Raw genomic sequence first — 49,935 nt, 5'->3', positions numbered from 1 at the left:
GATTTACGCTCCACGCTTCCTCCCCACACTCGGTCGCCCTCATGCAGTTGCGCTTCACTTCATTCGCTGTGACCAGCTTATGGCGGGACTTGCACCCGCAGGAGTGCGCCCATGCTGGGCGCACAAATACGAAAAGGGCCGCGCGTGCGCAGCCCTTTCTTCCGAGGACATCGACTGTCCACGGCAATCCATCCAGAACGTTCTTACTTCTCGTTCGAGTCGCCCTGATTCGAAGCCAGGATTTCCTTCATCTCTGCCTTCGCCTCGCGTTGCGTCAGACCTTCGATCTTCACGCGCGCCGTACCGACGTGCGCTAGATGCAGAATCTTCGCAGCCGCGTAGGAAAGATCTAGCACCCGGCCGCGAACGTACGGACCACGGTCGTTGATCTTCACGACGACGGTGTCGTTCGTCTCCGGATTGGTCACGCGGACGTACGAGCCGAGCGGCAACGTGCGGTGCGCAGCCGTCAACGCATGCATGTCGAAGCGCTCGCCGTTGGCCGTCTTGCGGCCGTGGAAACCGCGCCCATACCAGGACGCGCGTCCCAGTTGATGGAAGTCCGCGATGTTCGGGCCGTCCGTCAACGGCTCTGCGTCAGCGAGCTTGCCCTTCTGATCTGCCGCATCCGGCAGATTGTTCATACCTGAACCGTACGACGGCGGCGCGACAACAGCGCGCGCGTCCTTCGTCGTTGCGGACACACCGCTGACCTGGGTATTCGCGCCCGGAGGCACTGCACAACCGGCGAGTGCCAAAAAGGCAAAAACGCTCCCAACACGTCGGGGTAGCCGAGTTTTCATAAGACAATTTGATGCAAATGCGAGCCGCATCACACGAAATGCTGTGCGTTTGCTTGCGACTCCGGCGGCAAGGGGCGAGCGCGCACCGCGCAACGCTGGCGCAGGACGATGAAAGCCCGGACGCGGCAACTTCAGCCGCAACCGCACGGTTAGTTTTCACGTCTGACGCAACTGTCCCCGCAGTTTTTTGGCCAGACCCCACAAGCCGCCATCGAACGTTCACACGCTCATGCGCCGGAAAAACACGGCGCTCAGGAAGGCGGCGTAGGCCCCATCCAGCGTTACGGTAGCGAGACCGTGGCAGGCGCGTGGCACCTGGCTAGACAGGACGTGCGCATCGAAAAAAGCGATCGATGCTGGATTTGCCATCGGCATTACCGACAGCACTTGCTTGATGGTGAACCAGCAGCGCCCGTTCCCGTTTCATAGGACGAAACGCCTGCTCACCCAAAAGACGGTGCGATTTCCCACACCTGTTACCGAGATTATACCAAAAACACAATCTTGTGTTCTCTACCTCAACTTGCCGCCGATGAATTCTCACTATTACTGCAAAAATTCGTATTCGCCAGTCGGCTTTTCGGCCAATGGCATGCGCCGCTACGGCCGGTACAATCGAGTTTTTCAAGCACGCGCTCACTCATGAAAGTCACGCTGATCCCCGTCACGCCGTTCCAGCAGAACAGTTCCCTGCTCGTCTGCGAAAAGACCGGGCGGGCGGCCATCGTCGATCCGGGCGGCGATCTCGATATCATCAAGGCCGAGGTGGAGCGCCAAAAGGTGTCGGTCGAAAAGGTGCTGCTGACGCACGGCCATATCGATCACTGCGCGGGCGCGAAGACGCTGGCGGAGCACTACGGTGTGCCGATCGAAGGCCCACATGTCGACGAGCGCTTCTGGATCGACCAGTTGCCCCAGCAAAGCCTGCGTTTCGGCTTTCCCGCCGCCGAGGCATTCGAGCCGACGCGCTGGCTGAACGACCACGACACGGTCACGTTCGGCGATGAAACACTCGAGGTGTATCACTGCCCAGGGCACACGCCGGGACACGTGATCTTCTTCAGCCGCAAGCATCGCCTCGCACTGGTCGGCGACGTGCTGTTCGCCGGTTCGATCGGCCGCACGGACTTCCCGCGCGGCAATCACGGCGACCTGATCCGCTCGATCCGCGAAAAGCTCTGGCCGCTCGGCGACGACGTCACGTTCGTTCCCGGCCACGGTCCCACATCAACGTTCGGCGACGAGCGCCGCACGAATCCGTATGTCGCGGACGGAGTCAGGGCATGAGCGTCGAAATCTATGTGAGCACCGACGTCGAAGCGGACGGCCCGATTCCCGGCCCGCATTCGATGCTGAGTTTCGCATCGGCGGCGTACACGGCCGACAAGCAGTTGATCGGCACCTTCTCGGCAAATCTCGAATTGCTCGAAGGCGCAGCGCCTCATCCCGTGCAGGAGGCATGGTGGAAGACACAACCGGACGCATGGGCCGCGAGCCGCAAGGACTTGCAGCAGCCGGCGGCGGCGCTCGTCGCGTACGTCGAATGGGTCGAGGCGCTGCCGGGCAAACCTGTGTTCGTTGCGATGCCGGCGGGCTTCGATTTCACCTTCATGTTCTGGTACATGATGCGTTTCGCCGGCCGCTGCCCGTTCTCGTGGTCGGCGCTCGACATCAAGACGCTCGCGTTCGCGATGACGGGCCTGCCCTATCGCAAGTGCATCAAGCCGCGCTTTCCGAAGCACTGGTTCGACGACCATCCGCACACGCACGTCGCGCTCGACGACGCCATCGAGCAAGGCGCGCTCTTCTGCAACATGCTCGCTGAACTGCGCCAGAGCCAGAGCGCCGTGGTGTCAGAAGCTGATGGGGACGACTCAGGACAAAAACCCGCCGAGTAGGCGGCAATTTAGGGAATCTCCCTCAGTATCGGCGTTTTGGATTGCGTTTCGTTTCCGCGGCCTCTAACATTGATGAAAAGGCGACGCGACAACGGAGGCGCAGTTGACACTCGATACGTTCTCTCAAAAGATCTTGCGTCTTTTGCAGCTAGACGCGCGCCGTTCGGTGCAGGAAATCTCCGACCAGGTCGGGCTCTCCAGCACGCCGTGCTGGCGGCGCATCAAGGACATGGAGCAATCGGGCATCATCCAGCGATACACGGCGTTGCTCGACCGCGAAAAGCTCGGCTTGCACGTGTGCGCGCTCGCGCATATTCACCTCACACGGCATACGGAAGGCGGCGTCGAGCAGTTCGAACGCGAAATCGCCACCTGCCCGGAAGTGACCGAGTGCTACAGCACCACGGGCGAATCCGATTACATCCTCAAGATCGTCGCGCCCGACATCAAGGCGTACGACACCTTCCTGCACGACCGCATCTTCAAGATCCCCGCCGTCGCGCAGGTGCGCACGAGCGTCGTGCTGCGCGAGATCAAGTTCGATACGCAACTGCCGCTTTAAGCCGCTCGCTCACGCATCGCCACGCGGCTCGCGCGCCAGTTCCGCGCCGGCCGTCGACACATCGACGGCGTGCGTCACGCTCAAACGTCGCGCGCCCAGTCTGAGCTTCAGTGCCTCCAGATCGACTCGTTCGAGTTGATGCACTTCGCTTTCCAGCGCGCCGAGCCTGGACGGCTGCAATGTCACCTCGATGTCGAGCCCGGTGCTCAGATAATGCAGATTCACACTGGCCGCCTTGAGCCCCTGTGCGGCAAGCGCCGTTTCAACTTCTGCGGCGATCTTTGCACGCGGCGGCAGATTGACGGGCGGCCGTGCAATCGCATCATTCTCAGGGTCGACGTGGATCAGCGCGTCGAGCACGCGGTTGTCCGACAGCACGCGAGAGCGCGCCGTCTCCGCGATGTAGTGCCCTTCGGAAACCGAGATCATCGGATCGACGAGAATGTGTGCGTCGACCAGCGCAAAGTCGCCCATTTTCCGCGTGCGCAATTCGTGAACGTCGCGCACGCCTGGCGTCGACATGATGCGTGAACGAAGATCCGCAGTGTCGGCTTCGTCGAGTGCGCGATCGGAGAGATCCTGCAGCGCGTCCCAGCCGAACGTCCAGCCCATGCGCGCGACCATGAAGCCGACGATCGCGGCCGCGATGGGATCGAGCAGACGCACGCCCGCGATGCTCCCGAGAATACCCAGCGCCACCACCAGCGACGAGGCCGCGTCCGAGCGAGCGTGCCACGCGTTCGCAATCAGCATCGCCGACCGCACCCGCTGCGCCTCGCGCAGCATGTAACGGAAGAGCCCTTCCTTCGACAGCAGCACGGCGATCGCCACGACCAACGCGCTCAGATGCACGGCGGGGATGTTCTGCATATCGGAGAGACGCGTGCCGGCGCGCCACAGCATGCCTACGCCGACCGAGATCAGCAGGCCGCCGAGAAATAACGAAGCGACCGTTTCGTAACGGCTATGTCCGTAGTTGTGATCCGCGTCCGGCTCAGCCGCGCTATGCCGATTCGCAATCAGCACGACAAAATCGGAAACGAGATCGGCGAGGGAATGCACGCCGTCCGCGACGAGCGCCTGGGAATGCGCGAACACGCCAATCACAATCTGCATCGACATCAGCACCGCATTGAGTGCGATGCTGACGTAAGTGCTTTTGCGCGCGACGCGCTGTTTTTCCGCAGACTGGGCGGCCAAGGTGGAAGACATTTGAAGGGAAGCGGGTTCGTTACCATTAATTCTACCCGTCGCTTCGTGAATCCGCTGTTAAGCGATGAAAAAAGAGCTTTTAAATCATGTGTTTATCATAATGCGAAGCATTCGCATCATAGCTACCGCTGCCAGGTGCCCGCTTCACGCTAAGAATTGATAAGCAAACAGCCAATAAAAAACCGCGCCCCTCAATGCGGCGCGGTTTTCTTTAATGCATTGCTCGCGGTGCAAGCATTAAGTCATATTATTTCTCGATGAGAAATTTTTCGCGGTCTTGGCCTGCAATCCAGCGCGGCGGTTTACCGCGGCCCGACCAGGTGCTGCCGCTCGCGGGATCGCGATATTTCGGCGCAACGCCGGCACGGGGACGGCCCGCTGGTTTAACGGCTTTCGCACGCGTGCCACCGAGTTCGGCCAGCGTAATGCCGTAATCAGCCATTTTCTGCTTGATCTCGTTTAACACTTCCGCATACTCGCGCGCTTTCGCCTCTTCGATCTGCTTTTCGAGCTTTTCGCGCTGCGCAAGTAGTTCCCTGTAGGAGGACATAGTTTCCTTCTGGTTCGATAAATGGACGGACGGTCTATGCCGATTAGTCCGGAAAGTTGTCATGCCTCGGAATTTGGTGGCGAGATTAACACAAAATAGAAACTCCGGAAAAGACATCCGTGAAATTTAATTAATCTCAATTTCTTAATCTTTCAAGCGAACAGTCAAGCGGCGAGTTCGAGGCCAAATTATTCTTTCACTGAATAACGCTCATCTGAGGAATAAGTTCATATTAATTCCCAAACCATGAAAAGCAATGGTTAATTTATTCCGGAACATTTCATGCGATGCGAGTTTTAACCGGCAAAGTGTAAAATGCCGGCCCTTTTATCCGGTAAAAACCTCCTTCCATTTGCCTCTTAAGCGGCGGTCTCCCGGGCGATGCAATCTTCGAGAACGGCACGCAGCGATTCCGAATCGGGAGCGGGTGTGTCGAATACGATGCGCTTCCGGCTGTCCGACGTCACAAGGTCCGCGCCATACCGGTCGACGCCCAGCAGTCGAACATGCGCCGGCCGTCGCGGATGCCGCTCGATCATCTCGACTAGCGCGCTTTCCTCTTCGAATGAAACGGGCGCGAGCGGATCGAGTTCGTCTGCCATCAGCCAGCCCATCGCGCCAAACCCGCCGATATAACGCATCCGCTCGATCGACATGACCCAGAAAGAGAAATCGCCGAGCACGAGGTAGCGCTCGGCATCCGGGTGATAGCGCAGGTAGCGCTGGGTCACATCCTGCGTCGGCTCGACGTGCTCGAATGTGCCGACGAGCGTGACGCGCTGGCCATTGAGCACGTCGCCGTCCGGCGCATGGACGATCAGGAAGCCCGAGCGCGGATCGGAATGCAGGTTGCGCGTGTGTTCGGCGAGCCGGCTCACGAGTATCGTCGGCCGATGCCGCGCGTCGGGCGCGAACGGCAGCACGGTCGGATACGGAAAACCTTGCGGCTGACGCGCATGCGTGGCGAGCGTGCCGATCGCGGCCCGATGCAGCAGATGTAGCGGAGCGTGAGCGGGAATGTTCAAGTTCGCGTCCTCGTCGGATGGAATCCGCGCTGCGCAATGCCCGATGGATCGACGAGGCCGGCATCGATCCTGGCCAGGACGGGCGACACGCCGCGCGTGGAAAGTAGATATTAGTTCAGGGGCTTGTCCGCACGGCACACGATTGCTTCGCTAGAATCTGGAAACGCTTTCACCGCGCTTTCTCTCCTGCGCTGTCTCTTCCTTTTCGATCTCCGGGTTCTACGTGTCCGACCGCCCCTCCGACTCCGCATCCATCCCCGCCGCACATCGCAATCTGTCCGCGAGCGCGCGCAACCGCGCGCGTTACGCGACGATGGCGCTCTTCCTGATCGCCGGGATGATGTATGCGTCTTGGGGCGTTCACGTGCCGACCGTGCGCGACCGCTTCCATCTGAATCCGGCGATGCTGTCCGTCGCGCTGTTCGCGGTCGCGGGTGGCTCGATCGGCGCGATGGTGACGAACGGGCCGTGGATCGCGCGCGTCGGCACACGCCGCGCATGTCTGGCGGGCGGTCTCATGATGTCGGCGTGCGCGGCGCTGATTCTCGTCGTGCCGTCGTACTGGATGCTGCTCGTGTTGCTCGCGTTCTTCGGCGCCGGCATGGCAACGCTCGACGTCGCGATGAACGCCGAAGCGAGCGCCGTCGAAGAAGCGCTCGGCCGACCGATCATGTCGTCGCTGCACGGCATGTTCAGCCTCGGCGGGATGGCGGGCGCGGCCGTCGGCGGCGCGGCGCTTGCGCACGGCATGGCGCCAGCCGTGCATCTGCTGCTCGCGTCGCTCATCAGCGCGGGCGTGCTGCTGGCCGCGTGCCCCTCTGTATTGCCGCACGTTCCGCATTCCGAGCATCCCGACGCGCACGCGCCGCGCGGCAACCGCTGGCGCTCGCCGGCGCTGTGGGCGCTCGGTGCGATTGCGCTGATTGCGTTGATCGCGGAAGGCGCGATGTACGACTGGGCGACGGTGTATATGCGCGACGTCGTCGCGTCGACGCCTGCGGTTTCGAGCGCCGCCTACGCGGCATTCTCGGGCGGCATGGCCGCCGCGCGTTTTGCCGGCGACGCCGTGCGTGCACGCTTCGGCGCGCCGCAGCTGACGGCAGCGAGTGCATCGCTGGCCTGCGCGGGCATGATCGGCGCGCTGCTTCTGCCGAATCCCGTCGCGGCGCTGATTGGCTTCACGATGATGGGCCTCGGCCTCGCCAACATGATGCCCGTGCTGTTCGCGGCGGCGGCACGCGTGAAAGGGATTCCCGCCGCCGAGGGTCTCGCGCACGTCGCTGGGCTCGCGTACTTCGGCTTGCTGCTCGGACCGGTGATCATCGGCGGGGTCGCGCAGGTGACGAATCTGCCCATCGGCCTGTCCGTCGTCGCGTTGTGCGCGGCGCTCGTCGCATTCGTCGCGCCTAAGGTCCTGCGCCGTCTCGGCATCTGAACGACTGATTCAAAACGCGTCGCGCAGGCATCGCTCAAAGCTCGCGATACGTGCTGTACGTGCGCGCAAAATCGTTGCGTTCCAGAAAATTCGTATAGGTCATTGTCACGGAAGCATCGAGCGCCTCGACGTAATGCCACCAGCCGATCGGCAGAAACAGCAGTTCGCCCGGTTCGAGCGTGCACTCGATCACCTGCGCCTGTCCGAACGACGGAAAGCGTTCGAGATCGAGCGCGCCGCCATCGACCTGCGAATAGCAATGCAGATGGTTGTACATATGCGCGGTATCGGCGAACGGCACGAGCAGCACACGCTTACGCCCGACTACCTGCGCCATCAGGTTGTTGGTGAGATCGTGATGAAACGGCGTCTTCGTGCCGGCGGGACCGAACCAGAAAAAGCCCGCATCGGCAGCTGCGCCATCCAGATACTCGCCGATGGGCGGCACGTCGTCCCACAACGCCGCCAGCGCCACACGGTTCAGCGACGCATTGTTCGCCGTCATGTAGAAGTCGTTCGTGACGCCGGCGCGTTCGACGAGATCGACGTATTCGCCAAAACCCATCGCGCGCCTGAGCGACGGCTGATTGACCTCGTAGTTCGCATCGGCTTCGCGGCCAAACTGCACTTCCACTTCGGCACGCGCGCAGCGCGCGCGAAAGTAGTCGAAATTCCAGCGCTTGCGCGCGGGCCACGAATCGATCATGCCGGTGATGATCACCGGACGGTTCTGAAAATAGAACTGCTCGTAAAACGCATCGCGCGGCAGACGCGCGTGACGTTCGACGCCATCCGCTCCCTGCCGCATGCGATTCAGCTCGCCATACACGGAAAGCATCCATTCGCGCTTGCGCAAACGATTGCGCAAGCGCGAACCCGCTAGAAAATAAGGGCTATTCAACGTGCTATCGATTTCGCATTGCGCGTGTTCGCGCTCGAAGCCGTGTTCGATGAGCACGGCATGCACGTGTTCGGGCGATGCGTCGAGCAACAGGTTCTCGGCGATCCAGCGCCGCCATTCGTCATCGATCATCCGTGTCACGATCGCGTCCCCCGCATGGTGTGCGCAAACCGGGCGCACAAAACAAAAGGCACGCGGGAATGAACCCGCGTGCCTCCTATGATGCCTTGTCAGGCCGGTGCGCGTCCTGCGCGACGCGGCGAACCGCGTACGCGCCGGTTGCGGCAACCGCTCTTACATCTTCACGACGTCGAGCAGCGTCTTCTTGCCGGACTTGTAGTTGTACAGCGAGATCACACCGTGCTTCAGGTCGCCCTTCGAGTCGAAGGTCGTTTCGCCGATCACACCCTTGTAGTCGGTGTTCGGCATCGCTGCCAGGATCTTCGCCGGATCCGTCGAGCCAGCACGCTTCATCGCGTCGACGATGATGTACACAGCGTCATACGTGAACGGAGCGTAGATCTGGATCGGCTGACCGAAACGCTTCTGGTACTTCGCCTGGAACGCCTGGCCGCCTTCCATCTTCTCGAGCGCCATACCGGCTTCCGAGCAGACGATGTTGTCGGTTGCGTCGCCGGCCAGGTCAGACAGCTTGTCGGTACACACGCCGTCGCCAGCCAGCACCTTCGCGCGCAGGCCGAGCTGCTTGGCTTGCTTGGCGAACGGGCCGCCCGTGGCGTCCATGCCGCCGTACATGATCGCGTCCGGGTTTTCGCCCTTGATCTTCGTCAGAATTGCGCGGAAGTCGACAGCCTTGTCGTTCGTCGCGTCATGCGACATCACGTTCAGACCCAGCGACTTCGCCATCTTTTCGAATTCGTTCGCGAGACCCTGGCCGTATGCCGTCGAGTCGTCGACGATCGCGACGCTCTTGACCTTCAGACCCTTGGCTGCGTAGTTGGCCAGTGCCGGACCTTGCTGCGCGTCCGTTGCCACGACGCGGTACGTCGTCTTGAAGCCCTGTTGCGTGTAAGCCGGGTTCGTTGCCGACGGCGAGATCTGAACGATGCCTGCATCGCTGTAGATCTTCGAAGCCGGGATCGACGTGCCCGAGTTCAGGTGACCGACCACGGCGACGACCTTGTCGTCGACCAGCTTCTGCGCGACCTGCGTAGCGGTACGCGGGTCAGCTGCGTCGTCTTGTGCATCCAGTTGCAGCGTGATCTTCTGGCCGCCGATCGTCAGACCCTTGGCGTTGATCTCTTCAACTGCGAGACGTGCGCCATTTTCGTTGTCCTTGCCCAGGTGAGCGATGCCACCCGTCAAAGGTGCAACATGGCCGATCTTGACCACGGTGTCGGCCGAAGCCGTCGTCGCCAACGTTGCAAACAGCATCGCCGCAGCGCTGATCGGCAACAGCTTTTGGATTTTGATGTTCATGTAAGTCTCCGATTTCGGTCCCAAAAACAACGTAATCGCCCTTGTGCCCCGCTTCCTTCACGTGTCGCTCAAATCCCGTGGACGACTCCGCCGGATGCATCGTTCATGCACTTGGCAAGCACGCGTTCCAGCCTGTTTGTGACAGGTGGCGCCCCGCGCTTGCGCGCAAGTGTAGGCCATCAAATTAATTTGTGGGGTTTTTTTGAGTAAGTGGGATCACTACCAATAGCGTTTATCCCACTTAGTCGTGAAACGCGTCGGGAACCTGCCCGGAAAGCGACAGCCGGCGCGGCTTTCCGGCGAATGAGGTACGCGTCGATCGCACATGCATGGCGTGTCGCGCGCATCCTCCGTGCGTGCTTTCGACATGCGCCGAACGCGTCATCACAGGTAAATGCAATCCTGTTAGCGCATCGCGGAGATCGTTCTCAAATGATCCGATGTGCAACTGCCTATATATAGTGCGAGTGCCGCTTTCGATGCACGCGCCGTTTCATTCCCCTTACGAGAAGCCCGCCGCGCGGGGCTCTCGCTGCAGACGCCTTCTTTTGATGGCACACTGGGCGCCCGCTACGGGCAAGACGTGCGCAAACGATTGCCCGACCGATTTGCGGCTTCACCGTTTATGCAAGGAGAAACAACGTGAGCGTGACTTCCCGATGGATCGACATTCAGACCGGCAATGACGCGTTCGGCGCGTATATGTCCACGCCGAAGAGCGGCAAAGGTCCCGCCGTGATCATCATTCAGGAGATCTTCGGCGTGAACGGCCATATTCGCGACGTCGTCGATCAATACGCGCAGGACGGCTACATCGCGATCGCACCGGATATCTTCTGGCGCACGCAGCCGCGCGTCGAACTGACCTACGCCGGCGCGGATCGCGACAAGGGCATCGAGATCCTGCAGAAGACGAACGTCGAACTGGCCGTCGCCGACATCGGCGCGACGGCTGCCGCGTTGCGCGCGATGCCGGAAGTGACGGGCAAGATCGCGGGCATCGGCTATTGCTTCGGCGGCCGTCTCGCGTATCTGGCTGCGGCCGAAGGGCTGATCGACATCGCCGTGTCGTACTACGGCGGCGGCATCCAGAACCAGCTCGACAAGGCGCCGCAGATCAAGGCGCCGATGCAGTTCCACTACGGCGAACTGGATCACGGCATTCCGCTGTCGGCAGTCGGCGAAGTGAAGGAGCGCTTCGCGGGCCGCGACGACGTCGAACTGTATATCTACCCGAACGCCGATCACGGCTTCAACTGCACCGAGCGCGCGAGCTATCACCAGCACTCGGCAGCGCTCGCGCACGGCCGCACGCTGACTTTCCTCGGCACCCACGCGTAAGTTACGCTAGAGGCGCGACGTGTCTGCGTCGCGCCTTGTGCATCGAGCGCGCGCACGCAGCCCGCGCGTGCCGTCATCATCATTCCAGTCCGCGGGGGCCGTCGTCGTGCAATCCGACTATCTCGATCATGACGCGATCGGCCTCGCCGATCTGGTACGCAAGCGCAAGGTGAGCGCGCGCGAATTGCTGGAAACCGCAATCGCGCGCGCCGAAGCCGTTAATCCCGCCATCAACGCGATCGTCCTGAAGGACTACGACGCCGCCCGTCAACGCGCATCGCGCGAGCAGGCGAACGGCAGCGGCGAAGCACTGGCTGACGGACCGCTCGCAGGCGTGCCCTATCTGGTCAAGGATCTCGGTCTGGCCGTCAAAGGGCTGCGCATGTCGATGGGCAGCCGCCACTATCGCCATTACGTTCCCGCGGAAGACGCGCCCATCGTCACGCTGACGCGCGCCGCCGGACTCAATATCTTCGGCAAGACCAGCACCTCCGAAATGGGCCAGATGCCTTATACGGAGCCCGAACTGTTTGGCCCATGCCGCAACCCGTGGAGTCTCGATCACACGCCGGGCGGTTCGAGCGGCGGTTCGGCTGCTGCCGTCGCCGCAGGCATCGTGCCGCTCGCGCATGCATCGGACGGCGGCGGCTCGATCCGCATTCCTGCTTCGTGCTGCGGCCTGTTCGGGCTCAAGCCGACGCGCGGTCGTCAGCCGTCGAATGCGGTGCCCGCGCCCGGCGATATGGGCGTCGATCACGCCGTGTCGCGCAGCGTGCGCGACAGCGCGCTGCTGCTCGATCTCACCTCGGGGAATGCCGGCCGGCCGACGGGTGCGCCCGGCACCTTCCTCGCCGCGACGGGCGAACCGTGCAAGCCGCTGCACATCGCGTTCGTGACGGACCCGATGCTCGCCTTCACACTGTCCGCCGACGCCCGCGCCGCGCTCGACGATGCCGCACAACTCGCGGCATCGCTCGGTCACCACATTGAACCCGTCACGCTCGGCATCGACTTCGCGAGCCTGCGCGAAGCGTTTCTGATGATCTGGTCGGTGAGCGCGGAGAACCTCGTGCTGCACGCGGACCAGATCACGGGGCGCAAGCCGAATCGTGAGGAATTCGAAATCCCGACGTGGGCGATGGGGCATATCGGCCGCAAGTTCGGTGAGCGCGAATTGCCTGCGGCGCTCGAAGCGCAACGCCAGATCAGCGCAAAACTCGCGGATCTGATGACGCGCTACGACGTGATCCTGTGCGCGACGCTCGCCGCCGCGCCGATCAAGATCGGCGAAATGCAGCCGAGCGCCGTCGAGAAAATGCAGATGCGCGCCGTCACCACGGTTCCCGTCGAGCCGCTGATGCGCAAGCTGCTGACGGAAGTCTCGAACAAGGCGTTCGCGTGGGCGGGCTGCACGGAGCTATTCAATATGACGGGACAGCCGGCGATGTCGGTGCCGCTCTACTGGAATGCGCGCGGCTTGCCGATCGGCGTGCAGTTCGCCACGCGCGAAGGCGGCGAAGCGACGTTGCTGCGGCTCGCCGCGCAACTGGAAACGGCACGTCCGTGGTTCGACCGGCGGCCGCCACTGATCCCCGCGAGCAGCTAGCGCCGCTCCAGCGGCTGTTCGAGCGCATCGACGGGTTTGCGCATCGCGTCGAGATCGGCGTGACGTTTCGCCGGCACGCATGCAACGGCGACGATCGAGATCGCGAGTCCGCACATCACGTAATACGTCGGCGCGAGCGGCGAGCCCGTCGCCTTGATGAGCCAGGTGACGATGAACTGGCCGAAGCCGCCGAACAGCATCACCGCGAAGTTATACGCGAGCGACAGCCCGATCGAGCGCACGTTCGCGGGAAACAGTTCGGCCATCAGCGCGCCGAACGGTCCGTAGTAACCGGAAAGCGTGATGGAGAGAATTGCCTGCACGAGGATCAGCTTCGACACGCTCGGCGCTTCTTCGAGCCACACGAAAAGCGGATAGATCACCGCCAGCGTGATGACGAGCGACCACAGCGACAGACCTTTACGCCCGATGCGATCGGACCATGCGCCCGTCAGCGGCGACAGCACGGTGAGCAGCAGATTGCCGACCATCACGGCCGTGAACGAATCCGCGTAAGGCAGTTTCAGCTGCTTGACGGCAAAGGTCGGCAGATAGCTGATCAATACGTAGATGGTGACCGTCAACGCGACCACCGAGCCCAGACCGCAGAGCACGTCACGGCTATGGTGCACAAAAAGCTCACCGAGCGTCGCGCGCCGCGCGGTCTGCTTCGCATGCAGAAATGCTTCGGAATCCGCGAGATTGCGGCGAATGTAGAAGCCGATCGGACCGATCACAAGACCGATGATGAACGGCACGCGCCAGCCCCACGACTTGAGCGCTTCGGGCGACAGTCCGCGCGTCACCAGCGCGCCGACGACGGCGCCGAGCAGCAGCGCGGCCGCTTGGCTCGCCATCTGCCAACTACCGTAAAAGCCGCGCTTCGAGAACGGCGCAGCTTCGATCAGCAGCGCAGTCGAACTGCCGAACTCGCCGCCCGCGGAGAAGCCTTGCAGCAGACGTCCGACCACGATGAGAACCGGCGCGCCGACGCCGATCGCCGAGTAAGGCGGCGCGATGGCGAGCAGCAGAATGCCGAGCGTCATCAGCGCGATCACGAGCGACAGCGCGGCCTTGCGTCCCGCGCGATCCGCGTACAAACCGAGCACGATGCCGCCGACGGGCCGCATGAAGAACGCGACGCCGAAGCTTGCCGTGGTGAGCAGAATGGACGAGTAGTCGCTGCTGGAGGGAAAGAAAAGTTCTGCGATGACGACGGTGAGAAAACCAAAGACAGTGAAGTCATACCACTCGAGCGCATTACCGATGACGGCCGCCGTGACCGCCCTGGTATTGAGGCTCCTGGATGCTTGTGACATCGATGTCTCCGGCCTTCATCGAGGCGTCGGGTGCGTTGGATTGAATTTGGTTCGAATGGGCCGCTGTCAGGCCCCGCGCGCACGCCATGCGAGTGTAAAAGAGCAGGACATCCGATTTCAAGCGACTTTCATACGACAAGAGCGCCCGCCGCTGTGCGCGGCGCGCGCTCTTCAAGGCTGCTGCTAAAGGCGCGCCCGGCGATGCTGCAATGCATCGCGCAACGCGCGCCCCATTCAATTCAACGACAGCTGTATCACGCCTTCTTGTTATATGCGCTGCACCAACCCTTGCTCGCGACCTGCTTGCCCGCGAACATCGGGCAGCCGGCATAGGCGTCGGTGGCCTTGCCTTGATAAAAGCTGCAGTTGCCGCAATCCTGGCCTGCAGCGTATTTCGCGTACTTCGCCTTGTCGACTTTGGTCGCGTCTTCCTTGTAGCCGAGCGCCTGCGCGGTCGGATCGGATTCGGCGACCTTCGGCGCATCCGCGAACGCCTGGCGCGACGACAGAGCAATCGTCGATGCCACACCGATACTCGTGATCAGAAACGTACGACGGGAATTGTTCATATGACTCACTCCATTGGTATTGTGGGGATCTACGCTGTTCTGACGACAGCGGTCCCCAAGCATAGCAATGAAGCCGACGCGCGTGACGCATCAAATGTCGGTCATAAGAAAATCGGTAGCGTGTGCGGGCGAGACGCGCGCGGTATCACCTGCGCGACATGACGACGATGTCCAGCGCAGCGTTACCGCCGCGTGTCGCGCATTCAGGCGCGCCCGCTGACTTCGCACACGCGCTGCGCAATCGCCAGCGACGCCGTCAAACCCGGCGACTCGATGCCGAACAGATTCACGAGACCCCGCACGCCATGCGCGGCGGGCCCTTGAATCAGGAAATCGGCGGCCGGCTCGCCCGGACCCGACAGCTTCGGACGAATACCCGCATACGCCGGCTGCAGCGCGTGATCGGGCAACGCGGGCCAGTAGGCGCGGATCGCCGCATAGAACGATTCGGCACGCTGCGGATCGACGTCGTAATTGATCGAATCGACCCATTCGACGTCCGGGCCGAAGCGCGCCTGTCCGCCGAGATCGATTGTCAGATGTACGCCGAGCCCGGCTTCATTCGGCATCGGATAGATCAGCCGGTTGAACGGCGCGCGGCCCGAGATGCTGAAGTAGTTGCCGCGCGCGAGATAGATCGGCGGCACATGGCGCGCGTCGAGTCCGCGAATCTTGCGCGCGATCGCGTTCGCATACAGCCCGGCGCTGTTGATCACGCACGCGGCACCGATCGTCGTCGGCGAACTGCCGCCCACCTTGACGACGAAGCGGCCGTTGACCGCCTCGATTGCTTCGACGGGCGCGTGGAATGCGCAAACGGCGCCATCGCGTTCCGCGTCGCCGAGCAGCGCCAGCATCAGTTGATGGCTGTCGACGATGCCCGTCTGCGGCGAGAACACGGCTTCGACGCATTGCAGCGCGGGTTCGAGCGCCTGGGCTTCTTCGCCGCTGATGCGCATCAGGTCGAGCACACCGTTTTCCTTGCCGCGCGTCATCAGGCTGTCGAGCTGCGGAACCTGGTTGCGCGCGGTCGCGACCAGCAGCTTGCCGCAACGCTGATGCGGCACGCCGCGTTCCGCGCAGTAGTCGTACAGCATTTCTCGGCCGCGCACGCACAACGTCGCCTTGAGCGAGCCGCGCGGGTAATAGATGCCCGCGTGTATGACCTCGCTGTTGCGGGAACTCGTGCCGACGCCGATGGCTTCCGCCGCTTCGAGCACGATCACTTCACGTCCGCGCGCCGCCAGAGCGCGCGCGACGGCCAGACCGACGACACCCGCGCCGATCACCACACATTCGATCTGATCCATGTCCCTTGGACGCGGCCCGATGCGCCGCGTTCTACCTCGTCATCCACCCGGATTTCGATAGCGTGCGGCACCGTCATACCCGTGACCGCGTGCTGTCGAACGCTTCACATGCACAATGCGAAATCGCCCGACACGCCACAGACACAAATGCCCGCAGCCTGTTCCGGCTGCGGGCATCAATATGTGGGAACGCGTCGCGCGTCTGAGTCAGTGTACGCCCACGACGCTCATTCCTGGTGAATTTGGCGGCCCCGCAATTTCATGCGTTCCGCTCGCGCCACAACGGGCTTGATCAATCGGTCGCAGTTGTGCGTTTGAACAGGTGGCGCACGTCGACGTGCGCAATGGGTACCGTATAGCCGCCCGTCGCGAATTGCTGCGGATAAGCGGGCGCGTTCGGGTTCAGGCTCAGTTCACCGTTGGCGCGGGCTTGCGCCAGATCCGCCCTCACCTCGGCACGCGTCTTCGGGCCGTTGACTGTGGACGGCGTTTGCGTCGGCGCTGGACTGTAGCCGCTCGCGAAAGCGGGCACGGCGACCACTGCGGAAATCAACAACGCGGCAAGCGAAAGCTTCTTCATGATCGGTTCCTGAGGTGGGGTCCGGGAGAAACGCGGCGTGCATTTCGATGGACCCAGTCTAGTCTTCACCTATCGGTTTGCCGACCCTCATTAACGAAATTGACTGTTGTCGGATTCCGTTCAAATTGAGTGCAAATCACCCTGCTCTGGCTATTAAATACACGCCTGATTGGAACAATGAACAAGCCGCTTGGGCGCGGCCCGTTCACATAAACGGCGCGCGCTCCGCTAGAAACCGATCGGTTTGCGGCGCGAGTTGTAGTCAAGACGAATGTCGTCGGCACCGATGTGATCGCGGCCCGCGATGCGCGCCGAGCCGAATCCGTTCAGGATCGCGCGCCGCATTTCGCGCGGCGACGCCTGCGCGAGCGCGTCAAGCGCCGCGCCGCCCAGGTCGGCGGGAAAGCGTTGTCCCCAGCCGTGCGCCGAGCGGATCTCGTCGTAGATCGACTGCGCGATGCGCCGCGAGCCCTCGCGATCCGGCGGCGGAATTTCGTAGACGTTCATCCGGTTCATGATCGGCTCGGGAATCGCGCGCTCGTCGTTCGCGGTCGCGATCCAGATCACATGGCCGGCGTTGATGGGGATTTCCGCGAACTCGTCGATAAAAGTCTGCGCGGTGTCGTGTTCGAGCAGCGCGTAGAGCGCACCGAGCGGATCGTATTGCGAGTCGCCCGTCGCCTTGTCGATTTCGTCGACGGCGATCACGGGGTTCGCATAGCTGCCGTGCACGAGCGCGTCGAACACCTTGCCCGGCTTCGCGTTCTTCCATTGCGAAGAAGCGCCCGACAGAATCCAGCCCGCCGTCAGCGAACTCATTGCGACGTAGTGGTACGCGGTGCCGAGCATGCGTGCGAGCTGCTTCGCGAAATGCGTTTTGCCGATGCCGGGATCGCCGAGCAGCAGAATCGGCATCAGTTCGAGGCGGTCGTCCGTTTCGAGGCACAGCGCGACCTGCTTGCGGATATCGTCGAGCGGCTCGGTGAAGTTGGGCAGCGAGCCAATCAGATCGTCGATGGACGGCATCCGGTTCGGCTTCACACAAAAACGCAGATTGCCGACCTTCAGCATCTTTTCGTACGTGGAACGCAGTGCATCGCTGGCACCTTCGCTCAGTTCGTTCAGCGCGGTCTCGACCTGCTCCAGATCGTAGACCTTGCTGAACGATGCAACCGCGATTTCCTGTTTCACCATTGCCGTTGTCATCGCTTCACCCCGTCGAGCTGTTCTTGCAGCCGCAGCGTCCCCGACGCCGCTTCAATTTCAGTGTAACGACGAGAAAAACGCATGCAAGCCAGCAGCCACACGGGTCTGCTGCTAATCGCACATGGCGGGCGAGGTGTTTGCTTGAATCGACATATCCGCGCCCCTATCTGCAATGTAGTGTTACCGCCGGGCGCTGAACCTTGGTTCCAGATCGGGTGTCAGAAAACCGTTGTCACGATAAAGCGTAAGATGGTCGGCGGTCGCAAGAAAGAACGCGCGGACATAGCACGCATTGGCGAAACGCAGCGATTCCGGAGACTCTTTGTACATGTGGAAAACCAGCCTTGTCGCCGCCCTGCTCGGGGCCACGCTCATCGCACAGGCCGGCGCGGCCCAGGCGCAACAGCGCAGCGCGCCGCCCGTCGTCAAATGGGAACTGCAGGTCGTGCGCGACGGACAGCAGATCGATTCGTTCGACGGCACCACGACCGTCGGCCAGGCCCGCACCGACACGCATCATCACGTGGTGCAGAACAACGTCGGCTGCAAGGACGTGCCCGCGGGCAACATCGACCTTTCGCGCACGCTGACCGTCTCGCCGACGCAGGCGGACGCATCAGGCGTCACGTTTGCAATCGATGCTCAGGAAACGCTGCAGGAGCCGGGCACGCGCACGACGGACACCGGCTGCAAACTGCCGCCGCAGCCTCGCCAGGTGAGCGCGAACCATCCGGGCCTGAAAGTGCCGCCTGGCGACTGGACCTCATGGACGATCGTCGACAAAGACCCGAATCTCGTCTATCGCGTGCGTGCAAGCGTCGCAAACAACCCGTGACCTCAACGAACGACGTGGACAACGCGGCATGCGAAACCCCGAAGAACTGATACGCGAAAACCTCGGCCCGAAAGACTTCATCGCTGTGAGCTGGAACCTGCACAAAGGCCGTTCGCCGCTCGGCTTTCAGGCCTGGGAGGCCATGCAGCGCTGGGTGCAGTCCGTCCATGCCGACGCGTATTTCCTGCAGGAAGCGATGGCGCGCCGGATGCCGGGCCCCGTGCTGGCCAGTTCGTTCGGCGCGCGCATGGGCGACTTCGACAACGACGTATGGCATTGCCAGGCGACGGAAATCGCCGATTCGCTGCAACTGCAGATCGCCCTCGGGCCGAATGTGTTCAAGCCGTCGTGGCGGCACGGCAATGCGATCCTGTCGCCGCATCCGCTCGATCTCGGCGGACGCTGGGACATCTCCGCGCATCGCTTCGAGCGGCGCGGACTGCTCGTCGCGCGCGCGACGTTCGGCGGCCATTCCGTCACGCTGCTGTGCGCACATCTCGCGCTCACGCGTCAGGCGCGTCTGCGTCAGATGCACTGGATCGCGCATTGGATCTCCAAGGAAGCGCCCGCCGGTCCGCTCGTGCTCGCGGGCGACTTCAATGACTGGCGCAACGACTCCGTGCCGCTGTTTCGCGAGCATGGCCTCGAAGAGGTTGCGACACTGCTCGGCGAGCCGGGCCGCACATTCCCCGCGTTTTCGCCGGCGCTTGCGCTCGACAAGATGTTCGTGCGCGGCATGAAACCCATCGAATGGATCCAGCCTGCGCAAGAAACGGCATGGCTGTCGGATCACCTTCCCTACATGGCGCGGCTGCGCGTCGAATGAGCGCGCGTTGCGGCGTCAGTCGCGCTGCGGTGTCCAGTTGAGTTCGGCGCTGATCGCCTCGCCGGGTTGAAGCACGCGGTAGCCCGCGCGTTCGCGTGTGCCTTGTTCGGCGTTGAAGCAGTCCGTCGTGTTCGTGACGGGTTCGACGCACAGTTGCACGTCGTTCGCAGGCGCAAACACCACCAGATGATCGAACGGCGCATCGGCCGTCATCGTCAGCCGGCGACGCTCGTCGGGCCACGCGATCGTCGCGCTGCGCTTCCAGTTGCTGAAGTTGTTGTCGAGATCGAACGCGTCGGCGTTCATGCCGAACTTCAGTGCATCGACAGCGGGATGCGCGCCCAGATGCGTCGGCAGCACGTCCGCGTCGGCGTGCCACATTGCGTCGACATCGGCGGTGACGAGCGTATTCGATGTGCGCGGGTAGTACGGATGATGGCCCATGCCGAATGGCATCGCGCTTTCGGACAAATTCTGCGCGGCCAGCGTCACGCGCAATGCATCGCCGATCAGCTCGATACGCTGACTCGCGCGATAGCGGAACGGCCATTCACCAGGCCGTTGGGGATCGGGTACATGCTCGAACTGCAACTCGACACAGGTCGACGTGCGCGCACCGACGCGCCACGGCCTGCGCCACGCGTGACCATGCAGCGCATGCGCGTATCGGTTGCCGTCGCCGCTCAGATCGATCCCACGTCCGTCGAATGAGAAGCGCGCGTCGCGGATGCGATTGCAATACGGAAAGAGCGGGAAGCTCGCCATCCGCAGCGGATCGCGATCGGCGAGCGCCCCGCGCGTCGCGGGCCGCAGCCAGTGCAGCACGCGCTGCGATGCCCCTACGCGCACCACGCCGTAGTAAGCGGCAATCGACCCGCCCACTTCCGGCGCCACGACGAGCGTCGTCTCGCCACTCGACAAGACGACGAGCGACGCATCGTCGATCCGCAGATCAGTAGCGGGATCGGTCGCGGACGGATGAAAAAAAGCTTCGCGCATAGTCGTTTGAGTGATCGTGGACGGGTGCGGCATTCGGCGGGCGCCTGAGCGAAACCGCGCATGAAAGCGCCCCCCTGCGCGAGCGAGAATCGCACGCCAAAACCCTTTTGGTCAATATTATTAGTAATAAACTACGCAAAAGAACGCCTTCGGGAGCCGATGCCACGAGGCAAAATGCGGGGTTTGCGCGTGTTGTCCGGCGCATATTATTAGTGTTACCGTCGGCATCACGATGCCTGCGGCATTCACCGTCAACGAGCCGCCGTTGCGCGGCCAGATCAATGAAAAAATCGACTCAACGCCGCCCGACGATGACCGATATCGCCAAGCTCACCGGCGTATCGCAATCGACCGTTTCGCTCGTTCTCAACAACGCGACCAGCGCCAAGTTTTCCGAAGCGACCCGCAACAAGGTGCTCAAGGCCGCGCAGGATCTCGGCTATCGCCTGTCTGCGCGCGAGCCGCTGCCCCCGTCATCCGACGAACGCAATCTGATCATCTATCTCGCCGACGAAATCTCGACGAGTCCGCATCCCGTCGTGAACATCGACGGTGCGCGCGACGCCGCCTACGCGCACGGCAAGCTGCTCGCCGTCTATTCGACGCACGGCAACGCCGACGTCGAACAGCAGGTGCTCGACGCGGTGCTGGCGAGCCCGACGGTATTCGGCGTGATCTACGCAACGGTCTACACGCGCAAGGTCGCGCTGCCCGCCGCGCTGTCGCGCGTGCCGACCGTGCTGCTGAACTGCTACACGAGCGAGGGCGGCCAGTCGTCGATCGTTCCCGCCGAAGTCGCGGGCGGCCACGTCGCGACGGAATATCTGCTGCGCGCGGGCCACCGGCGGATCGGCTACATCAACGGCGAGCACTGGCAGGACGCGGCGAAGGACCGGCTGAAGGGCTACCGCACCGCGCTCGCCACGGCCGACCTCCCGTTCGCGCCGGAACTGGTTCGCGATGGCGACTGGAGTTCGGGCACGGGCTTCGAGCACACGCTGTCGCTGATGCGCGAACCGCATCCGCCGACCGCGATTTTCTGCGCCAACGACCTGATGGCGCTCGGCGCGATCGAGGCGCTGAAACAGCTCGGCTACCGCGTACCCGACGACGTGTCGGTGCTCGGCTACGACGATCAGGAAATCGCCCGCCACACGCATCCGCCGCTGTCGACCGTCGTGCTGCCGAACTACGAGCTGGGCCGCTGGGCCGTCGACACGCTGCTGCAGGAAGTGCACAACCAGGCAGCCGGCGCGCCGGTACGTCACCGGATGGTGAAACTCGACGGTCCGCTGATCGAACGCGGGTCAGTCAGGGAAATTACCGAGGCAAAACACACAGCAATTAATATTATTAGTGATTGACCAATAATAATTCGCGATGAAATAATCGGCACGACCGGTCACCACCGAAGTGCCGGCGGCAGTTGAAGCACAAAAGCAAAACACACCAACTGAACTGGTACCTGGAGGAAGACATGGCGTCGCACAATCGGGATTCGCGCCGGCAACGGCTCCAGCCGCTCGCGGCAGCATTGCTGGCAATTGCTATGGGATTCGGCATGGCCTCGGCGCAGGCTGACGATCTGCCGAAGATTCCCACCAAGAAACCGTTGAAAGTCGGCTTCGCGCAGACGGAGAGCAACAACCCGTGGCGCCTCGCCGAAACGCAGAGCTTCAAGGACATCGCAGCCAAGTGCGGCTGGCAGATGGTGATGACGGATGCCAACGGCTCCAATTCGAAGCAGGTCTCGGACATCCAGAGCATGATCGCGCAGCACGTCGATCTGCTCGTCTTCCCGCCGCGTGAAGAGAAGCCGCTCGCCCCCGTCGTGCTGCAGGCGAAGAAAGCGGGCATTCCCGTGATCCTCGTCGACCGCAATGTCGATCAGTCCGTCGCGAAAGCGGGCCGCGACTACATCACCTTCATCGGCTCGGACTTCATCGATCAGGGCCACCGCGCCGCCGACTGGCTCGTCAAGGCGACGGGCGGCAAGGCGAAGATCATCGAACTCGAAGGCACGACGGGCGCATCCGCTGCGAACGACCGCAAGAAGGGCTTCGACGAAGTGATCGCGAAGAATCCGGGCATGTCGATCATCGCGTCGCAAAGCGGCGACTTCGCGCGCGACAAGGGCCGCCAGGTGATGGAAACGCTGCTGCAGGCGCATCCCGACGTGACGGCCGTGTACGCGCATAACGACGAAATGGCACTCGGCGCGATCGCCGCGATCAAGGCGGCCGGCAAGCAGCCGGGCAAGGACATCCAGATCGTCACGATCGACGGCACGAAGGGCGGCATGGAAGCAATCGCGGCCGGCGAACTCGGCGCGAGCGTGCAGTCGAGCCCGTTCTTCGGCCCGCTCGCATGCGATGTCGCGCAGAAGTTCGCGAAGGGCGAAAAGGTCCCGACGTGGGTCAAGGTGTCGGACCGCTTCTACGACAAGGGCAACGTGCAGGAAAGCATGCAGTACGGCTATTGACGTAACCCGGCCGGCGCGCGGCGCTCCACGCACGGTGCTGCGCACCGCCGGCCAGCCAGGCAGGGACTCGACGAGGCGCACGCGCCGCGTCGACGGGAAGGGTTCGAGGCGACGTGTCCGCTCGCGCGCGTTTTCGCGCCCGACGGGCCGTCGCTTCGCTTTGTCGGGCGTACCATGAACGTCGCGGCCCGAGCGACGGTATCGACTGTCGCGCCGCCCGTCGCAGTGCTCGTGGCCCCGCGCAGCATGAGGAGACATACGTGACGCAACCCGACGCGCATTCCGACGCTCCGCCGTCTTCATCGCGCACGCCCCTGCTCGACATGCAGGGCATCGACATCTCGTTCGGCGGCGTGCCCGCGTTGCGCGGCGCGAATCTCAGCGTCACCGCGGGCGAAGTCCACGCGCTGATCGGCCAGAACGGCGCGGGCAAATCGACGATGATCAAGATCCTCACGGGCGCTTACCGGCGCTCGGGCGGCAGCGTGCGCTTCGAAGGCCGCGAGATCGATTTCCGTACGCCGAAGGAAGCGCGCGAAGCGGGCATCAGCACGATCTATCAGGAGATCAATCTGGTGCCGTTCCGCTCGGTGGCCGAGAACATTTTTCTAGGCCGCGAACCGCGCCGCTTCGGTTTGATCGACTGGCGCGACGTGCAGCGGCGCGCGTCCGCGCTGCTCGAATCGTTCGGCTTGCAGATCGACGTGAAGAAGCCCGCAGGCAGCTATTCGACGGCGATTCAGCAGATGGTTGCGCTCGCACGCGCCGTGTCGTCGGACGCGAAGATGGTCATCATGGACGAGTCGACTTCGTCGCTCGACGAACGCGAAGTCGAACTGCTGTTTTCCGTCGTGCGCAAACTGCGCGACGACGGGCGCGCGGTGATCTTCGTATCGCACCGGCTCGACGAACTCTATGCGCTGTGCGACCGCGTGACGGTGATGCGCGACGGCCAGACCGTCGCACAAAGCGCGATGAAGGACATCGACAAGCGCCAGCTCGTCACGACGATGCTCGGCCGTACGCTTGCCGCCGTCGTGCAGGACGACAGCGCCACGCGCGAGGCGAATCTCGCGCGGCGCGGCGAGAAGGCGATTTCGGCGCGCAACCTGTCCGCTCATCCGAAGGTGAGCGACGTGTCGCTCGACGTGCACGCGGGCGAGGCAGTGGGCCTCGCCGGCCTGCTCGGCTCGGGCCGCACGGAAACGATGCGCCTGCTGTTCGGTGCGGACCCCGCGGAAAAAGGCACGCTGTCGATCAACGGCGAGAACGTCGCGCTGAAGTCGCCGCAGGATGCGATCGCGCGCGGGCTCGCGTATCTGACGGAGGACCGCAAGGCGGAAGGCATCGTGCCGGAGCTGTCGGTGCGCGACAACCTGACGCTCGTCTGTCTGCGCACGCTGTCGAAGCACGGCGTCGTCGATGTCAAGAAACAGCAGGCGATCGTCGAACGCTTCATCGCTTCGCTTGGCATCAAGCTACGCTCTCCCGATCAGCCGATCCGCGAACTGTCGGGCGGCAATCAGCAGAAGGTCCTGCTCGCGCGCTGGCTCGCCGCGCAGCCGTCGCTGTTGCTGCTCGACGAACCGACGCGCGGCATCGACGTCGGCGCCAAAGCGGATGTCGCGAGGATCGTGCGCGAACTGCGCGACGAAGGCATGGCGGTGCTGCTGTCCGCCTCGGAACTCGAAGAACTGACGGCCGTGGCCGATCGCGCCGTCGTGATCCGCGACGGTCGCACGGTCGCCGAACTCGATGGCGCACAGATGAGCGAATCCGCGATCATGGACGCGATTGCCTGGGGCAGCGCGGGCACTTCGCAACTTGCGGAAGCGGCGCAATCCGCTCATATCGACGATGTACGGGAGGACGAGCGTCATGGCTCATGAGTCGCTGCGCAACGACGGCGCACCGCTTGCAACGGCAACGGCGGCAACGCCCGGTCCGTCGACGGTGAAGAAGAAGCGCCGCATTGCGATTCAACGCGAGATCGTCGTGCTGCTCGCGATGCTCGTGTTCAATCTGCTGTTCACCCAGCACTTCTGGTCGCTGCAGACGTTCAACGTCAATCTGACGCAGGTCGTGACGATCGTGATCGTCGGCATCGGCATGACGCTGGTCGTCGCGACGGGCGGGATCGATCTGTCCGTGGGCGCGTCGATGGCGATCGCGGGCGCAATCGCGCCGATGCTCTTCATGCATATCGCGGGGCCGATGGGCATCGCGCTCGCGTTCGTACTACCCGTTCTGGCCGCCGCCGTGTGCGGCGTGTTCAACGGCTTTCTCGTGACGAGGCTCGCCGTCCAGCCGATTGTCGCGACCCTCGTGCTGTTCATCGCCGGACGCGGTATCGCGCAGGTCGTCACTGACGGCAGCCTGCAGGCGTTCAACAATCCCGCGTTCCAGTGGATCGCGCTCGGCAAGGTGGCGGGCGTGCCGTTCCAGGTGCTGCTGATGTTCGCGCTCGTCGCGTTCTTCGCGTGGGTCGTGCGCAAGACGCTGTTCGGCCAGTATCTGCTCGTCACGGGCGGCAACGAGAAATCCGCCTATCTGAGCGGCGTGCCGACTGCTCGCGTGAAGATGATTGCGTACACGCTGTGCGCTGCACTTTCCGGGCTTGCTGGGCTGATTTCGATTTCGGTGAATTCGTCGTCGGATGCGAACGTGGTCGGGCTCGGCATCGAACTCGATGCAATCGCGGCCGTGGCCGTCGGCGGCACCGCGCTGACGGGCGGCAAGGCATATATCGGCGGCACGCTGATCGGCGCGCTGATCATCCAGTTGCTGCGCTACACGCTGCTCGCGCACGGCATTCCCGATGCGGCCGCGCTCGTCGTCAAGGCGGGCATCATCATCGCCGCCGTGTACGTGCAGCGGCGCTCGCGCTGACGGTTCCGAGGACTCGCATCGATGAAAAAGAACCTGCCTATCCTGATCGCGCTCGGCGCGCTGATCGTGCTCGGCCTCGTGCGCTACGAGCACTTCGCTTCCGAGTACAACATCACGTCCTTCTGGCGCTACAACTCGATGTTCGCGCTGATCTCCGTCGGCATGGCCTTCGTGATCATCACGGGCGGCATCGATCTGTCCGTCGGCACGGTCGCGGCGATGTCGAGCGTCGTCGCGGCGCTCGCCAGTCCGTACGGCGGCTGGGTCGCGGTGCTGGCCGGCGCGGGCGCCGGGCTGCTGGTCGGGGTGATCAACGGCATCATCATCACGCGCATGAAAATCCTGCCGTTCATCACGACGCTCGCGACGAGCCTCGGCGCGCATGGACTCGCGCTGCTGCTCGGCAAAAACGACGCGGTGTCGATTTCGTCCGATACGAACTTCGCGAACTTCGGCCAGGGCGATCTGTTCGGTCTGCCGATTCCCGGCCTCATTGCGCTCGTCGCGGCCGTCGCGGGCTGGCTCGCGCTGCGCAGCACGCGTTTCGGACGCCATTCGCTGGCGATCGGCGGCAGCGAGGAAGCGGCGCGGCTGATGGGGCTGAACGTCAATCGCACGCTGGTCGCCGTGTACGCGGTGAGCGGGCTGCTGGCGGGGCTCGCCGGCGTGATCCTCGCCGCGCAGTTCGGCGCGGGACAACCGAACGAAGGCGTCGGCTGGGAGCTGTTCGCGATTTCGGCCGTCGTGCTCGGCGGCACGCTGCTGACGGGCGGCGAAGGATCGATCGCGATGACGATTGCGGGCGTGCTGCTGCTCGGGCTTGTGTTCAATCTGCTGAACTTCGAGAACGGCCTCGGCTTCATCAGTCTGTCGGCCTACTGGCAATCGGTGATACGCGGCGTGTTCCTGCTGCTCGTGATCGTGCTGCAGGCGCGTGTGCTCAAACAACGCGCGCACAAGAGCGCCGAGCCTGCCGGTGGAGCAGGCGCCGGGCAGACGGCGGGATAACGTCGCGGCATCGACACCACGCGCTCGCGAAGCGCGCGCTCAAACGCGCGCCAGCGGGAGTATGATCGCGGTTCTGCCTTGTTTCCCGCTCAACGCGCCGCCGTTCCGCGCGGCAAATCGTCGCCATGCACCACTACCTGCCGATCCTGCTGCAAATTGCCATCGTCTATCTGGTGGCGCTGATCAGTCCCGGTCCCAACTTTTTCATGATCACGCAGTTGTCGCTCGCGGGCCGCCGTGGGCTCGGCGCCGCGTCGGCGCTCGGCGTCGGCACGGGGTCGACCATCTGGGCTTCGCTCGCGATGCTCGGCTTCGCGACCGTGCTGCAGCGGATCGACTGGCTGTACAACGGCATCCGTATCGCGGGCGCGGTCTATCTGGTGTGGTTCGGCATCAAGCTCGTGCGCGCGAGCACGAAACGCGGCGAAGCCATCGTCGTGAACGTCGAAACACCGCTCGCCAACGACCGTGGCGCATACTTCCGCGCGTGGCGCTCGGGCATGCTCACGTGCCTGACGAATCCGAAATCGTGCGCGTTCTGGACCAGTATCTTCGCGACGCTGTTCCCGGCGCATCCGCCGCTGTGGTTCTACGGCGTGGCGCTCGCGATGATCGGCTGCATGTCGGTCGGCTGGTACGGCAGTGTCGCGCTGATGTTCGCGACGGAGCGCACGCAGCGCGGCTATCGCCGTCTGCGCCGGCCGATCGACGGTGTGTGCGGCGCGGTGCTGGTAGGTCTCGGCGCGAAGCTTGCAGCCGAAAGCTGAGCGCGCGAATGCGTCGCTAAGGACTGTGCTGCTAAGGACTGCGCTGCTAAGCACTGATTTCGCTCAGCTTTCCAGCTTCGGCAGCAGGGTCAATGCTGCAGTGCGCGATACGTTTCCGGTATTATTCCCAGATAGCGCTACCAGCGCCTGTATTCGCTGAACCGTTGCCGTCACCAGATGGCCGACGTGCGGATGCCCGCCAGGCGGCGACAGCCCGCCGCCCTTCACGGATGGGCGAGACCCCAAGGGCAACACCCGCGCGGGTCATCCGGGCACAGACCCGGCGCCGTACCACCCCAGCAGTACACCCTTGCCGCGCGCGAATGACCGTCCGTGCCGAACCGGACGCCAGCCGCGCCGGCGCCTGACAATCTGACTGGCAGACCACATTCACCGCCCAACCCGCCCCGGCAATGGCCGAGTCGGTAACGCGGTAAAATAGCGGATTGCGCATCATTCCCCGTCGATGCCGACAAGGAACGATGCATCGCCTTTGCCGTGCCGGCCCCGCTTTTTGTGTGGCCGACCTTGTTTTCGCACCATCGAAGAAGCCATGAGCAACCTGAATCCACAAACCGTCCTGAGCGTCCATCACTGGACCGATACGCTTTTCAGCTTCACCTGCACGCGCGATGCGTCGTTCCGCTTCGAAAATGGCCAGTTCACGATGGTCGGTCTCGAAGTCGACGGCAAACCGCTGATCCGTGCGTACAGCATGGCTAGCGCCAACTACGAAGAGAACCTCGAATTCCTGAGCATCAAGGTGCAGGACGGCCCGCTGACGTCGCGCCTCCAGCATCTGAAGGTCGGCGACCAGGTTCTGATCGGCAAGAAGCCGACGGGCACGCTGATGGCCGACAACCTGCTGCCCGGCAAGACACTGTGGCTGCTGTCGACGGGCACGGGCCTCGCACCGTTCATGTCGATCATCAAGGATCCGGACGTGTACGACCGGTACGAGCGCGTGGTGTTGACGCACACCTGCCGTTTCGTCGACGAACTCGCGTACAAGGAATACATCACGGATCACCTGCCGGCGCACGAGCACATCGGCGAACTGATCCAGGAAAAGCTGGTGTACTACCCGACCGTCACGCGCGAGCCGTTCGCGAACCGCGGCCGTATCACGGACCTGATCGAAACGAAGAAACTGTTCAACGACCTCGATCTGCCGGACTTCTCGCTCGAAAACGACCGCGTGATGCTCTGCGGCAGCCCGCACATGCTGCGCGACACGCGTGAACTGCTCGACAGCATGGGCTTCCAGGAAGGCAGCAACAACCATCCTGGGCATTACGTCGTCGAAAAGGCGTTCGTCGGCTAAGCCAGCCCGCACGCTGCGGCGCGGCGTCCACGACGCCCGCAGCTGCTTGAAACACCCCGAAACCGGAGCCATTGCGCTCCGGTTTTTCTTTTTGCTCGCCCGTTGTGCTGCTTGCACATACCGCACTTCATGATCGCCTGGCGGATGATGCCTGGCACCTCCACTATCCCGTCAGATTCCGGGTTACAAATCCAACGGCTTTGCGTAAACCTTTTGTGTAGGAATTTTTCTGACATATTCGGGCGATCCAGCGCAACTATTGCGTGAACAATGCGCCACAAGCCTTAATTACCGGGCATTTTTTCTTTTTTTGAGATATGATCCAGGCCAGCAGCATTTGACAGACTTTTAACAAAACTGTCGTCTATTTGTTACAGAATGTAAATCTGGTTACGCGCAGACGTAGCATTTTTCCGTCGCGGCACTTCCTGCGGCGGACACATCTGGGGGTCAGGGTTCGCATGCGTTCTTTCGTCTATATGCTGCCGGTGCGTCGCCATGACGCCGGCCATTTCGCTTCGTGAGCGGGGCCGTGGATACATCCGTCGTCGTGCCGATGCACGGGCACGGCACGGCTGCCCGCACGGGTGACGCGCAGCGCGCGTCCAGCGCCCGCGCAACCCGCGGCGCCAAAGCCTCGATCGCGTCCAGCACGGCAACGCGAGCTGCATCGACCGAAGAAGTCGCGCGTCTGAAAGCGCGCGTGCGCGAACTGGCATCCGAACTGACGCGCACGCAGGAGGCCACGCGCCGCCGCGTCGCGCAGGAACTGCACGACAGCCTGGGCGCCGAAGTCACGGCCGCGCGCTTCGCGCTTGCGGGCGTCGAAACGTGGCTGCCCGCCGATGCCCCGCCCCAATGCACCACCGCCCTCGAAACCGCGCAGCGCTCGCTCGACGCCGTCACGCAAGCCGCGCAAGAGGCCGTCGCCGAACTGCATGCGCCGACGCTCGACAAGGGCATCGTGTGCGCGCTGTCGCACTGGATCAATACTTTTGCCGCACGCACGGGTCTTCGCATGAGCTTCGTGTGCGCCGCCGATGCGCGCCTCACGCGCCTGTCGGCCGATGCGTCGCTGGCCGTCTTCCGCGTCGCCCAGGAAGCGCTGAACAACGTCGCGAAGCATGCACGCGCATCGGGCGCCGACATGCGCATCGAAGCGACGGCCCATCATCTGAGCATCGTCGTCAGCGACGACGGCATCGGCATTCCGCCGCATGCCGGCCAGGACGAGCGCCAGTTCGGGCTGGCTGGGATGCGTGCACGCTGCAATGCGTTCGATGGCGAGCTTCAGGTCGCCGCATCGGACGGCACCGCCCGCGGTAAAACACCCGGCACGACCGTGCACGCGCGCTTCGCGTGGAAAGCGCTGACGGGCAACGCGTCGCGCCCGCGCGCGCGCCGTACGGCAATCCGACTGTGAACCCACGTCGGATCCCGCTTGTACCGTTTGTGAACGCTGACTGCCCGTTATGAGCCTGCGCATTCTGATTGCCGAAGATCATGCCGTCGTTCGTCAGGGCGTACGGCAACTGCTGATCGATCGCGGCGTCGCCGACGACGTCGCCGAGGCACAAACCGGTACGGAAGTGCTCGCGGAAGCGTCGAAGCATATTTTCGACGTGATCCTGCTCGACATCTCGTTGCCGGACATGAACGGCGTCGAGGTGCTCAAGCGCCTGAAACGCAAGCTGCCGCGCGTTCCCGTGCTGATGTTCTCGATGTATCGCGAGGATCAGTATGCGGTGCGTGCGCTGAAGGCGGGCGCGGCGGGCTATCTGTCGAAAACGGTCGATGCCGCGCAGATGATCGCCGCGATCCAGCAGGTCGCGGCCGGCCGCAAATACGTGAGCCCGGCGATGGCGGAAGCGCTCGCCGACTACGTCTCGTTCGACGGCGAGCAGTTGCCGCACGAAAAGCTTTCCGACCGCGAGTACCAGACGCTGTGCATGCTCGCGTCTGGCAAACGTCTGACGGACATCGCCGTCGCGCTGTCGCTGTCGGTGAAGACGGTGAGCGTCTACCGCACGCGGCTGCTGGAGAAGATGAAGCTGCGTAACAACGCGGAACTCACCTTTTACGTGATGAGCAATCGCCTCGTCGATCTGAACCCGGTGATGACAGCTTGACCTGCGCGCCGCGTTCGCGGCGCACAAGCGTTGTGCACCAGCAAGGGCTTGCCGGCCCAATTCCGCTAAAATCGCGGGTTTTCCCGACATTGGGCGCGCCCACACGCGTGCTTCACAGGAGACCCCGCCAAATGTCCCTCTTTCGTAAGAAGAACGTCGAGCAGATGATCGCCGGCGCGCAGGCTGCCGGCCTGAAGAAAGCGCTCGGCGCGCTCGATCTGACCTTTCTCGGCGTCGGCGCCATCATCGGCACCGGCATTTTCGTGCTGACCGGCACAGGCGCGGTGCAGGCCGGTCCGGCGCTGATGCTGTCGTTCATCATCGCGGCCATCGCGTGCGGCTTCGCCGCGCTCGCCTATGCCGAATTCGCGTCGACGATTCCCGTCGCCGGTTCGATCTACACGTATTCGTACGCGACGCTCGGCGAGTTGGCCGCGTGGATCATCGGCTGGGACCTGATGCTGGAGTATGGTCTGGCGACGTCGGCCGTGTCGGTCGGCTGGTCGGGTTATCTGCAGTCGCTGCTGTCTGGTTTCGGCGTATCGCTGCCCATCGCGCTGACCGCGGCACCCGGCGCACTGCCCGGCCACGAGACGCTGTTCAATCTGCCCGCGTTCCTGGTGATGATGGCGATCACGACGCTGCTGTCGGTCGGGGTGCGCGAATCGACGCGCGTGAACAACCTGATGGTCGCCATCAAGGTGACGGTCGTGCTGCTGGTGATCGCCGTCGGCGTGTTTCATGTGAAGCCCGCCAACTGGCATCCGTTCATGCCGAACGGCATGAGCGGCGTGTTCGGCGCGGCGGCCGTGATGTTCTTCGCGTTCATTGGTTTCGACTCGGTGTCGTCGGCGGCTGAAGAGGTGAAGAATCCGAAGCGCGATCTGCCGATTGGCATCATCGCGTCGCTCGGCGTGTGCGCGGTGTTGTATGTGGCGGTAGCGGCCGTCGTGACGGGCATCGTGCCGTCCGCGCAGTTCGCGAATATTTCGCACCCGGTGTCGTATGCGCTGCAGGTTGCGGGGCAGAACTGGGTCGCCGGCTTCATCGATCTTGGCGCGGTGCTCGGCATGCTCACCGTGATTCTCGTGATGGCGTATGGTCAGACGCGGGTGATGTTCGCGATGTCACGCGATGGTTTGTTGCCGGCTGCGTTGTCGAAGGTGCATCCGCGGTTTGCGACGCCGTTCGCGACGACGTGGCTCGTTGGGATCGTGTTTGGTTTGATTGGCGCGCTCGTGCCGCTCAATGTGCTTGCTGAGCTGATCAACATTGGCACGTTGGCGGCTTTTTCGATGGTGTCGATTGCTGTGCTCGTTTTGCGTCGCACTCATCCTGATTTGCCTCGCGCGTTTCGCTGCCCTGGCGTGCCGGTTGTGCCTGTTCTTGCTGTTGCTTCCTGTCTGTTTTTGATGGTGAACCTCAGTGCTGTCACCTGGATTGCGTTCGTTATCTGGCTGCTCGTGGGGATGGTTGTCTATTTTGGTTACTCACGTAGGCATTCCAAATTGGCCCATTCTGGGCGGAAGTAGATCTGCGGCGCCTGGGTGTTTTTTCGCTGGCATCCGCGTTTTGTCTCTGGTTTGCTGGCGTTGCCCCTGTGCGGGGCGGCACTTACTTTCTTTGCCGCCGCAAAGAAAGTAAGCAAAGAAAGCGGGCTCACACCGCCAGCCCGTATTTTTGCCTGCGGGCCCCCAACGGGTCCCGCACTTCACACGGCAACGCACTCGCCTCCGCCCCCGTTGCCAGCGCCTCGAACAGACGCATCACCCACTCCAATCATCCGTAGCGCAGCCAGCGGCAGCGATTCGTCTGCGCCGCCCAGGTGGCAAACGGTGTGTAGTTTGTCGCGCCGTATGCGTTGGCGCTTCTACGACACCGATCCTGCTTTTCAGTCCGGAGTGGTGCACTTCCGTCGCGACGGCCTACACACCGTTTGCCACCTGGGCGGCGGTCGACTTCTGGTAACGCGATCAATGACGCGGGAGTGTGAAGCGGGTGATGCGTGAGTTAGCACGCTGGCAACGCGCGCAAGGAGGCGCGTTGCCGCGCGGCGCGTAAGAACTGATGGGGGCCCGCAGGCAATCACACGGGCTGGCGGTGTGAGCCGCTTTCTTTGCTTACTTTCTTTGCGGCGGCAAAGAAAGTAAGTGCCGCCCCGCACAGGGGCAACGCCGGAACAACGACAACATCACGCGGATGCCAGCAAAAGCAAAGGCAAAAGCAAAAGCGCAGAGCGAAACCCAAACGGCGAAGCCCGCGCCGAGAAGGCAAGAACGCCGACTACGTCGCAGACAGACAAAAAAGGCGCCGCACTGCAACATCCTCTCATCTTCAACTATCGACGCCGTAGGCACAGTTCCCCCATAGCCGCCTCCCGTTTTTTGTGTTTTACTTTTCGACACAAGAACAAAGACAACAACAAAGAACAACAACAAAAGGCAACAGCAACACCAAACAGCACCCAACCGATCCGGACCCTCCCAGCAGGCAAGCAGGCGGTAGGTAGTGAACGCGGGCCCGAACCGGTCTCGCCCCATCCGGGGCTCAAATCCAGGGGCGTCCCCAAGGAGACAGTTCATGGCGATCAGCATCAGTCTGACGGTGAACGGTTCACCCGTTACCGCGAACGTCGAGCCACATACCCTGCTTGTCCAGTTTCTACGCGAACAGCTGCGGCTGACGGGAACGCACGTCGGCTGCGATACCGCGCAATGCGGCGCGTGCACGATTCATCTGAACGGCCGCGCCATCAAGTCCTGCAACATGCTCGCCGTGCAGGCCGAAGGCCAGGAAGTCACGACGATCGAAGGGCTGTCGAAAGACGGTGAACTGCATCCGATGCAGGCCGCGTTCCGCGAATGCCACGGCCTCCAGTGCGGCTTCTGCACACCAGGCATGGTGATGAGCGCAACCGCACTGGTCGCAACGAACCCGAACCTCACTGAAGACGAAGTACGTCGTCAGCTCGACGGCAACCTGTGCCGCTGTACGGGCTATCACAACATCGTCAAGGCCGTCGTTCAAGGCGCGGAAGGCATGAAAGCCGGCGCCTCGTCGAAAGCCGCCACGACCGCCTGAGGAGCCCGCCATGAACGCACCCGATTCACATCGCATGGTGGGCATGCCCGTCAAGCGCAAGGAAGACTATCGCTTCCTCACGGGCAACGGCCAGTACACCGACGATATCGTCCTGCCCGCACAAACTTACGCGGTTTTCCTGCGCTCGCCGCATGCGCACGCGCGCATCAAAAGCATCGACACGTCCGCCGCGAAGCAATCGCCCGGCGTCGTCGCGATCTTCACGGGCGCCGATCTCGCCGCTGAAAACGTCGGTGGGCTGCCCTGCGGCTGGCTGATCCACAGCATCGACGGCAAGCCGATGAACGAACCGCCGCATCCCGTGATTGCCCATACGAAAGTGCGGCACGTGGGCGACCAGGTCGCGCTCGTCATCGCCGATTCGGTGAAAGCCGCGAAAGACGCCGCCGAGCTGATCGAAGTCGATTACGACGAACTGCCCGCCGTGATCGACACGACGCACGCCGCCGACGCCGGCCAGACCGCCGTGCACGACGAAGTGCCCGACAACACCTGCTACACGTGGGGCCACGGCGACAAGGCCGCCACCGATGCCGCGTTCGCCAAGGCGCATCACGTCACGACGCTCGACATCGTCAACAACCGCCTCATACCGAACGCGATCGAACCGCGCGCCGTCAACGCCGCCTATTCGCCGCAGGACGACAGCTACACCGTCTACGTCGCGAATCAGAATCCGCACGTCGAACGGTTGCTGATGGCGGCGTTCGTGCTGTCGCTGCCGGAATCGAAAGTGCGCGTGGTCGCACCCGATGTCGGCGGCGGCTTCGGCTCGAAGATTTTCCTGTACGCGGAAGACGTCGCGCTCACGTGGGCATCGAGGAAAATCCGCCGGCCGGTGAAGTGGACCGCCGAGCGTTCCGAAGCGTTTCTGTCGGACGCACACGGTCGCGATCACGTGACGAAAGCCGAACTCGCGATGGACGCCGACGGCAAGTTCCTCGCGATGCGCGTGCATACGATCGCGAACATGGGCGCGTATCTGTCGACGTTCGCTTCCAGCGTACCGACCATCCTCTACGCGACGCTGCTCGCCGGTCAGTACGCGACGCCCGCGATCTACGCCGAAGTGAAAGCGGTGTTCACGAACACCGTGCCCGTCGATGCGTATCGCGGCGCGGGACGTCCTGAAGCGACGTACGTCGTCGAGCGTCTCGTCGAAACGGCCGCGCGCGAGATGAACATGGACCCGGCCGCAATCCGCCGGCTCAACTTCATCCGCTCGTTCCCGTATGCGACGCCCGTCGGCCTCACCTATGACACAGGCGACTACGAAGCGTGCCTTTCGCGCGCGCTCGAACTCGCGGACGTCAAAGGCTTCGCTGCACGCAAGCAGGAATCGGAGAAGAACGGCAAGCGGCGCGGGCTCGGCTACTCGTGCTACATCGAAGCGTGCGGCCTCGCGCCGTCGAACATCGCGGGGGCGCTCGGTGCGCGCGCGGGCCTGTTCGAAGCGGGCGAAGTGCGCGTGCACCCGACCGGCTCCGTCACCGTCTTCACCGGCTCGCACAGTCACGGTCAGGGTCACGAAACGACCTTCGCACAAGTCGTGGCCGACCGCCTCGGCGTGCCGCTCGACAACATCGAGATCGTGCACGGCGACACCGGCCGCATTCCGTTCGGCATGGGCACGTACGGCTCACGTTCAATCGCGGTCGGCGGCTCGGCGATCATGAAGGCGCTCGACAAGATCGAATCGAAGGCGAAGAAGATCGCGGCGCATCTGCTCGAGGCATCGGCGGATGACATCGAGTTCAAGGACGGCACCTTCCGCGTCGCAGGCACGGACCGCACGAAGACCTTCGCCGACGTATCGCTCGCGGCCTACGTGCCGCACAACTATCCGCTCGACAAGCTCGAACCGGGCCTCGACGAAAGCGCGTTCTACGATCCGACCAACTTCACCTATCCGGCAGGCGCATATATCTGCGAAGTCGAAGTGGATGTGGACACGGGCGAAACGCGCATCGAGCGCTTCACGGCCGTCGACGATTTCGGCAACGTGATCAATCCGATGATCGTCGAAGGACAGGTGCATGGCGGTCTCGGTCAGGGCATCGGCCAGGCGATGCTGGAGCGCTGCGTGTACGACAACGAAAGCGGCCAGCTGCTGTCCGGTTCGTACATGGACTACGCGATGCCGCATGCGTCCGACCTGCCGTCGTTCACCGTCGAAACCGCCAAGGGCACGCCGTGTACGCACAATCCGCTCGGCGTGAAGGGCTGCGGCGAAGCGGGCGCAATCGGTTCGCCACCCGCCGTGATCAACGCGATCATCGACGCGCTCGCGCCGCTCGGCGTGAAGGATCTGCAGATGCCCGCCACGCCGCATCGCGTGTGGTCCGCGATTCACGCTGCGCAACACTCACGTCCCTGAGCGGAGGCCGACATGTATTCATTCGACTATCAACGTGCAGCCGATCCGAAAAGCGCCGTCGCCATACTGACGGCCGACAGCGAAGCGAAGTTTCTGGCCGGCGGACAAAGCCTGCTGCCGACGATGCGCCTGCGTCTCGCGCAACCGTCGAAGCTGATCGACGTCACGCGTATTCCGCAGTTGAAGGAGATTCGCGTCGAACCGCAGAAGGTGACGATCGGCGCGGCCGTCTGTCACGCGGACGTGGCGAACAACGCGGACGTGCAGCGCGTGTTGCCCGCACTCGCGTTTCTCGCGGGCCACATTGGTGACAGACAGGTGCGTTCACTCGGCACGATCGGCGGATCGATCGCGAACAACGATCCCGCGGCGGACTATCCGGCTGCCGTGCTCGGACTGGATGGCACGGTCGTCACCGACCGGCGCCGCCTTTCCGCTGCGGACTTCTTCGTCGGCATGTACGAAACCGCGTTGCAGCCCGATGAACTGATCGTCGCCGTCGAGTTTCCCGTGCCGGAAAAAGCGGCGTACGAGAAGTTCAGGAACCCCGCGTCGCACTTCGCGCTGACGGGCGTGTTCGTCGCGAAGACGGCGGGCGGTGTGCGCGTGGCGATCACGGGCGCGGCGCCGTCGGTGTTTCGCGCGACGGACATGGAGAACGCGCTCACCGCGAACTTCACGGAAGCCGCCGCGCGCGGCGTGACGATCGCACCCGACGACCTCAACACCGACATGCATGCGAGCGCCGACTATCGCGCTCACCTGATACCGGTGCTGACGGCGCGCGCGGTGCGAGCCGCGAATGGCTAGCCAACGCGGCAAGCCAGGAAGCGTTTGACCGACATGAGGCCCGGCGCGTCCGGGCCGCTTCGTTTGTCGGGTTTAGGTCTGTCCGGCTGTATCGTTTCGAACGATGCAAGCCGATGCACCAGGGAGAACCATGCAGCCCGCTTCGATCGACGACACCCTCGCCCAGCTGACCGCGCAAGGTTACTTCGCGAGCCGCGAACTGGCGACCGCACTCTTTCTCGCGCTGCGGATGGAGCGGCCGCTGTTTGTCGAAGGCGAGCCGGGCGTCGGCAAGACTGAACTGGCGAAGGCAGCGGCGGGCCTGCTCGGCACGTCGATGTTGCGGCTGCAATGCTATGAGGGCCTCGATACGGCGAGCGCGTTGTACGAGTGGGACTATCCGCGACAGATCATGGCACTGCGACTCGCAGAAGCGGCCGGCGAGAAGCCCGACAGCAGCACCCTATATCGCAGCGAATTTTTGTTGAAGCGCCCTTTGCTGCAGGCGCTGCTGCCCGACGAGCAGCATCCGGGCGCGCGGCGCGTGCTGCTGATCGACGAAATCGACCGCGCCGACGAACCGTTCGAAGCGTTTCTGCTCGAACTGCTGTCGGATTTTCAGGTGTCGATTCCCGAATTCGGCACCGTGCGCGCCGAGCATCCGCCCCTCGTCGTGATGACGTCGAATCGCACGCGCGAAGTACACGATGCGTTGAAGCGCCGCTGTCTGTATCAATGGATCGGCTACCCGGAGCGCGAACGCGAACTCGCGATCGTCGCGGCGCGCGCGCCCGAAACGGGTGAGGCGCTGCAACGGCGCGCCGTCGATTTCGTGCATCGTCTGCGCGGCATGGATCTGTTCAAGGCGCCCGGCATCGCCGAGACGATCGACTGGTGCCGCGCGCTCGCCGCCCTCACCGTCACCGAACTCGATCCGCAATCGGTGCAGGACACGCTGGGCGTGCTGCTCAAGTATCAGGACGATCTCGCGCGCTTCGACCCCGACGAGATCCGCCAATGCCTCGCGGCGGCAACGGAGTAACGTCGATGCTTCCCGTCCACGACACCGGCCCCGCGACCCTCGCGCGCAACGTCGTGCACTTCGTGCGGCTGCTGCGCGGCGCAGGTCTGCCGATGTCGCCCGCGCAGGCCGTCGATGCGCTCGACGCGTTGCGCTGGATCGATCTCGACCGGCGCGACGACGTGCGCGCGGCGCTCGCTGCGCTGCTCGTGCGCGCGCCCGATGAGCGCGATCTCTTCAATGCCGCGTTCGAACTCTTCTGGCGCGATCCGGACTGGGAAGGCAAGCTGCGCGCATTGCTGCTGCCCAAGGTGACGAGCGGCGTGCCGCCTCCGAAGCGCAACAACCGTCTCGCCGACGCGCTCGCCGTGCATCAGTCGAAGCAGCGCAAGCCAGCCGCGCAACCCGGCGACAAGAACAAACACGAGTTGCATGCGCACGTGACCTTTAGCGCCGAAGAGCGTTTGCGTCATCGCGATTTCGATACGTTGACGGCGGACGAATGGCGCACGCTGCGTCATCTGATTCGCGGTCAGCGTCTGCCGCTCGCCATGGAACCGACGCGCCGGCTGAAAGCGGCGTCGCATGGCACGCATGCCGATCTGCGCGCGAGCGCGCGCCATGCGGTACGCGCGGGCGGCGACTGGACCGTGTGGAAGTACCGCGCCGTGGTGGCGCGCAAGCCACCCCTCGTGCTGCTGCTCGACATTTCGGGCTCGATGAGCAGCTATTCGCGCGCCGTGCTGTATTTCTGCCATGCGCTGCTGCAATCGCGCGAACGTCTGCAAGTGTTCCTGTTCGGCACGCGCCTCACCAACGCAACGCGCGCACTGAAGGAACGCGACCCCGATGTCGCGATCGCGGCGCTCGCCGATCAGGTGCTCGACTGGTCGGGCGGGACGCGAATCGGCGCGGCGCTCGCCGAATTCAACCGACGCTGGGCACGCAGAGTGCTGACTGGCAGAGCGACAGTGCTGCTCGTCACCGACGGCCTCGATCACGAAGCCATCGACGTGCTCGAAACCGAAATGGCCCGCCTGCGGCGCTTCGCGCACCGCATCGTGTGGCTCAATCCGCTGTTGCGTTACCGCGAGTTCTCGCCTAAAGCGCGCGGCGTGCAGGCGATGCTTCCATTCGTCGACGCGCACAAGCCGGTTCACAATCTCGACAGCCTGGCTGCGTTCGGCCGCGATCTCGCGCAATTGACGCGCGTGCCCCGCGATGCCGCGCGCACCGCGATATCTGGAGGAGCAACGTCATGGAGCTGACCGAAACCTATACGCTGCCTGTGCCGCAGCAACGGGCATGGGAAGCGCTGAACGATACGGAGATCCTGCGCGCGTCGATTCCCGGCTGCGACAGTATCGAGCCGGATGGCGACAATGCATACGCCGTCGCGTTGAGCGCGTCTGTCGGCCCCGTGAAGGCGCGTTTCAAGGGCCGCATGGAACTCACCGATATCGACGCGCCCAACACCTATACGATCGTGTTCGAAGGCCAAGGCGGCGCGGCCGGCTTCGGCAAGGGGCAAACGCACGTCAAGCTGGAACCGGACGGCGACGAAGCGACGACGCTCACCTACACGGCGACGGCGCAGGTCGGCGGCAAGCTCGCGCAGATCGGCTCGCGGCTCGTCGACGGCGCGGCGCGCAAGCTCGCGGGCGAGTTTTTCCGGCGCTTCAGCGAGCAGCTGACGGGCGGCGGTGACACCGCACAGGCAGAAACCGCCGATTCCGGCGACACTGCAAGCCAGTCCGCCGACGGCGAAGGTGCCGGCGAAGGCGGTGGCGAAGAACCGAAGAGGAAGAAATCATGGACAGCGTGGATCTCGAAGTCCTGAAGAGCAGCGCGCGCTGGCTCGAGCAGGGACATCGCGCGCTACTCGTGACGGTGGTGAAGACATGGGGCTCCTCGCCGCGTCCCGAGGGCGCGATGCTCGTCGTGCGCGACGACGGCGCGGTCGTGGGGTCGGTGTCGGGCGGTTGCATCGAGGACGATCTGATCGATCGCGTACGTCAGCGAGGCATCGAGCAGACTAAGCCCGAAGCAGTGAAGTACGGCATCACTGCTGAAGAGGCCCATCGTTTCGGCTTGCCGTGCGGCGGCACGATCCAGCTCGTGCTGGAGCCGTTGACGAAGGCGAGCGGCATCGCCGAACTGTGCGAAGCAGTGGAAGACGGACGACTGGTCGCGCGCACGCTCGACATGGAAACGGGTATCGCACGTCTGGGGTCCGCGCAGGCGACGGATGGCGTCGATTTCAACGACACACGGCTTCTGACGATACATGGCCCGCGTTACCGGATGCTCGTGATCGGCGCAGGGCAACTGTCGCGCTATCTGTGCAATATCGCGGTGGGACTCGATTACCAGGTCACTGTATGCGATCCGCGCGAGGAATACACCGATGAGTGGGATGTGCCGGGCACAAAAGTCGTCCGCACGATGCCCGACGATACGGTGCTGGACATGAAGCTCGATGAACGTTGCGCGGTGATCGCGCTGACGCATGATCCAAAGCTCGATGATCTGGCGTTGATGGAAGCGCTAAAGACGCCGGCGTTTTATGTCGGCGCGTTGGGCTCCCGGCGCAATAACGCGGCGCGACGCGAACGACTCAAGGAATTCGATCTCACCGAAACCGAGCTGGCGCGGCTGCATGGGCCGGTTGGGATTTATATCGGCAGCAGGACGCCGCCCGAAATTGCCGTGTCGATTCTCGCTGAAGTGACGGCGGCGAAGAATGGCGTGTCGCTGCCGACGCTGCTGCAGGTCGAAGGCGCTAAAGCGGCGCGTGAGATTGCGGCTGGCAGTGGGGCGGCTTGTAGTATTCCGGAGTAGTTTTCTATCTGTTCTTTGGACCGCGAGATCAGTTGGCTCGCGGTTTCTACCTTTCTTCCGGCATCGGCCGTTTGGCTGACTGTCATCTCGCACTTCTGATCCTTAGCATCGAATTTTTGCGGCCCTGCGACGCGGCTTCACAGCCTCGTCGCGTGTGGCTCGCAGCCACCACTATTCCCTTGACGGAATATTCCTTGGAAGCTATATTTTCGATGACTTGGGATGTTGAGTACACCGATGCTTTTCAGGCTTGGTGGGAAGGGTTGCGGGAAGCGGAAAGAGAGTCGGTGGATGCGACGATCGATTTGCTGGAAGAGTCCGGTCCGCATCTGCCGTTTCCGCATTCGAGCCGGATCATAGGTTCGCAAGTTCGCAACCTGCGGGAACTGAGAATCCAGCATCGAGGCCGGCCTTATCGGGTGCTTTATGCGTTCGACCCGCGTCGTGTCGCTGTTCTGCTTCTCGGCGGAAACAAGACAGGACACGACCGTTGGTACGAACAGAACGTGCCACACGCCGAAATACTGTATCGGCTGCACCTCGTGCAGCTAGCGCTAGGAGAAACCAGAGATGGCAAAAAAGTTTGAAGAACTCCGGGCGAAGATGTCGCCGGAATCGCGAGCCCGCTCCAAGGCGCTTGCAGACAAGCTTCGCGCCGAAATGCCGTTGCACGGACTGCGCCAGGCGCGCGGGCTTTCGCAGGAATCTCTCGCAACGCGCCTCAACGTCAAACAACCCAGCATCGCGAAACTCGAACAGCGCACGGACATGTACATCTCCACGCTGCGCGATCACATCCGCGCGCTCGGCGGCGAACTGGAAATCATCGCGCGCTTTCCCGAAGGCGAGGTGAAGATCACCAATTTCGCGCAGCTTCCTGATCCAGCACACAAAGAAGCGCAAGACGACTGAGAGCCGCGACCACCGAAACGCGCCTCACATCAATCCGCACGCCACAGCCGCCACGATCGACCCGCCGATCAACACGGCGCCCACCGTCCGCCGCTTGTTGAGTTCCGTCCACAGCAGCACGCCCGTCAGCGAAAGCAGAATCAGACTGCCCGCAATCGTATCGATCAGCAACACCCAGCCGACGCTCAACCCCGTACCCTTGTGCAGGTTGTTCATCGTGCCGAGAAACGAGTTCTGCGTTCGCTTCACCGATACAAAGCCGTTGCCGACCCAATACTCCGCCTGCACGTTCTGCCCTGGACCGGCGATCCCGATCTGCCAGAACTCCGGCTGCACGGCACGTTGATCGCCCCACGCGACGGGATGCGCGGGCTCGCGGCGCACGCGGCCCGGTTTGCCGTCGATATGCAACTCATCTTTCAGCCAGCGCGACATGTCGCCGGGCGACTTGAAGCCGTTCTGCGGCAGCGCGATCTGCAACTGCTCGACCTGCGGCTCGCCCGACGACACCTTCAGCGGTCCCGCGCGATGATTCAGCAGGAATCCCGTCACACCGAACAACAATCCGAGCACGGCGCCCCATAGCCCGACCCAGCCGTGCACCTTGCGCAGCCACTTGATGAAAGTCGCGCGCCGCGAGCGCTGGCGACGCACGGCCAGTTCGTCCGCATCCAGCGATTGGACACGGCCGGGCATCACGCGCGCGCGTGCAGCAGACTTCAGTTCGATCGATTCGGGCGCGTTCATCGTGTTCCTGGCAATACGGGTCATGCGTCACCGGTATGCGGCAGCGCGGTTGAATGGAAGCTGGAAGGGCCGTTCCGCAGCGGAGACGGCGTGGCCGAAACGCGCCCGCCCGAGGCCAAAGCGCGACTTGCAGGGCCGAAACAGAGAGTCACCGAAGAGCTGGCTTGCTTGTCACGAGGAGAAAGATGACAAATGGCTGGCGACGCCCTTCAGATGAGAATAAATATCATTACACAGAAAGCGATTTTCCTCAATGCCGGGCGCCGTCGCAAAGATCGGAAAAATGCGTTCGTTGTGTGCGGTCTGCCCGCTTGACACAAACGGCGTCTGATCTTGAAGTGAGGGATACGACAGAACAAGACCAATTTCTTCGGACGCCCGACTCCCCATGCGCCTTTCCACGATCCCTGGTATCGCGATGGCCCTGTGCGCCTTCTGGATGTGCGCAATCCACGCCGCGGACATCGTCGGCGCTGGCGAAGCGACGAACCAGGCAGGCATCGCCGCGTTCAACACCAGCGCTGCCGCGCCCGTCGAGCCCTACACGAACGAGCGCGAGACGCAGACCTTCACGGTGAACGCCGACGGCTCATATACCAAGATCGACGAGATGACGCTGCGCGTGAACAACGAAGCCGGCGTCGCGCGAGTCGCGCAGTACTACATCTGGTTCAACCGCAACATGGCGAGCGTCGACATTCTGGAGGCCTACACCACGTCCGCCGACGGCACGCGACACGACGTGCGTCCCGAGCAGATCCGCGACGTGCAGGAAGCGCGCTCGTTCGACGCGCCGATGTTCCAGGACATCCTCGAAAAGGTGATCGTGTTTCCTGCCGTGGAGCCGGGCGCGCGCGTGCACCTGAAATTCCGCAAGACGCAGACGCAGCCGATCGTGCCCGGCCACTTCAGCGACTTTACGCCGCCCGATCTCGCGCCGACGCACAACTTCAGGCTCATCTACGATTTGCCCGCCGGTAAGCCGCTGTACGCCGACGCGCGCGGCTTCATCCCGCTGCCGCCGTCGACGCAGAACGGCCGCACACGCTATGAGTTTCGCTACGACAAGGCGCACTTCGCGCGGCTCGAATACGGATCGATCGCGTACGTGAGTTATGGCGACCGGCTGATGGTGTCGACCTATCCGGACTACGCCGCGTTCGCCGCGAAGTACCGCGAATCGGCCGCCGATGCGAGCGCGTCCAGTCCTGCCATCGTCGATCTGGCCCGTTCGCTGACCGCACACGATTCGACGCCGCGTGCAAAAGCGAAGACGCTCTACGACTGGATCCGCAAGAACGTGCGCTACGTAGGGGTGAACATAGGACGCGGCGCGGTCGTGCCGCATCGCGCGACCGACATCCTCGCGTTGCGCTACGGCGACTGCAAGGATCACGTTGCGCTGTACGGTGCGCTGCTCGATGCCGTCGGCATCCGCAACGAACCCGCACTGATCAGCAGCGGCACGATCTATACGCTGCCCGACGTGCCCGGCTACGGCGTGCTGAATCACGTCATTACGTGGCTGCCCGACCTGCAGGTCTATGCCGATTCGACGGCGCCGAACGTCGAGTTCGGCTATCTGCCATCCACCGACATGAACCGTCCCACCGTGCTCGTCGATCAAGGCACGCTGGCGCGCACGCCGTCGACGGCAACAATGTCGCGCACCACCGACCTGTCGATCAACGTCGCGCCCGACGGTTCGGCGAGCTTCGTCTATCAGCTGGAAGCGGCAGGCTGGGTCGCGGAACTGGGACGCGCGCTGCTGCGCATACAAACGCCCGCCCAGCGCGAAGAATCGCTGCAGGCCGAACTGCGCTTCGTCAATCTCTCGGGCACGGCGACACTATCGACCAGCAATCTGAACGCGACGGACGGCACGCTCGCGATGACGATGAAAGGCAAGCTCGAAGACTTCGTCGTGCCAGGTACTGCCGCGTCGATTCCGGCACTGACGAGCTTCGTCGGCGGCTTTCAGTCGGACGTGCGCTACTGGCTCGGCGAGCGGCAGCGCACGCAGCCTTTCGTCTGCCGCAATATCGAGTTGCATGAGCGCACGCGCATTGCACTGCCTGCGAATTTCAGCGTGCTCGAGATGCCGGAAGCCATGACCGCGCACGACCGCTTCATCGACTATCGATCGACCTACGCGTACGACGCGAGCGCACATGTCATCACTGTGACGCGCGATGGCTACACGCGTTTTGACAGTGAGGTGTGCTCGCCGGATGACTTCACGCAGATGCGCGCGGGCATCGAAACGATCGGCCGCGATGTGCGCGCGCAAGTGATTGTCCGGTCGACGCTCGCTGATGGCGCGCAGCGCTTATCGACAGCAACGCCGGCGCCGTCGCGCGTGATCGCCGAAACGCAGCGCCGCGCTCAATCCGCCGACTGACGACGCAGCGCTAAGAGTCACACGGGCCAGAGCGGCCCTTCCTGCATCGCGCCGATCTGCTCGCGCAATTCGAGAATGCGGTCTTCCCAATAGCGCTGCGTGTTGAACCACGGAAACGCGACAGGAAACGCCGGATCGTCCCAGCGGCGGGCAAGCCATGCCGAGTAGTGGATCAGCCTCAAGGTCCGCAATGCTTCGATCAGATGCAATTCGCGCTGATCGAACTCGCAGAAGTCCTCATAGCCCGCGAGCAGATCCGTCAACGCGCGCGACGCCTCCTGGCGTTCGCCCGGCAGCAACAGCCAGAGATCCTGAATGGCGGGCCCCATGCGGCTATCGTCGAAATCGACGAAATGCGGGCCTGCGTCGGTCCACAACACGTTGCTCGGATGGCAATCGCCGTGCATACGCAACTGACGTACATCGCCCGCCCGTTCGATTGCCTGCTCGACGCCTTCCAGCGCCAGATTCACCGCGGCCTCCCATGCGGCGCGCACGTCGGCGGGAATGAAGTCCTGCGCGAGCAGATAGTCGCGCGGCTCGTAACCGAAGGTGTGGATGTCGAGCGTCGGACGCGCCGCGTAATTCGCCGTCTGACCGACGGCGTGAATGCGCCCGATGAATCGGCCGAGCCATTCGAGCGTGTCCTTGCGGTCGAGATCGGGCGCGCGGCCGCCGCGCCGCTCGAAGACCGAAAAGCGAAAGCCGTTGAACGTATGCAGCGTGGCGCCATTGAAGGTCCGCGCCGGCACAGCGGGAATTTCGCGAGCAGCCAGTTCGGCGACAAACGCGTGCTCTTCGAGAATCGCTTCGTCGGTCCAGCGCCCAGGCCGGTAGAACTTCGCGACGACAGGCGGCCCGTCTTCGACGCCGACCTGATACACGCGGTTCTCGTAGCTGTTGAGCGGCAGCATGCGCCCATCGGTGCGCACACCCACGGTGTCGAGCACGCTGTCGAGCGCGTCGAGCACCACCTCCGGCGTGAGCCGGGCAAACGGAACGGCGTGGCCGTCCTGCGGAATTGGAGTGTCTTCGTTCATGCCCGCATTGTGCGCCGTGACGGGCACAAAAACGAGCGCGAGTGTCACCGGCGTATCACTCGCTACGCGGCGCACGTTCAGCGGCCGCATACCTCGCCATTCAAGATGGCAACCGCGCTCAATGCACCTGTGCGCCAGCAGGACGAACGAATTCGCCAGTGTCGATCAGATCCTCGAGGAAAAAGGGTTCCGTGTTCAATATCTTCGACGTCCCTGGCTCGCCGGCGTACCACGCCACCATCGCCATGTCGCCGAGAATGCGCATCACGATTCCGCGCGCGCCTTGTGGCACGGCGATATGCACGGATCGAACAATAGAACCGACTTGCATGATGTTTCCCCGTTCTCCCAATTGCCGGCTTGTTTGGGACCGCGCCGGTCAATGTGCTGATAAAAGCGCTGCAACGCGCAAATGGTTGCATGCGCACCTGAATCGAAAACCAAGGGCCGGGAGACTCGCATCTGTCGCCCGTTGAGCCCCATTGTTGCCCTTTTGGGCCTTTTGGCAAAGTAAAAAGTAAGGCCTTGTCAGGCGCCCGTTCGGTCGATTCGACTTACGAAACCCTGACTGTAACCGCCCGTAACAGGCTCATCATAAACCGACCCACCCACTCGTCTCAAAAATGTCGATGTAAGCTACGATACGCGCTATATTCCTGTCGCGCACGCCCGGCCGGGCCGCCGTCGCGCCATGCTCGCTGCCACCAGAAGCAGCCGCCCCCGCCCTTACCGGACCGCCCTTTTCATGTGGATCGTTCGTCTCGCGCTGCGGCGCCCCTACACCTTTGTCGTCCTCGCGCTGCTGCTGCTGATCATCGGCCCGCTGACGATACTGCGCACGCCTACGGACATCTTCCCGAACATCGACATTCCCGTGCTGTCGGTGATCTGGTCGTACAACGGCCTGCCCGCCGACGAGATGGAAAAGCGCATCGTGCTCAATTACGAGCGCGGGCTGTCCGTGGCGGTGAACGATATCGAGCACGTCGAATCGACTTCGATGAACGGCATTGCCGTCGTCAAGATCTTCTTCCAGCCGCACGCCAACATCAGCGAAGCGCTCGCACAAGTCACGGCGCTGTCGCAATCGCAGTTGCGCTCGCTGCCGCCCGGCATCACACCGCCGAACATATTGCGCTATAACGCATCCACCGTGCCTATCCTGCGGTTGTCGCTGTCGTCGCCGTCGCTCACCGAGCAGGAACTGTACGACTACGGTAACAACTTCCTGAAGACGCAGCTCGCGACCGTGCCGGGCGCATCCGCACCGCTGCCGTACGGCGGCAAGCAGCGGCAGATCATGGTCGATATCGATTCGCGCAAGCTGCAGGAGCGCAATCTGTCGCCGATGGACGTGGTGAATTCGATCACCGCGCAAAACCTGATCGTGCCGACAGGCACCGCGAAAATCGGCTCGACGGAATACTCGGTGCAGCTGAATTCGAGCCCCGATTCGCTCGCAGGCCTGAACAATATCCCGATCAAATCGGGGCCGAACGGTACGATCTACATTCGCGACGTCGCGCACGTGCGCGACGGTTATCAGCCGCAGACCAACATCGTGCGTGTGGACGGCCAGCGCGCGTCGCTGCTGACGATCAACAAGAGCGGCAATACGTCGACGCTCGAAATCGTCGATCGCATCAAGACCATGATGCCGGCGCTGCACAATCTCGTGCCCGAGTCGCTCAAGATCGATCCCGTTGCCGATCAGTCGCTGTTCGTGCGCGCATCGGTGCAGGGCGTGTTGCGCGAAGCGTTGATCGCCGCGTGCCTGACGGGCCTGATGATCCTGCTGTTCCTCGGCAACTGGCGCGCCACGTTGATCATCGCGGTGTCGATTCCGCTGTCGATGATCACGTCGATCATCGCACTGTCCGCGCTCGGCGAAACGATCAATATCATGACGCTCGGCGGCCTTGCGCTAGCCGTCGGTATTCTCGTCGACGACGCGACGGTGGCGATCGAGAACATCAGCCATCAGCTGGAACAGGGCAAAAACCTCGAACAGGCGATTCTCGACGGCGCGCATCAGATCGCGATTCCCACGCTGGTGTCGACGCTCTCCATCTGTATCGTATTCGTGCCGATGTTCCTGCTGACGGGCGTCGCGCACTATCTGTTCATCCCGCTCGCCGAAGCCGTCGTATTCGCGATGCTCGCGTCGTACTTCTTCTCGCGGACGCTGGTGCCGACGCTCGCGAAGTATCTGCTGCGCAATCACCACCGTCCCGCCGACTTCCATCATTCGCAGGCGGGTCGCAATCCATTCATGCGGATGCACCTCGCGTTCGAGCGCGGCTTCGAGAACGTGCGCGGTCGTTACCGAGCGTTCCTGGTGGCGCGCGTCGCGCGGCCCGGATTCTTCGTGACGGTGTTTCTCGGCTGCTGTCTGCTGTCGTTGCTGCTGATGCCGTTCCTCGGCCGCGACTTCTTCCCTTCCGTCGACGCCGGCACGATCGCGCTGCATCTGCGCGCGAAAACGGGCATGCGCGTCGAGGAAACTGCCGTCGTCACCGATCGCGTCGATGCGCGCATCCGCGAACTGATTCCGCGCGACGAGCTGCATTCGATCATCGACAACATCGGCCTGCCCGTCTCGGGCATCAATCTGTCGTACAGCAATACGGGCACGATCGGCACGTCGGATGCCGACATCCTGATCACGTTGAACCCGGACCACCAGCCGACAGCCAACTATGTGCGCAAGCTGCGCCGCACGCTCACCGACGAATTCCCCGGCGTGCAGTTTGCGTTCCTGCCCGCGGATATCGTCAGCCAGACGCTGAACTTCGGCATGCCGTCGCCGATCGACGTGCAGATCGTGGGGCGCGACGTGCAGGGCAATCGCGCGTTCGCTGCGATGCTGCTCGACAAACTGCGCGCGATCCCCGGCTTCGCCGACGCACGCATCCAGCAGCCATCGGATCTGCCGCGCATCTTCGTCGACGTCGACCGCACGCGCGCGCAACAGGCGGGCTTCACGCAGCGCGACGTCGCGAGCAATCTGCTGATCACGCTATCGGGCAGCCAGCAGACGACGCCGACGTTCTGGCTCAATCCGCGCAATGGCGTCAGTTACAACGTGATCACGGAAGCGCCGCAATATTCGATCGATTCGCTGCAATCGCTCGCAAATATTCCGCTGAACGCGAACGGCCACACGAACATTCTCGGCGCGCTGTCGACGATGCAGCGCACTGCGGGCAACGCGGTGCTCACGCACTACAACGCGCAGACCACGATCGATATCTACGGCACGGCGGACGGCCGCGATCTCGGCGCCGTTTCCGACGACATCCAGAAGATCATCGCCGACACCAAAGCGCAATTGCCGAAGGGCTCGTCGATCGAACTGCGCGGCCAGGTGCAGACCATGAACGATTCGTTCTCGGGCCTGTTCGCCGGTCTCGTGTTCGCAATCGTGCTGGTGTATCTGCTGATCGTCGTGAACTTCCAGTCGTGGCTCGATCCGTTCATCATCATCACGGGGTTGCCGGGCGCGCTGGCGGGCATCGTGTGGATGCTGTTCCTCACGCACACCACGCTGTCGATTCCGGCGCTCACGGGTGCCATCATGTGTATCGGCATCGCGACGGCGAACTCGATTCTCGTCGTCAGCTTCGCGCGCGAGAAGCTGCTCGAACACGGCGACGCGACGCGCGCAGCAATCGAAGCGGGCTTCACGC

General features: G+C 63.1%; 44 protein-coding genes (1 of these 44 cut by a window edge). 29 read left to right on the top strand and 15 right to left on the bottom strand.

The genetic code is table 11. From position 1 onward, the window contains the following. Window positions 1-203: 203 nt before the first annotated feature. Complete coding sequence (locus G3N95_RS08950) at window positions 204-803, bottom strand: septal ring lytic transglycosylase RlpA family protein (RefSeq protein WP_205969616.1); 600 nt, start codon at window positions 801-803, stop codon at window positions 204-206. A 642-nt stretch (window positions 804-1,445) separates the two neighbouring features. Between G3N95_RS08950 and G3N95_RS08945 the strand changes: the two genes are divergently transcribed. The 3 genes from G3N95_RS08945 (at window position 1,446) to G3N95_RS08935 (ending at window position 3,263) form a co-directional block, all read left to right on the top strand. After that, window positions 1,446-2,090 (top strand): MBL fold metallo-hydrolase, encoded by a 645-nt coding sequence (locus G3N95_RS08945; protein WP_205969615.1) that lies wholly within the window; start codon window positions 1,446-1,448, stop codon window positions 2,088-2,090. Further along, window positions 2,087-2,701 (top strand): exonuclease, encoded by a 615-nt coding sequence (locus G3N95_RS08940; RefSeq protein ID WP_205969614.1) that lies wholly within the window; start codon window positions 2,087-2,089, stop codon window positions 2,699-2,701. The genes G3N95_RS08945 and G3N95_RS08940 overlap by 4 nt, the downstream gene beginning before the upstream one ends. A 103-nt stretch (window positions 2,702-2,804) precedes the next feature. Then, window positions 2,805-3,263: an Lrp/AsnC family transcriptional regulator gene (locus G3N95_RS08935; protein WP_012399541.1), complete on the top strand. Its 459-nt coding sequence runs from the start codon at window positions 2,805-2,807 to the stop codon at window positions 3,261-3,263. 9 nt (window positions 3,264-3,272) lie between these two features. Here the strand turns inward: G3N95_RS08935 and G3N95_RS08930 are convergent, their stop codons facing one another. The 3 genes from G3N95_RS08930 to G3N95_RS08920 form a co-directional block, all read right to left on the bottom strand. Beyond that, on the bottom strand, window positions 3,273-4,475 hold the full coding sequence (locus G3N95_RS08930; RefSeq protein ID WP_205969613.1) for a cation diffusion facilitator family transporter: 1,203 nt from the start codon (window positions 4,473-4,475) through the stop codon (window positions 3,273-3,275). A gap of 247 nt (window positions 4,476-4,722) precedes the next feature. Continuing rightward, window positions 4,723-5,025, bottom strand: coding sequence for an H-NS histone family protein (locus tag G3N95_RS08925; protein ID WP_205969612.1), 303 nt, complete (start codon window positions 5,023-5,025; stop codon window positions 4,723-4,725). 359 nt (window positions 5,026-5,384) lie between these two features. Beyond that, window positions 5,385-6,050: a pyridoxamine 5'-phosphate oxidase family protein gene (locus G3N95_RS08920; RefSeq protein WP_205969611.1), complete on the bottom strand. Its 666-nt coding sequence runs from the start codon at window positions 6,048-6,050 to the stop codon at window positions 5,385-5,387. A gap of 223 nt (window positions 6,051-6,273) precedes the next feature. On the opposite strand from G3N95_RS08920, the gene G3N95_RS08915 reads away from it, so the two are divergent. After that, the gene (locus G3N95_RS08915) at window positions 6,274-7,485 is read left to right on the top strand and encodes an MFS transporter (RefSeq protein ID WP_205969610.1); all 1,212 of its coding nucleotides are present in this window, start codon (window positions 6,274-6,276) and stop codon (window positions 7,483-7,485) included. Between the two features lie 34 nt (window positions 7,486-7,519). On the opposite strand, the gene G3N95_RS08910 is transcribed toward G3N95_RS08915, so the two are convergent. Further along, complete coding sequence (locus tag G3N95_RS08910) at window positions 7,520-8,518, bottom strand: cupin-like domain-containing protein (protein ID WP_205969636.1); 999 nt, start codon at window positions 8,516-8,518, stop codon at window positions 7,520-7,522. A 162-nt stretch (window positions 8,519-8,680) separates the two neighbouring features. Then, on the bottom strand, window positions 8,681-9,826 hold the full coding sequence (locus tag G3N95_RS08905) for a branched-chain amino acid ABC transporter substrate-binding protein (RefSeq protein ID WP_205969609.1): 1,146 nt from the start codon (window positions 9,824-9,826) through the stop codon (window positions 8,681-8,683). A gap of 642 nt (window positions 9,827-10,468) precedes the next feature. On the opposite strand from G3N95_RS08905, the gene G3N95_RS08900 reads away from it, so the two are divergent. Together G3N95_RS08900 and G3N95_RS08895 are read left to right on the top strand one after the other, a co-directional pair. Beyond that, window positions 10,469-11,167, top strand: a complete 699-nt coding sequence (locus tag G3N95_RS08900) for a dienelactone hydrolase family protein (protein WP_205969608.1) — start codon at window positions 10,469-10,471, stop codon at window positions 11,165-11,167. A 106-nt stretch (window positions 11,168-11,273) separates the two neighbouring features. After that, window positions 11,274-12,773 carry an amidase gene (locus G3N95_RS08895; RefSeq protein ID WP_205969635.1) on the top strand — a complete coding sequence of 500 codons (1,500 nt, stop codon included), beginning with the start codon at window positions 11,274-11,276 and terminating at the stop codon, window positions 12,771-12,773. Here the strand turns inward: G3N95_RS08895 and G3N95_RS08890 are convergent. The 5 genes from G3N95_RS08890 to G3N95_RS08870 form a co-directional block, all read right to left on the bottom strand. Next, on the bottom strand, window positions 12,770-14,092 hold the full coding sequence (locus tag G3N95_RS08890) for an MFS transporter (protein WP_205969607.1): 1,323 nt from the start codon (window positions 14,090-14,092) through the stop codon (window positions 12,770-12,772). The genes G3N95_RS08895 and G3N95_RS08890 overlap by 4 nt on opposite strands. Window positions 14,093-14,346: 254 nt before the next feature. After that, window positions 14,347-14,661 (bottom strand): high-potential iron-sulfur protein, encoded by a 315-nt coding sequence (locus tag G3N95_RS08885; protein ID WP_205969606.1) that lies wholly within the window; start codon window positions 14,659-14,661, stop codon window positions 14,347-14,349. 203 nt (window positions 14,662-14,864) lie between these two features. Beyond that, a complete protein-coding gene (locus G3N95_RS08880; RefSeq protein ID WP_205969605.1) occupies window positions 14,865-15,971 on the bottom strand; it encodes an NAD(P)/FAD-dependent oxidoreductase in 1,107 nt (368 codons plus the stop codon). Window positions 15,972-16,263: 292 nt separating this feature from the next. Next, entirely contained in the window at window positions 16,264-16,551 is a 288-nt protein-coding gene (locus G3N95_RS08875) for a DUF4148 domain-containing protein (protein WP_205969604.1), read from the bottom strand. A 228-nt stretch (window positions 16,552-16,779) separates the two neighbouring features. Next, window positions 16,780-17,757 (bottom strand): AAA family ATPase, encoded by a 978-nt coding sequence (locus G3N95_RS08870; protein WP_205969603.1) that lies wholly within the window; start codon window positions 17,755-17,757, stop codon window positions 16,780-16,782. A gap of 328 nt (window positions 17,758-18,085) precedes the next feature. Between G3N95_RS08870 and G3N95_RS08865 the strand changes: the two genes are divergently transcribed. Then, window positions 18,086-18,592: a hypothetical protein gene (locus tag G3N95_RS08865; RefSeq protein WP_205969602.1), complete on the top strand. Its 507-nt coding sequence runs from the start codon at window positions 18,086-18,088 to the stop codon at window positions 18,590-18,592. A gap of 28 nt (window positions 18,593-18,620) precedes the next feature. Continuing rightward, complete coding sequence (locus G3N95_RS08860) at window positions 18,621-19,418, top strand: endonuclease/exonuclease/phosphatase family protein (protein WP_205969601.1); 798 nt, start codon at window positions 18,621-18,623, stop codon at window positions 19,416-19,418. 15 nt (window positions 19,419-19,433) lie between these two features. Here the strand turns inward: G3N95_RS08860 and G3N95_RS08855 are convergent, their stop codons facing one another. Next, entirely contained in the window at window positions 19,434-20,417 is a 984-nt protein-coding gene (locus tag G3N95_RS08855; protein ID WP_205969600.1) for an aldose 1-epimerase, read from the bottom strand. Between the two features lie 311 nt (window positions 20,418-20,728). Here G3N95_RS08855 and G3N95_RS08850 point away from each other — a divergent pair, with 311 nt between their 5' ends. From G3N95_RS08850 to G3N95_RS08760, 19 genes are all read left to right on the top strand, one after another. Next, on the top strand, window positions 20,729-21,781 hold the full coding sequence (locus G3N95_RS08850; protein ID WP_205969634.1) for a LacI family DNA-binding transcriptional regulator: 1,053 nt from the start codon (window positions 20,729-20,731) through the stop codon (window positions 21,779-21,781). Between the two features lie 113 nt (window positions 21,782-21,894). Then, complete coding sequence (locus tag G3N95_RS08845; protein WP_205969599.1) at window positions 21,895-22,899, top strand: ABC transporter substrate-binding protein; 1,005 nt, start codon at window positions 21,895-21,897, stop codon at window positions 22,897-22,899. A gap of 323 nt (window positions 22,900-23,222) precedes the next feature. Beyond that, a complete protein-coding gene (locus tag G3N95_RS08840) occupies window positions 23,223-24,788 on the top strand; it encodes a sugar ABC transporter ATP-binding protein (RefSeq protein ID WP_205969633.1) in 1,566 nt (521 codons plus the stop codon). After that, window positions 24,778-25,788 (top strand): ABC transporter permease, encoded by a 1,011-nt coding sequence (locus G3N95_RS08835; protein WP_241018313.1) that lies wholly within the window; start codon window positions 24,778-24,780, stop codon window positions 25,786-25,788. Before G3N95_RS08840 ends, G3N95_RS08835 begins: the two co-directional genes overlap by 11 nt. A 21-nt stretch (window positions 25,789-25,809) precedes the next feature. Next, on the top strand, window positions 25,810-26,796 hold the full coding sequence (locus G3N95_RS08830; RefSeq protein WP_205969598.1) for an ABC transporter permease: 987 nt from the start codon (window positions 25,810-25,812) through the stop codon (window positions 26,794-26,796). A gap of 125 nt (window positions 26,797-26,921) precedes the next feature. Continuing rightward, window positions 26,922-27,563: a LysE family transporter gene (locus G3N95_RS08825; RefSeq protein WP_205969597.1), complete on the top strand. Its 642-nt coding sequence runs from the start codon at window positions 26,922-26,924 to the stop codon at window positions 27,561-27,563. Window positions 27,564-28,116: 553 nt separating this feature from the next. Then, complete coding sequence (locus G3N95_RS08820; protein WP_205969596.1) at window positions 28,117-28,887, top strand: ferredoxin--NADP reductase; 771 nt, start codon at window positions 28,117-28,119, stop codon at window positions 28,885-28,887. Window positions 28,888-29,443: 556 nt separating this feature from the next. Continuing rightward, complete coding sequence (locus G3N95_RS08815; RefSeq protein WP_205969631.1) at window positions 29,444-30,310, top strand: ATP-binding protein; 867 nt, start codon at window positions 29,444-29,446, stop codon at window positions 30,308-30,310. 49 nt (window positions 30,311-30,359) lie between these two features. Further along, the gene (gene rqpR / locus G3N95_RS08810; protein WP_205969595.1) at window positions 30,360-31,016 is read left to right on the top strand and encodes a response regulator transcription factor RqpR; all 657 of its coding nucleotides are present in this window, start codon (window positions 30,360-30,362) and stop codon (window positions 31,014-31,016) included. Between the two features lie 131 nt (window positions 31,017-31,147). After that, window positions 31,148-32,548 carry an amino acid permease gene (locus G3N95_RS08805; protein WP_205969594.1) on the top strand — a complete coding sequence of 467 codons (1,401 nt, stop codon included), beginning with the start codon at window positions 31,148-31,150 and terminating at the stop codon, window positions 32,546-32,548. Between the two features lie 1,048 nt (window positions 32,549-33,596). Beyond that, a complete protein-coding gene (locus G3N95_RS08800; RefSeq protein ID WP_205969593.1) occupies window positions 33,597-34,097 on the top strand; it encodes a (2Fe-2S)-binding protein in 501 nt (166 codons plus the stop codon). Between the two features lie 10 nt (window positions 34,098-34,107). Next, window positions 34,108-36,495: a xanthine dehydrogenase family protein molybdopterin-binding subunit gene (locus G3N95_RS08795; RefSeq protein ID WP_205969592.1), complete on the top strand. Its 2,388-nt coding sequence runs from the start codon at window positions 34,108-34,110 to the stop codon at window positions 36,493-36,495. A gap of 12 nt (window positions 36,496-36,507) precedes the next feature. Next, window positions 36,508-37,305 (top strand): xanthine dehydrogenase family protein subunit M, encoded by a 798-nt coding sequence (locus G3N95_RS08790; RefSeq protein WP_205969591.1) that lies wholly within the window; start codon window positions 36,508-36,510, stop codon window positions 37,303-37,305. A 130-nt stretch (window positions 37,306-37,435) separates the two neighbouring features. Next, window positions 37,436-38,326, top strand: a complete 891-nt coding sequence (locus G3N95_RS08785; protein WP_205969590.1) for a MoxR family ATPase — start codon at window positions 37,436-37,438, stop codon at window positions 38,324-38,326. 5 nt (window positions 38,327-38,331) lie between these two features. Further along, complete coding sequence (locus tag G3N95_RS08780; protein ID WP_205969589.1) at window positions 38,332-39,573, top strand: VWA domain-containing protein; 1,242 nt, start codon at window positions 38,332-38,334, stop codon at window positions 39,571-39,573. Continuing rightward, complete coding sequence (locus tag G3N95_RS08775; RefSeq protein ID WP_205969588.1) at window positions 39,564-40,145, top strand: carbon monoxide dehydrogenase subunit G; 582 nt, start codon at window positions 39,564-39,566, stop codon at window positions 40,143-40,145. Before G3N95_RS08780 ends, G3N95_RS08775 begins: the two co-directional genes overlap by 10 nt. Then, window positions 40,118-41,146, top strand: a complete 1,029-nt coding sequence (locus G3N95_RS08770; RefSeq protein ID WP_205969587.1) for an XdhC family protein — start codon at window positions 40,118-40,120, stop codon at window positions 41,144-41,146. The genes G3N95_RS08775 and G3N95_RS08770 overlap by 28 nt, the downstream gene beginning before the upstream one ends. A 32-nt stretch (window positions 41,147-41,178) precedes the next feature. Continuing rightward, window positions 41,179-41,733: a type II toxin-antitoxin system RelE/ParE family toxin gene (locus tag G3N95_RS08765; RefSeq protein WP_346778365.1), complete on the top strand. Its 555-nt coding sequence runs from the start codon at window positions 41,179-41,181 to the stop codon at window positions 41,731-41,733. Beyond that, window positions 41,717-42,058: an XRE family transcriptional regulator gene (locus G3N95_RS08760; RefSeq protein WP_205969586.1), complete on the top strand. Its 342-nt coding sequence runs from the start codon at window positions 41,717-41,719 to the stop codon at window positions 42,056-42,058. Before G3N95_RS08765 ends, G3N95_RS08760 begins: the two co-directional genes overlap by 17 nt. A 24-nt stretch (window positions 42,059-42,082) precedes the next feature. Here the strand turns inward: G3N95_RS08760 and G3N95_RS08755 are convergent, their stop codons facing one another. Continuing rightward, window positions 42,083-42,805, bottom strand: coding sequence for a PepSY-associated TM helix domain-containing protein (locus G3N95_RS08755; RefSeq protein ID WP_205969585.1), 723 nt, complete (start codon window positions 42,803-42,805; stop codon window positions 42,083-42,085). Between the two features lie 388 nt (window positions 42,806-43,193). On the opposite strand from G3N95_RS08755, the gene G3N95_RS08750 reads away from it, so the two are divergent. Then, a complete protein-coding gene (locus G3N95_RS08750; protein ID WP_205969584.1) occupies window positions 43,194-45,206 on the top strand; it encodes a DUF3857 and transglutaminase domain-containing protein in 2,013 nt (670 codons plus the stop codon). A gap of 17 nt (window positions 45,207-45,223) precedes the next feature. Here G3N95_RS08750 and G3N95_RS08745 read toward each other — a convergent pair whose 3' ends face one another. After that, entirely contained in the window at window positions 45,224-46,246 is a 1,023-nt protein-coding gene (locus G3N95_RS08745; RefSeq protein WP_205969629.1) for a serine/threonine protein kinase, read from the bottom strand. A gap of 118 nt (window positions 46,247-46,364) precedes the next feature. Beyond that, complete coding sequence (locus G3N95_RS08740; protein ID WP_054917862.1) at window positions 46,365-46,577, bottom strand: hypothetical protein; 213 nt, start codon at window positions 46,575-46,577, stop codon at window positions 46,365-46,367. A gap of 414 nt (window positions 46,578-46,991) precedes the next feature. On the opposite strand from G3N95_RS08740, the gene G3N95_RS08735 reads away from it, so the two are divergent. Continuing rightward, a protein-coding gene (locus G3N95_RS08735) for an efflux RND transporter permease subunit (RefSeq protein WP_205969583.1) crosses the window boundary here: on the top strand, window positions 46,992-49,935 show its 5' portion. Its footprint extends 239 nt past the window's final position; the window shows 2,944 of its 3,183 coding nt (coding positions 1-2,944); its start codon is at window positions 46,992-46,994; its stop codon lies off the right edge, out of view.

The sequence above is a fragment of the Paraburkholderia sp. Tr-20389 genome (assembly GCF_017104565.1).
In the GTDB taxonomy this organism is placed as follows: Bacteria; Pseudomonadota; Gammaproteobacteria; order Burkholderiales; family Burkholderiaceae; genus Paraburkholderia.
Note: the sequence above shows the minus strand (reverse complement) of the source record. Positions and strands in the feature narration are given on the sequence as shown.

What these genes read in the sequence shown, in the direction of transcription:
- G3N95_RS08910 (WP_205969636.1), bottom strand. Translation starts at nt 8,518, where the DNA reads ATGATCGATGACGAATGGCGGCGCTGGATCGCCGAGAACCTGTTGCTC.
- G3N95_RS08780 (WP_205969589.1), top strand. Translation starts at nt 38,332, where the DNA reads ATGCTTCCCGTCCACGACACCGGCCCCGCGACCCTCGCGCGCAACGTC.
- G3N95_RS08925 (WP_205969612.1), bottom strand. Translation starts at nt 5,025, where the DNA reads ATGTCCTCCTACAGGGAACTACTTGCGCAGCGCGAAAAGCTCGAAAAG.
- G3N95_RS08865 (WP_205969602.1), top strand. Translation starts at nt 18,086, where the DNA reads ATGTGGAAAACCAGCCTTGTCGCCGCCCTGCTCGGGGCCACGCTCATC.
- G3N95_RS08905 (WP_205969609.1), bottom strand. Translation starts at nt 9,826, where the DNA reads ATGAACATCAAAATCCAAAAGCTGTTGCCGATCAGCGCTGCGGCGATG.
- G3N95_RS08750 (WP_205969584.1), top strand. Translation starts at nt 43,194, where the DNA reads ATGCGCCTTTCCACGATCCCTGGTATCGCGATGGCCCTGTGCGCCTTC.
- G3N95_RS08770 (WP_205969587.1), top strand. Translation starts at nt 40,118, where the DNA reads ATGGACAGCGTGGATCTCGAAGTCCTGAAGAGCAGCGCGCGCTGGCTC.
- G3N95_RS08755 (WP_205969585.1), bottom strand. Translation starts at nt 42,805, where the DNA reads ATGAACGCGCCCGAATCGATCGAACTGAAGTCTGCTGCACGCGCGCGC.
- rqpR (WP_205969595.1), top strand. Translation starts at nt 30,360, where the DNA reads ATGAGCCTGCGCATTCTGATTGCCGAAGATCATGCCGTCGTTCGTCAG.
- G3N95_RS08845 (WP_205969599.1), top strand. Translation starts at nt 21,895, where the DNA reads ATGGCGTCGCACAATCGGGATTCGCGCCGGCAACGGCTCCAGCCGCTC.
- G3N95_RS08840 (WP_205969633.1), top strand. Translation starts at nt 23,223, where the DNA reads ATGCAGGGCATCGACATCTCGTTCGGCGGCGTGCCCGCGTTGCGCGGC.
- G3N95_RS08805 (WP_205969594.1), top strand. Translation starts at nt 31,148, where the DNA reads ATGTCCCTCTTTCGTAAGAAGAACGTCGAGCAGATGATCGCCGGCGCG.
- G3N95_RS08940 (WP_205969614.1), top strand. Translation starts at nt 2,087, where the DNA reads ATGAGCGTCGAAATCTATGTGAGCACCGACGTCGAAGCGGACGGCCCG.
- G3N95_RS08740 (WP_054917862.1), bottom strand. Translation starts at nt 46,577, where the DNA reads ATGCAAGTCGGTTCTATTGTTCGATCCGTGCATATCGCCGTGCCACAA.
- G3N95_RS08745 (WP_205969629.1), bottom strand. Translation starts at nt 46,246, where the DNA reads ATGAACGAAGACACTCCAATTCCGCAGGACGGCCACGCCGTTCCGTTT.
- G3N95_RS08930 (WP_205969613.1), bottom strand. Translation starts at nt 4,475, where the DNA reads ATGTCTTCCACCTTGGCCGCCCAGTCTGCGGAAAAACAGCGCGTCGCG.
- G3N95_RS08860 (WP_205969601.1), top strand. Translation starts at nt 18,621, where the DNA reads ATGCGAAACCCCGAAGAACTGATACGCGAAAACCTCGGCCCGAAAGAC.
- G3N95_RS08870 (WP_205969603.1), bottom strand. Translation starts at nt 17,757, where the DNA reads ATGACAACGGCAATGGTGAAACAGGAAATCGCGGTTGCATCGTTCAGC.
- G3N95_RS08825 (WP_205969597.1), top strand. Translation starts at nt 26,922, where the DNA reads ATGCACCACTACCTGCCGATCCTGCTGCAAATTGCCATCGTCTATCTG.
- G3N95_RS08800 (WP_205969593.1), top strand. Translation starts at nt 33,597, where the DNA reads ATGGCGATCAGCATCAGTCTGACGGTGAACGGTTCACCCGTTACCGCG.
- G3N95_RS08890 (WP_205969607.1), bottom strand. Translation starts at nt 14,092, where the DNA reads ATGTCACAAGCATCCAGGAGCCTCAATACCAGGGCGGTCACGGCGGCC.
- G3N95_RS08790 (WP_205969591.1), top strand. Translation starts at nt 36,508, where the DNA reads ATGTATTCATTCGACTATCAACGTGCAGCCGATCCGAAAAGCGCCGTC.
- G3N95_RS08795 (WP_205969592.1), top strand. Translation starts at nt 34,108, where the DNA reads ATGAACGCACCCGATTCACATCGCATGGTGGGCATGCCCGTCAAGCGC.
- G3N95_RS08775 (WP_205969588.1), top strand. Translation starts at nt 39,564, where the DNA reads ATGGAGCTGACCGAAACCTATACGCTGCCTGTGCCGCAGCAACGGGCA.
- G3N95_RS08815 (WP_205969631.1), top strand. Translation starts at nt 29,444, where the DNA reads ATGCACGGGCACGGCACGGCTGCCCGCACGGGTGACGCGCAGCGCGCG.
- G3N95_RS08880 (WP_205969605.1), bottom strand. Translation starts at nt 15,971, where the DNA reads ATGGATCAGATCGAATGTGTGGTGATCGGCGCGGGTGTCGTCGGTCTG.
- G3N95_RS08835 (WP_241018313.1), top strand. Translation starts at nt 24,778, where the DNA reads ATGGCTCATGAGTCGCTGCGCAACGACGGCGCACCGCTTGCAACGGCA.
- G3N95_RS08850 (WP_205969634.1), top strand. Translation starts at nt 20,729, where the DNA reads ATGACCGATATCGCCAAGCTCACCGGCGTATCGCAATCGACCGTTTCG.
- G3N95_RS08830 (WP_205969598.1), top strand. Translation starts at nt 25,810, where the DNA reads ATGAAAAAGAACCTGCCTATCCTGATCGCGCTCGGCGCGCTGATCGTG.
- G3N95_RS08885 (WP_205969606.1), bottom strand. Translation starts at nt 14,661, where the DNA reads ATGAACAATTCCCGTCGTACGTTTCTGATCACGAGTATCGGTGTGGCA.
- G3N95_RS08785 (WP_205969590.1), top strand. Translation starts at nt 37,436, where the DNA reads ATGCAGCCCGCTTCGATCGACGACACCCTCGCCCAGCTGACCGCGCAA.
- G3N95_RS08875 (WP_205969604.1), bottom strand. Translation starts at nt 16,551, where the DNA reads ATGAAGAAGCTTTCGCTTGCCGCGTTGTTGATTTCCGCAGTGGTCGCC.
- G3N95_RS08950 (WP_205969616.1), bottom strand. Translation starts at nt 803, where the DNA reads ATGAAAACTCGGCTACCCCGACGTGTTGGGAGCGTTTTTGCCTTTTTG.
- G3N95_RS08820 (WP_205969596.1), top strand. Translation starts at nt 28,117, where the DNA reads ATGAGCAACCTGAATCCACAAACCGTCCTGAGCGTCCATCACTGGACC.
- G3N95_RS08760 (WP_205969586.1), top strand. Translation starts at nt 41,717, where the DNA reads ATGGCAAAAAAGTTTGAAGAACTCCGGGCGAAGATGTCGCCGGAATCG.
- G3N95_RS08855 (WP_205969600.1), bottom strand. Translation starts at nt 20,417, where the DNA reads ATGCGCGAAGCTTTTTTTCATCCGTCCGCGACCGATCCCGCTACTGAT.
- G3N95_RS08945 (WP_205969615.1), top strand. Translation starts at nt 1,446, where the DNA reads ATGAAAGTCACGCTGATCCCCGTCACGCCGTTCCAGCAGAACAGTTCC.